We start from the raw sequence: 53749 nt of genomic DNA, 5'->3' as shown, positions 1-53749 counted from the left end.
AGCTGATCGGTCGATTCCTGGAGGCCGTCCCCGCATGAGGATCCTGTTCGACGCACGCTTCACCCGCACCGACCACCATGACGGCATCAGCCGGTACGGGGCGAGCCTGATCGCGGCACTCGCCGCGACCGACGACGTCGTGATGCTCGTCAGCGACCCCCGCCAGCTCGCCCTCCTCCCGGAGGTCCCTCACGTGCTGATCAACAGCCCGCTCTCCCCCGCCGAGCTGTTCGTCGCCGCACGCATCAACCGGCTGGAGCCCGACGTCGTCGTCTGCCCGATGCAGACCATGGGCTCCTGGGGCCGCCGGTACCCGCTGGTCCTCACGCTGCACGATCTCATCTACTACCAGAACCCGACGCCGCCGTCCTTTCTGCCGCTGCCGGTCCGCGCGCTCTGGCGGCTCTACCACCTGGCGTACTGGCCCCAGCGTCTCCTGCTGGACCGGGCGGACGTCGTCGCCACGATCTCCGCGACGACGGCAGAGCTGATGCGCCGCTACCGGCTGACCCGCCGGCCCGTGCTCCTCGTGGGCAACGCGCCCCAGCCGACACAGCGACGGCGGGACCCCGACGCCCTGCGCTCGGCGTCGCTGCTCTACATGGGGTCCTTCATGCCGTACAAGAACGTCGAGACGATCATCCGCGCCATGGACGCCCTTCCCGGGCACACGCTGCACCTGCTGAGCAGGATCTCGCCCGAACGACGGGCGGAGCTCGAGGCGCTCCCTACGGCGCCCGGGCGCGTGGTCTTCCACGGCGGGGTCACCGACGCCGAGTACGAGGACCTGCTCGCCGACTCGACGGCGCTCGTCACCCTCTCCCGGGCCGAGGGCTACGGCCTGCCGCTCATCGAGGCGATGGCGTCCGGCACCCCCGTGATCGCCAGTGACATCCCGATCTTCCGCGAGGTGGGCGGGACGGCCGCACTGTTCGTGGACCCCGATGATCCCACTGCGCTCGCGGATGCCGTCCGGTCCCTCGACGAGCCCGGCCGCTGGGCCGAGGCGTCGCGCGCGGGCTCGGAACGGGCGGCGACGTACTCGTGGGCGGAGTCCGCCGAGCAACTCCGGGAGGCCTGCCGCCGCGCGGCCCAGGACTACGCGCGGCGACGGACGTCACGGCCGCTCCGCGTGCCGTCCGGCCCGTCCGGCAGGAACCGCCCGTGACCGTCGATGCCCTCCGCGTGGCGGGTGCCTGTCAATAGGAGCGACGCGGACACCGGAGGCAGGATGAACACCCGTCGCCGGGCGATCCCCGTGGGCACTCTCGGCGCACGATCGGCGATCGTCGGCCCTTCAGACCCCGCGCCCATCGGGCGCGGATCGAGGGGTGGCTGAGCCGTCGGCGGACTGCCGCCACGCAGCCGACTCAGCGGGACATCAGCGTCGAGAGGGCAACACATGCGGGCGCGTTGAGGAGCCCTCAGCACGAAGATCCACGCCGCACGGTCCCGGAACATCTTCCGTTTCCCTCCCCACGTACCGACCATAGCGGTGGCGTATGTCGCAAAGCCGATGAGAGCCTGCGCAAAATTGTCACGGCGTGGCCAACCAGCACATCCGGAACCCTTCGCTGGGATCGGTCAGTGTCCACCGGTGGCCGGATCGCCCTTGCGGGTCATCAAGGCGTGGGCTCCGCGCGTGTCGGTAGAGGTGATGGCCCAGTCATAGTGGGGGGCTGTCCGTGACCATCCCGATCCGTGTCGTTGGTCCCTAGTGGTCGTGTCATCGGGTTGTGAACCATGGCAGTCATGACGATTGAGAAGGAACGGCCAGCATCCTGGCTCAGGGACAATCGGGGCGCTCTGCCGTCCATCATCACGGGCATCGCCGTCGCCCTGTTCTGGGCGGGCGGAGGAATAGGCTGGATCCGGCACCTCGCCGGCGCGGAGTCCTTCATGGCCCTGCTGACCGGCCTCTACATCGCTCTGGCCACCGTCGCGGTGTCGGTCATCCTCGCCACCCTCGCCCTGACCGACCTCGCCGGCCGGTATGCCCGGCCACGGAACCGCCGCCACCGCTGAGCGGAACGATAGGGACAGACCCTTCGCGCGGGCTTCGGCGACGACGGGGAGCTTCGAGGCGATAACCGCTATCCAAAAGTCGGTCGCGGTGTCCACGCCGAGCGCGCGGACCTGACGCGCCGGGCTGGCCAGTTGGACGCCGGCGCGACCGAAGCTCAAGGGAGGATCAGTCGAGCCAGTCCGGCGGGCCGGCGAGGCCGAGCCGATAGCGCGCCGCATCCACGGACGGGCTGTGCGGGCCGAGGGCCAGCTGGAAAGTCCGCAACTGCAGGCGGGTGCGCTGCAACCGGAGGCGGTTTGCAGGCGAGCGCTCACCGCGGCCGGGTACTCCGGCGAAGGGTGCCACGGACGGGGAGATGACCAGCGCCGCGGCGCTGGCGAGGCCCTTGTAGAAGATCCGCTCGGCCCGGTTCAGCCCGTCCGGGGCGCTGAGGAAGGTCAGGAGCTCGGCGGGGACGGGTTCGAGGTCGGGCTCCAGCGCGCGCAGGGCCTCGTCGAGTTCCCGGCGGCTGACCGGAAGGTCCTCCGCCCCGAGCGTCCGGGCGCTGCGGGACCAGTCTGCGACGTAGGTGTCGGCCCAGTCGCGGCCGAACCGCGGCGCCAAGTCGTGGCCGACGGCCTCGTGGGCGCCGAGGAAGGCGTCGGTGAAGGCCAGGTGCACCCAGCGCAGCAAAGCGGGGTCGGAGGCGGAGTAGTCGCGGCCGTCGTCGGTGGTACCGCGGACCCGCCCGTGCATGCGGCGGACCCGTGCTGAATCCCGCTCGGCGAGTTCCGCGGAGCCGAAGGTGGTGATGGTGAGCCAGCGCGCGGTCCCGGCGAGGCGTGCCCAGGGGTCACTGCGGTAGGAGGAGTGCCGTGCGACCCCGGCCATCGCGAGCGGGTGTGCGCCTTGGCCGAGGAGGGCCGCGACCCCGCCGACCAAAGTGGAAAGGCCACCGTGGACCTGCCAGACGACGCCGTCGGGTTCGAACAACCCTGGGCCTTCTCCGACCAGGGCGATGTCGCGCACCCAGTCCGGCGCCCCGGTGGGGTCTCCGGAGACCCGGGCACGGAACGCGTTGCGGACGCGCAGGGCCAGGTCGGCAGGGCGCGGTATCGAGCTCACAGGCATGATGCTCCAACGACGGTAGGTCGGGTATGACGGACACCCGAGGACAGGGCTCCACTACACAGCGTAGAACACGACCCTGACACGGGACGGGGACTGAAGGGCTGGACGGATGCCCTCGAATCCACCAGCACGCGACCAAGTCGCCGAGTCTTCGTCGGGGCGAGGCCCACGCACACGGGAAGCCCGGTGTTGCGCCGGACGGTGGTCTTGATGGTCCTGCCCGTGGTGCGCTGGTCCCCGTGGGTGCCGTGGAGGGTGAGGAACGCTTCGTCGATGCTGTAGATCTCGAGGTCGGTGGTGTGGCGGCCGAGGATTTCCATGACGCGGGCACTCATATCCCCGTACAGCTCGTAGTTGCTCGAGCGGACCTGCAACCCCCATCCCTTGGCCTGGTCGGCGATCTGGAACCACGGGGCGCCCATCGGTATCACGAGGCTCTTCGCCTCGGCGCTGCGGGTGATCACGCACCCGTCATCGTTCGACAACACGACCAAGGACTTGTCCTCCAGAGAGGGGTCGAAGGCCCGCTCGGAGGACACGTAGAAGTTGTTGACGTCGACCAGGGCAACACGCGAATCCGACGGCTCCTGGTCAGACATGATGCAAACACCGCGTCGCCACGCCCCAGATAACCAGGCTCTCCGGATCCGGTATCGGAATGACCGGGTAGGCGTCGCTGGCCGCGATGAGCGTGACCGTGCTCGAGGTACCTGAGCTGGGACCAGGGCTCGTGACTCGTAACCGCCTAATGATGAGTTCGCCGTCGAGCACAGCGATGACCACGGATCCGTCCTTGGGCTGCAGGGCTCGGTCGACAATCAACTCATCGCCGTCGGAGATGCCTGCGCCGTCCATTGCGTGCCCGCACACGCGCACGATGTAGGTGCTGGTGATGTCTTTGATGAGGTGCCTGTTCAAGTCGATCCGGTCCTCGAACCAGTCCTGGGCAGGGGACGCGAATCCCGACGGCGTCAACTCCGTGCGGGCAGCAGCTGGAGCAGGCCGACCCACGGACGTACCGGAAGCGCCGAACTGGTCCATGACCTCGCGTACCCTCTCCATCCCCGGGCCGCACCAGCCCAGCACGTGATCCTAGACTGCGCCACCGACACGCATATGAGGTGACCGATCAGTACCCCTCCCCGGGTGACGCAGTGTGGCGATGCGCGCGGTAAGGGTGTCCACGCTCCGACCCTCCTCCATGGAATCAGCGTCCTTACCGGCGTGGCGGCGTACACCAGGGCCCAGTCCTCAATAGGACCCATCGATCAAAAGAACGCGTGGGATCAATCGTGACAATGGGAGACAGAGAACCGGGACAGAGAACCGAGACCGGTAACTGCGACCGGTAGCTGTGACGGGATCTGGGTGACCCACCTGAGAATCGGCGTGCGGAGCACCCCTCCTGGGCTGCGCGAGCTGTGACCATTCCGGGACGTGTCCGTCGCTCCCCTGGTGAGACTGTCACCGGAGACTTGGATCATGGCACTCATGGGGATCGAAAAGGCACGGACCACTCACTGGCTCAAGAACAATCGGGACGCTCTGCCGTCCATCATCGCGGTCACCGCCGTGGCTATGTTCTGGGTGGTCGGAGCAGTCGGTGGGATCAGATACCTGTCCGACGCGAGTTCACCGATGGCAATGCTGACCGGGCTCTACATCGGCCTGGCAGCCGTCGCGGTATCGATCATCATCGCCACCCTCGCCCTGAACGACCTTGCCCGCCGGTACGCCCGGACACGGAACCGCCGCTAGGGCATAGCGCGACAACTAAGTGGAGAGGGCAGCGCCTATCGGCGCGCCGAGGATTGTCGCCGAACCGCTTGTCAGCGATTCGTGCGCGGACATGGTTCGGCGGTGCCGCGTGGGGCAGGATGGAAGCGAGAACTACGGAACTACGGAACTACGGTTGTGGGCTCCGGGGCATCCTCGACCTCAACGGCCCTTCGCATCGACGCTCACATGCGAATGCGACCGCTGTGGCACCGGCCAGATGACGATCATTGTCGTGGCCAGCGGGCCCAGGATCAGCGACAGCAGGAACCATGCCCAGCGGGATCGGCCCTTCTGCTCGGCGAGGCCGGCGTTGACGAGGGCGATCGAGAAGATGAAGAAGCCGATCGGCACGTACTCCTCCATACGCCTACCCCACCTCGGTGCTTTGAGCTGGCGGCGGGACGTCCTCGGGGCGCTCGGGCTTGCCTGCTGCCTTCCACTCGCGCTTGGACAGAGGTGTCCATCCGGCGGGGACTGCCTGGAGGTAGTCGCGGTACTTCGGGCGGCCCGGCGGATCCCAGAACCACACCACTTCGGCCAGCACTCCGAATACGATTCGCGCTATCAGTCCGAGGATCTCGATCATCGTCGGACCCCGCCTGACTTTTCCCCCATCGTCATGACTGGCATCCTACGCCGTCGCCGTTGCCCAAAAGGCGGGCTGAACCCCGGGTTCTTTAGCCGGGATTGTCCCGGTGCCGGTTGCCTTCACCGCGGTGCAGTCAGCGCAGGCCATCTCATGGGCCGGGGCCGCGGATGCCTCTGTGCGGGCCTATCTAGAGGTGCCTGAGGTAGCGCTGGGGTGAGGTGAGGAAGGCCTGCCAGTTGGTGACGAGGTCGAGGTCCTCCCACTGTCGAGGACGCAGCCCCCAGCTGCCTACCTCGAAGATCTGGGCGCTGGGCAGGGCCGCCAGGAGCGGTGAGTGGGTGGAGAGGATCACCTGGGACTTCCCGGACGCGACGAGTTCTTTCAGGACGCCGAGCAAGGCCAGGCACCCGGAGAAGGACAGCGCGGATTCTGGTTCGTCGAGGACCCACAAGCCGGGTCCGCGGAAGCGGTCGACGACGAGCTCGAGGAACGATTCGCCGTGGGACATGTCATGGAACTGGAAGTCTGGACGGCTCATGCTGGGGTTGGCCTCGAGGTAGGTGAAGAAGCCGTGCATGGTCTCGGCCCCCAGGAAGTACCCGCGCCGAGTGGTGCCGGCGTTGCGGACCAGCTGGAGGTGATCGGCTAGGACCGACTCCGTGGACCGGGTCCGGTGCTGGGCTCCGGTCGACCCTCCCTCCGGGGAGAGCCCGTACGCCAACGCGATCGCCTCGATGATGGTGGACTTCCCGGACCCGTTCTCACCCACGAGGACGGTCGCCGGGCCGAGATCCAGGCCTCGGTCGAGGGTCGAGGCGACGGGCGGCAGCGTTGCGGGCCAGGTCCGTCGGTCCAGGGTGTGGGCGGGGTGCTCGGTGAGTCTTCGGATGGGGAATAGTTCGAAGGCCATGCCGCCAGTGTGCCAGCCACACCTCCTAAGCATTTAGGGACCTGGCAGTGGGCGTTGGCCGGGTCCGATACGGTCCCGCCCAAGGATCCCCGGGCGGGCTGCGGCTGGTCCCGTTTCTCTAGCTGATGAGCTGGAATCGCTCGAGGACCACCACGGTCTCGTCCGTCACCGTGAACTCGGAGTCTTGTAGGTAGGAGCGCATGTCGTCGCTGTGCCAGAACTGCTCGTGGGCTTCCCTCCACCGAGCGATAGTGGTGTGGCCCTCGCCCTCATCGATGACGTGAGCGAGGGGCACCTGGTCCAGTCGTACCTGCTCGACGTGCACCGTCTCAATGACGGCGACCGGTTCGTTGCTCGAGTCGATGACTGCTTGCCGCCTGCCCGCTACGGGCAGCTCCTCGCCCTCGACGGCGTATTCGACGAGCAGGGACGTCGTCGTCGTCTTCCGGCCGTCAAGAATCGCGGCGACCAGCGCGTCGCGCAGGGAACCGGGGAAGGCGAACTCGGCGCGCGGAAGTGATGAATTGGTCATGCTCTACTGTTTCACCAGTGCCCGCTTCCGACTTCCTTCGTGTTGGTGCGACACACTGGGGCCTGTGGCGGACAGGTACAGGTATGAGTGATTCTTCGCCGCCCCCTGGTCGGGCGGATGCGTTCCGGGTCCTGTACCAAGCGGTGTACCCGGATCTGCTGCGGTTCGTGCAACGCCGCACAGACACCGACTCAGCCGAGGACATGGTGGCCGATGCGTGCCTCGTCCTCTGGCGCCGCTTCGCGGAAGCACCGGGCAATCAGGACGATGCCCGGGCCTGGGCTTTCGGTATCACCCGGAACATCCTGCTGAATGCTCACCGTGGTGAGCAGCGCCGACAGGCCCTCGGGATCCGGCTCACCGACACAATCACCGAGCCCTGCAGCAGCTCCCACGAGGATCTGGTGTCGATCCGGGTCGACCTGAGCCGTGCATGGCATCTTCTGTCCGAGGTTCATCAGGAAGCACTCGGCCTGGCGGTCTTCGAGGAGCTGTCCGCGCCTCACGCTGCTGTGGTCCTCGGCATCTCCCCGGTCGCGTTCCGGCTCCGCTTGAGTAGGGCGCGGCGTGCCCTGCGGCTACTGCTTGATCACCTTCCGCACCCCACGGGCGTGCATGCGGCATCACCTGAAAGGACGGCAACACCATGACACGGGACAAGGACATCGACACGTTGTTGCGAAGCATGGACCCGGCCAACGAGGCGTCACCGGCCCGCCCGCAGCGAGCACGCACCGACCTCGAGCACGCCCTGTCCCATGACCCGTCACCGACGGTGCGGGCGACAACGACCGCACACAGGGATGGCTCGACCTACCGTCAGCCGTTGAGGCCGAGTGCCCGTCGGCCGCGCGCCGTCGTCCTGGGCGGGTTGGTTGCCGCGACGACCGCCGGGTTGTTCGTCGTCCCTGCTCCTGCCGGCGGTGATGCGGCCTTCGCTACCTGGACTGCTTCGCCGGTGACCCTGTCCGGGGAGGACCGTGATGACGCCGTCGCGGACTGCCTGGCGTCGAATGAGGACGTCGGCGGCGGCATGTACGCCGAAGACCTCGTGAACGCCGAAGTGGCCATCGCCGAGCGCCGGGGCGCGTGGATGACCGTCGTCCTCACGGGCGCCGACGGCTTCGAATCGACCTGCACCACCGATGCCTCCGCACCCTGGTGGGACAAGGGCATGATCGGTTCGATCGGCAGGCTCGGGGCCGAAACAGATCCCACCCCACGAGCCCTGAAACCCACACAACTCGGCACCGGGATGATCATGAACGAGCCCATCTCGATGGCCGCAGGACGAGCCGGCGACGACGTCACCGGCATCATCTACACGAGCATCACCGGCGAGGACGTCATCGCCACCGTCTCCGCTGGGTACTTCGCTTTCTGGCTCCCCGGCGACGAACTCCAGCACGCATCCGACGGGAGTTCCATCGTCACGGTGACCTACCGGGATGGAACCACCGAAACCCAGGAACTCAGCTTCTGAACCCGACCCTCGCCAAGGTCGATGGATCCCTCCACGGGCCCCATCGTTCAGGAGGCAGTCCACCCTTGGGCTTCCAGCCGGGACGCGTGAGGAGTCGAGGTGCGAAGTGCGGGCGAAGGACTGTGCTTTGTCCGACGGGTTCGAGAAGGTGACGTCCGTCGAGTCGGTCCATCCCAAAGTTGACAGTGACCGCTCTGCCGCGAGGATGAGACACATGGGAGATCACCGTGAGCAGTTCGTCGACCTCGACGCAACCGCCGACACCGCCGAGCAGAGGGCGTACGAGGTCAGGGAGTTCCTGCGCAGCCGTGGCCTTGCCGAGCCGGATGAACGCGCCGGAGACTACCTGTGGCCCGACGCGATCGTCGATCAAGCCGGCCCGGCATGGCAGTCGGCTTGGCACCACCCCTCCAACCGCCCACAGCCGAGCTGGTGGACGACGATCGCCGTCGTATCTCCCACAGACGTGGACGACCAGGCGTTCTTCGCCATGGACAGCACCGGACCGCCGTCGTGCCGCACCTGCGGCAAGGAGTTCGACGAAGACGCATTCTGGAGTTCCTTCAAAGGCTGGTACGAGACAAGACGGGAGCCGGAGCTCAGCTGCGGATCCTGTGGTGGACGCGGCCTCATGGGCGATCAGGACACAACCAGTGCAGCGGTCGTCGGTCGGGTCGCGATCGTGATTGAAAGGTCATCTCCGGAGGTCGTCACCGAGATGCTGCGAGCACTGCGCTCCGACCTCGGCGGGCGGTGGGCCTACGTCCACATGCACCTGTGACACGCAGACCTGCGGATGCGCGGGTGGATCGGTGAGGGCGACGGGCACGACGATCCCGAACCTGCCGTCGGGGTTCATCCGGACCCACCGCGCCACCGGAATCATGGAGCAAGCACAGGACCGTCGATAGGGGGTCGATGCTTACTGATTACCGAAGGCGGCCCCTGGCGGCCATCCGTGCCGGTCCAACCACCGAAAGAGCCGGATCACCGCGGCCTCCTGACAATCGAGCGCCCTACTCGAGCAAGTTCGGCCCGCACGGTGTCCGGGCTCAGTGGGTTTTCTGGTGCCGGTACAGGGTCGCCCTGCTCCAGCCCACCAGGCGCGCGGCGTCCTCGGCGGTCACGCCCTTGGCGCGGGCGTCGGCGACGATGCTGAGCTTCGCGGCGATGACCTTCGGGTCGGAGCGTGGCCGGCCGAAGCGGGTCCCGTTCTGCCGGGCCGCGACGAGACCGGCGTTGACGCGTTCGACGATGAGCTCACGCTCGTACTCGGCCAGGGTGGCAAGCATGTTCAGCATCAGCCGGCCCGTCGAGGTTTCCGGATCGATCCCGTCGGAGAGGGACCGGACGAGGATCCCCCGCTCCCGCAGCAGGTTCACCGTGTTCAACACATCGATCAGGGACCGCCCCAACCGGTCGACCCGCCACACCACCACGGTGTCTCCCTCGCCGACGTACTCGAGGAGCTTCTGCATCCCGGGACGCTCGACCGCGGCCCTACTACCCGAGGTGACGTCAGCGAAGACATCGCGTTTCTGCACCCCGGAGGCGACAAGGGCGTCGAGCTGCAGCTTCGCGTCCTGAGCCGATGTACTCACACGGGTATAACCAAGATGCCTCATCCGGCCAGTCTGCCTCACAAAGTACTGGCGACACGACCACTGAGACACTTTGCGTCGAGACGACTTTCCGAGACAGTCGCAGCCCCGGATTCCCGGGGAACTTCGTGAGCCAGGACGGCCGCGATCTACTGTCTCATAAAACTGTAGTTTTATGAGACAGTTTGAACGGCCAATCGACCAAGATCAGCGTTTCACTTGAGGTAGCCCAGCGCCCGTCTTCATCGTCCCGGCTATACGTGCGCTCCCCCGGCCTAGCGGCCCTGCCCAGCCCTCAAGGTTCCAGTAGGTACTGAAGACGACCGGCTTGCGGACGCTAGGAAAACCGCCGCCTGCAGACCCGATGTAGTTATGGTGAACCATGAATTCCATGGAAATCATCTGGCTCATCGTAGGATTTTCCGCTCTGCCAGTCGGCGTTCTAGTCGTCGGGTTCCTTGTTCTCAGGAGAGAACCAGACATGCGAGCCTGGGTGCGATACATGTGCATGGTGGGCCTTGCCGTCATCGCGTGGGTCATCCTGATGACAGTGCAGGGCAGGCTTGACGCACCGTCGAGCGCCGAGTCCACGAATCTGGAGATTTTCTACTCCCTATCCTTCGTTCTAAGTCTGCCTGCGATCGTCATCATCGGGGGCTTCTGGGCGCTGATAGGGCGCGCAGCCACCTTAAAACGACAGACACTGGCGCATCTTCAGACAAATCCACGTTAGTTGTCCCCACCCAGAACATTTTGTGATTGGAGAATGAGTAAATGTTCTGGGTGGGGATCCTCGAGCGAACGTCCCGTTGCTGGATCCCTACACCGGACATGTTCCCCTCGCCTCAATGACTTTCAAGCTCGAGCTCGCGCCCGAGTGCTTGGGACAACCAATCGGCAGCGGTGGCCACCGACGAGGGCGCGGCGCTCATCCCATCGAACCAGCTGATCCGGATCGTGCTGCGGTCAACCTTCCAGGTCCCGCCGACCCGCCCGCCAATCAGAATAAGATTCGCCCCGCCGGTAGCGGTCCCCCGATGCTTGACAGGCACGATAGAGGTCGCTGACGTGCCGGCACCGAGGACCCACTGATCGGATCCTGGCAGCAGCACCACCTGGTGAGATTCGGCCGCAGTCGCGATGGGCTCGACGTGCTCACTTAGGCACAGCGCCTCAACGCCGTCGACCCAGACCGTGGCGAGCTCGGCGTCGATCTCATCGATCCAGCCTGCGATGCGCTTGCGCCCAGCGCTCAGACCTTCACCCAGCCAGTACTGGATCCGATCCGGAGTGGTAGGCCCATACGCTGCGAGGTAGGCGCGTATCGCCCGAGGCCCCGCATCATCGAGCTCGGCTAGCCCGGTCCAGCCGGGCACGGACTCGAGAAGCTGAAACCTGGGCGCACCGTCTGAGGGGCTAAAGCACAGGTCGCCCTGCCACCCGAACGGTTTGAGGAACGTGTGGGACCTATCAGCGAAGGCTGGCTTTAGATGTCGGTAAGCCGGGTCCTTCGCGACAGCCTCGGCCAGCTCATGCTGGGTCAGGGGACCGGCGACCAGCGCCTCGCGCACCGTCGCGCGCAGGCGCGGCCACTCCTCGGGTTCGATACCGTAGTGGCTGCGCCAGCTTGACCGCTCCCACTGCCGACCTGCGCAGCGTAACGCAAGATGGACCGCTGCCGACGAAGAGGTCATAAGGTGTGTGGCTCCGCGAAACGCGTACGTCGCAAAGACGCGTCCCTCCATCATCGCGGTCTCGACGTCGCCCGGGGTTGAACGAGCCAGCCGCAACCGGATTGAAGTTGCAGCGTCTCCGGACCACGAGGGCAAGGCCACGAGTCGATCCACCACACCCTCGACCGTTGCTGCTCGCTCGTCGTCGAGGTACTGACGGCGCAGGCGCCAACCCAGTGCCGAAGCCCAGGTCACAGCCATGGACTAAGGGTATGCCTCTCCGGCGCCATCGGCATTCAGCTGCACCCTGACTGCCCGTAAGCCGATGGCTTTGCGGACGGCCCCCCGGGGGTTCTGTGACCTACAGTTCGAGGAACACCTTTAAGGAATATCGACGTGGGGGAGTAGCAGTATGCGTGGTCTGGCCTCAGCCATCTTGCTCGGCATCGTCCTAGTGCTCAGCGCCTGCACGTCATCGCCTCTCGCCACAGGACAAACAACTCCCCCGATTACGGCGAGCATCACACCGAGCCCAATAGCTTCCGCCACGCCGGGAGCACCAACGTCGGAAACTGTGCTGGCGTATCAGCCCACAAATGAGACCGTGCTCGGATTCCTGGACAGCCAAGAGGGATCGAACACGATCGGACCACTCTCCACAGGGGCGCCGGCCATTGCCGTGTATGTCAGCTGCCGGGGCACCGGGTCCCTGGATGTAGAGCTACCGGGCCTTGGTAGTTTCACGACGCTATGTGAGTCGAGCCCAACAGTCGAAGGTGTACGCAATGTCCTCGACGTGCGTTTCGTGGAAGAGGGGTTCAGGATCAAAGTAGAGGGCACGACCGGTCAGACCTGGGCGATGACCATCGCCGAGACCACGCAAGAAACACCGAGTTGAGCAGACAACCCTGCTCGTCCGAAGAGGATCGGCCTACGGACTGGTGGTCAGTTGGATGTCAGAAGCACTGTGCGAGTAGCCGTCTTGATCACCCTGGATCCAGTTAAGATCGACGACCTGCCCGGCGGTGAGGGCCCGAAATCCGTCGAAGTCGATGACGCTGAAGTGCGCCCAGCAGCCGCCAGGGGTCTGTTCAGAATCGATGACACCCCAACCTTCGTCGTCATGCCAGAATCGAACGACTCCTCGTGTAGTCACGAGATCAGGATAAGGACCAGGCCGGATACAGGTGACCGCTAACCGATCGTCGAGCGGGACGGCCAGCGATCTCCTGTCGGTCAGCTCTACTGGTAGAAGGGCAGCTTTTCATTCGCCTCGACCTGGACGACGTCGAGACGCGATTCGGTCAGGAGCGTATCGATTGCCGCATGGTCAGCTCCGATGCCGGCCCAGTGGGGGTCAACATCTGCGGTGATGCACCAAGCCCGGTCCGAGGGCCAGATGAAGGCGGGGCTCGGCATAGGGTGCCCAGTTTCGGCTGACCACGAGTCTTCGACCGCTCCGGAGACTAAGTCTGGGAGCGACACCTTGCAGAGGTAGTACTCACGACCTGGGGTAACCACACGGGGTGTACGCGGTACGGGGGTGGGAAACTGATCCTCTCCCCATCCATCCCACATCAGCAGGTACCCCTCCGTAAGTGAGTTAGCGGACTGCAGTAACACCTCCACCGCGATGCGGACTTGCTCGGACTCGGAGAGGGCGTCATCCGGCAGGGCGCCGTTCTGGCATGCACCCTCGCGTTCAGACTGACCGGCATAAGCCGGATCGGGGATGAACCGCAGTCTCGCGTACGCGGGGAAACCCGTCGGACCTAACGTCACCAGATCCCACCAGCGCTCATCACTCGCCACGATCCACTGTGCGGCCGCAAGATCACTGCACGGAGAAAACATCATCCCTTCATCCTCCTACTCACCAACCACAACGAGTAGAAGGACGTCCGTCCCGCAGCAGGATCCCCGAGCGGGACTCCCTAATCCGGTCCGAGCGCCGGCATCACGAATCGGCCGCAGAAACGGCCTGCTGCAGTCTTGACACTGTTCAGCACGCGGATGCTGCGCGTAGGTTCGTCCTAAGCGATCCGCTCAACCGCAACACCACACAGGGGTATTCATGACCAGCACGAAGACCTCTCGGCCAGGACTGATACTCAGCGTGGTCGGAGGAATCGTTCTCGTCGCCTCTGCCGTTCTTCTCGTCCTGGGCATCGATGCGCTCAACGCCATCACCTACCGGGAAGCCGGTGACTCTGTCGTCGGCGCGTACCTGCTGATCGGCATCGGCGCTGTCACCTTTCTCGCCGGAGGCGCCCTTCTTGCCGTCGGTCGCCGTCGCCATGCCGCAGACATTAACCGGCCTCGGACCTATGCCGACCAGCACGAGGACCATACCCTGACAGCCGAAGACCGCCCTACCAACCCACACGACAACAAAGGACGCGAGTACCCCATCGGCTACTGGGGCTGAACCCTCATCACGATGCCCGGTTCCCTGAACCCTGAGAAGCCCCCGAGGCGCGCGGGCACTGCAGCACGCTGAAAGATCCGCTTGCGGGCTACTGCGGCTTTTTCAACGTTCGGGTGTAGTCCGACGATCAGGGGAGCCAACACGGCAACGAGAGCTTGACTAAACGAAGCATCACGCGGGGAACGTCGTACACCACCTCCATGGGCACTTGACCACTATTAGATCCACCGGCAGAGTCCTCGGCATGATCATCGATGAGCCTGTAGGGGGTCCTCCATGGGGACTTGACCTTCGTGAGGTGGCCACACCACCGTGGGAAGAGGACCTGCTGGTCACCGCCCGGCCCAAGGGAGTCGTGGACGTATGGTCACTGGTGCGCGGTGCGCGCTGCACCACATTCGAGACGGTCTGGGGCTCCGGCGGCTGGCGGGGGGCACTGGTGACCGGTGAGCACCCCGTGGTGGTGGCCAGCGCATGGGAGCGCCACGGCGTGTGCGGGTACGACCTGACAGGACAGCGTTTGTGGCAGGACCGCAGCCGCACGAACATAGAGGCCGTGACTGCCCTCACCGGAGGTCGTGTGGTCGTCACTCACCTCCGCAGGGCCACCCGCGTGCTGGAGGCAGCGACCGGGGAGGAAATGCGTACCCTGCGCGGGGCATTGAAGGTGATCGCACTGACTTCGGACCTCACGCTTGCAGTAGGTGGCGGCTGGTGCCGCCTACTGGATCGTTCACTGGATCCGCTCGGGTCCCGAATTTCCACCGGACTGAATACGGTCTGGTTCGCGGCCAGCGACGGGGAGCACTTGGTGGTCGACGAGCTGGGCGGAGAGCCCTTACGCATTCTCGACTCCGACGGGCGAGAACGAGCGAGGATGGATGAGAACTTCCGTCATATCCTCCACGACCCGGTGACGAACACCTGGGTCGCGGTCCAGAATTCTGAAGCGGAGCACTCCCTGCTCCGCTTCAGCAACGAGGGCGAGGTTCTGGAGCGACGTTCCCGGGACCTCTACGTCTACGATGCGGCGACGATGCGCGGAGGCAAAACATTGATCCTGAACACGGAGGAAGGCGTGCAGGTCGTAAACTCTGCGGACTGGAGCGTGCAAGGGCTTAAGGCGACATGAGCCATGGGCGCCAAGCAGCCCATGGCCTTACCGCGGACTGACGGCATTGCTGCCGATTAGTCGAGATGAGCGTCGTTCGGTGAAGGATCCCTCAGCGGTCTGTCCGGGCAGCGACGGGGTGAATAACTTTGGGTGTGGTGAAGTCGCTGTTGTCGACGACGAAGGTGGCTCGCTCCCAGGGTCGCGCGGCTTCGAAGTAGAGGCGCTGGCCGTGGACGTACCGGCTCATTGTCGGGTGCTCCGGGTCAGGGTTGCTGCCATCCCGGGTCGCCATTCGTGCCGCGGTTTCCGTGAAGGGCACATCGAGGTACACCGAGGCGTCCCAGGACGCGGCTAGTTCGTCACGGTGTAGGAACATGCCCTCCACCAGGACAAGTGCCTCTGGTGGGGCGTGAAGGTATGTCGCCGGGGCTGGTTGATCCGTCACTGGGTCGTAGGAAGCCGGCGAGTACCAGCCATCTCCCCTCGGGCCCAGCGGCGTGAGCACGTACTGGTGAAAGGCCGGGTAGTTGTAGGTATCTTTCCAGAATCCCTCCGGTGAGTGCCGGCCCCGGGCGTGCCTGACACGGGTGGTGTTGAGGAAATTATCGACGTGGATGATCACGACGGGACGGTGGCGGACTTCCGCTGCCAGGCTGGCCGTGAACGATGTCTTTCCACTGCCGTCGACACCGTCAATCGCCACGATCCTGCCCTCGGTTCCGACGGCGCTGAGAATGCTGGCCACCAGGTCGCGCATGAACTTCCTCATGCTCCGATCCTCCTAGAGGTGAGTGCCAAGTAGCGTGTGGTGCGAGATCCTCTTACGCCTTGTAGCGGGTCATCGGCGTGGGCCGCGGACCATTAGTCCCTGCCGCTTTCCCGGTGGCGATCTGTTGCGTGAGTGTCTGATTGCGAGCGAAGACCAGGGAATCGCTCCATGTTCCCCGGACAAACTTGTCCTTCGGCCGTAGCCCTTCCAAATCCATGCCGATCTTCTCCAGAACTCTCGCCGACGCGAGGTTCGCCGGTCTGCAGGTGGCTTCGATTCTTTCGAGCATCAGAATTTCCTGACCGTAGGACAGCAGGCGTGCTGCAGCTTCGGTGGCGTATCCCTTCGCCCAGTCCTCGGCCCCGACGACGTAGCCGAGGTGACCGTGGTGCTGCTCGTCCACAGTGAGACCCACTGACCCGAACGGTGTCCCACAGGGGAGCGTGATGGCGAGGGAGAACTCTGTTCGGGGCACCACCTGTTGGGAGCTCACGCACGTTTCCAGGAAGTGGTGAGTGTCGTGCTCGGTATTGGGTCCCCAATCCACGTATGTGGCGATCCGAGGGTCGGAGGCGAAAGCATGCACGGCGGCGAAGTCCTCGAGGGTGTAGTCGCGAAGCACGAGCCGATCGGTGTGCAGTTCCATGGTTCAAGGATGGCCCATACCCCGTGGCGGGGCGTCGCACCGTCGCGGTGTGGCCACCCGTAGGGTGTGCGCATGGATATTGAGCAGTGCTCCCGCCAGGTTGAGGAAGTCTCACGCCGTTACGCGCAGCGGAACGGCATCGAGAGGGACGATGCCTGGTTCATGCTGAAGCTGCACGAGGAGGTCGGCGAACTCACCCAGGCCTATCTGATGAAGACCGGGCAAGCACGCCACAAAGGGCTGACGCCCGCGCAGATCGAGGCAGCCTTCCGCTCCGAGCTGGCCGATGTTCTTGGTCAGGTGCTGCTGTTGGCTCGGCGTCACGACGTCGATCTGGACGCGGCTATTCACGACAAGTGGCTGGTGTGGCTGCCGGACGACGCCAGCGACAGCGGCCAGACGCCACCTGACAAGGTTTCCTCCCACTGAGGATCGACCCGACGGTGGGCGCAGACGGTCGGGAGGCAGAGCAAGTGCTCATCCGCGAGGCAACTGTGGCCGATGTCGAACAGGTAGGCGACATCAGTACGGCCAGCGGCCGTGACAGCTGGAGCCCTCGTGTGTTTGTGGCAACTCCAGGACGATTGGTGGTGATTGCAGAAGTAAACGGGGAGCTGGTCGGCGCCGCCAAGACTCATTTCCATAAGCAAGGCGACGGTGACGTCCCTGCCGGCCACTACCTCGGCGGGGTCCTGGTCGCACCAGCTCACCGCCGCCGCGGCATCGGATCCGCACTCACGCGGGCGCGCCTCGAATGGATCTGGTCTCACACCGACCGCGCCTACTATTTCGCCAACGAGCACAACACCGCATCCATCCAGCTCCATGAGGCATTCGGTTTCCACCCCCTCGGTGCCTTCCCCGAGATCCACGGCGTCGCGGCCGACGATGGACAATCCAACCTCATCCTCTTCGCAGCGACCCGCTGATGGATCGGCTGGCTGGCGCAGTTCGTCCTTCCCCGGTGAGAGAAACGGGGGATGTGCATGGATTGCTACCTTTGGGTGATGGTTGCCGTGCGTTACCCCAGGCCGCTTCAAAGTGGCGGGCGAATCGAGATCCCCGCGCCTTCGATGGGTGTTCCCGATGCTTTGCATGAGCGGTTGCACGCCGCCATTACCTCGCTGACCCGCCAGGGTTTCGACCCGCACCTGCGCGCCCACGCCACCATCGGAGGGCTCGCGCCCGCTACCGCGCAGGAGCGCGCAACGGATCTAGAAGTGGCTTTCGTCGGAGCCGGTGCGGTGCTACCGCCCTGGGGCGGGAAGCTCGCCATCGAACTCATCGAAGACCTCAACTGGACTGCTATCGCGGAGGCCGAAACCTGGTTCGTCGGCTGGTCGGACATTTCAACTCTGCTGGTGCCACTCACCATCCTCACCGGCATGGCCACGCTCCACGGCGCCAACCTGATGGATGAGCCCTGGGAGTTACCAACACAGTTCCGGCGCTGGACGGACATCGCCGGCCTGGCCGAGGGCGAATCCTTCACGCAGCGCTCCGCTCCTTACCGCCGCTCACGCCCCTGGGTCGACTGGAACGATGAACCCCTGGACCGCGAATCCGCCTACGAAACCCCGACCCGATGGCGGTCGCTGGACGGTGAACCCGTCAGTATGCGGGGACGACTGATCGGAGGGTGCCTGGAAACGGTTTCCTTTCTTGCCGGCTCACGCTTTGGAGACGTCCCCGGCTTCGCTAAACGCCACGCACCAGAAGGGCTGATCGTCTATCTCGAGTCGTCCGGCTCCGATGCACCATCCGTACTGCGCATGCTCTGGTCCCTACGGCTAGCAGGCTGGTTCCGGCATGCCTCCGGCATCCTCATCGGCCGCAACAGTGCTGAAGGAACCAGTGATCTCACCCAGGCACAAGCGGTGGATCGAGCACTCGGCGACCTGGGCATACCGGTCATTTTCGACTTCGACATCGGCCACCAACCCCCACAGATGCCACTGGTCAACGGTGCCCTCGCGGACGTCCAGCTCCACGACGGCCAAGGAACGATCGTTCAACACCTCGTGGACTAACTGCGTCTCGTAAAACGATCGCCTGCTGAACGCACCGGATGGACTCAAGTCTGCTTCAGGCTACAAAGATGCAGAACGGATGACCGGCTGGGTCGGTGTAGACGTACAACGGCTCATCGGGATCGTCCGTGCGGTCGAAGAGGAGCTCAGCTCCCAGGACCAATGCCCTGGAATGTTGATCGGCGAGTGTTTCCCGGTCAGGAACGGTGAGGTCGAGGTGCATCTGCATCGGCACATCAGGTGCGGGCCAGGTTGTCCGCTTCAGGTGATCGACGTGCTGGAAAGCGAGTTTCCGGAGGCCGTGGGCGTCGGTCAACACTAACCATTCGGCGTCATCGACCTGACCCTCGGTGGGAGGTTCGTCTCCTGGCCGGTATTGGAGTCCGAGGAGTTGACGGTAGAACTCCGCCAGTTCTCGAACATCGGTCGTGTCGAGGACCGTGTGGAGCAGTTGCGGGTATGCGGTCATGGGGCGAGGCTAATCGCCCCTGACGGTCTTTCACCAGGATCGCGTGTCCGGGGCGAAGCGGTCACACACTCATCCCTCCTGGTAACGGTGCTGTTGCGCTTCCGGACGCGTATCAGATGTAACTAGGTCCATTGGTAGCGTCGTCACCAGGTAATGCTTTTGACGGCTATTGAGAGGGCGATCGTGCGCTTCAACCAGATGGCAACAGCAACAGCACTGATCTCAGCCCTGGCCTTAGTCAGCGCTTGTAGCAGCGCTGACTACGGTATCGCTGCTTTGGACCGAGAGGCAACTGCTCAGGACCGGCTGCCTGATGTCGTGGTTGATGAAAGCGTGAACATCGACTCGGTCAGGAAGGTCGCGGAGCAGGATCAAGTCGCGTACTTCATAGGGACAATGAACAACGAGAAAGGCTACTGTGCATACGCCGTCGTGGACTCTGACTTCATCGGAGGCTGCGGCAGCGGTAACGGTCAACTAATCACTGTCACTCCGGGTAGAAACACAGACCTGCCTCAAATGACGCTGGTCACCGACTCCTACGACAGCGAAAATCTACAGCGCGACAACTGGGCCGAAGTACAGACCAACATCCTCATCCGATAGGACCGCGCCGATCTGTCCGTGGAGGAACCCCCTTCGGCACGTGGCGGTTGAGAGCTGATCGAGGGACACGTTGCTCCTCGGGGGTCTGAGGCGAGTGTTGAAACGTAGGGTCGAGAATATGGGGAACGAGTTCGACGGCGCAGACAGCCGGGCGCAGCCTACGAATATCCAGATCGTGGATCTGGGAGTCAGGGAAGCAGAGGACCCGGATCCTCGTATCAGCAAGGAACCGGTACGCCCGGACCGGCGGGGCCTCCTGCTCGGCGGGGTACTGATCGCCTGCGTCTTCGGTGGACTCACGCTTCTACCGTCGTCGAATGAGGCTCCTGCCCCGGAAGGATCCGCCCCAGCGGTGGAGGCAGTAAGCGCATGCTCCGCCCTGCAGAGCGTAGAACAACGGGAGGCCTCCAGAGCTGCCGGGCAAGAAAGTCCGCAGTCACGCGATGAGCTTCCCCCCGGGTACATCATTTCCGGTGTCACCACCGCACCGGACAGCACGACCCTCCTCGGCATGGTTCATCCGGATGGATTGTTCGAGGTGTGCGAGGAAGCTGCACGGGATGCCCCGTTTACTATCGACTACCTCGCCGAAGATGAGCTCGGTGAGCTCCCCGATGGGATGACCTACGCCTATGACTGGTCCAGCGGAGTCACAGACAAAGGGGTGACCTTGGATCTCGAGGGCGTGCGGTTGGCAGACGGGACCGTCGTGGAAAGCCTGGCCCTTCCCAACGGACAAACAGTCCCAGCCATCCAATCCCGCTGAAGCATCCTTGACCAAGCCGGCTGATCAGAGGTTAAGGATGGAAAGCACACTCGCGCGAAGCCGGTGATACTCATTGACGTATGCTCGGGGCCCGCCCGGAGGTCGGACGACAACCCGGGGCTCCCCGATGATGCGGTGATCCGTGAATTGCTCCCGCGTGAGGTCGATCTCCAGCCCACCGGGGAACCGGTTCCAGTAGTGAACTTCGTCGTCCTCGTCGCCACCGCTCACGTCAGCGACGAGCAGATCACCGCCGAGCAGGTCCTGCACCACCAGAGCAGTAGGCCCGCACTGGCCATGTGCGGCATTGTCCGGGTGCCATCTCGTGAGGCTTCCCGCGTCGAGACAAGTCGTCTCCGCACTCCAGGACACACGGAAGGCCCGCTCGAGCTCAACCAAGGTATGGGTCACTGCGACAGCGTACCGAGGTACCAGCTCCATCGCGACGAATTAGTTGGCCAGCGCACCAACGCTCCCGGACAGACATCTTCTTACACGACGGAAGCGTCCGCACCGGGATCGACGTCTGGCGCGGGGCCACGCGGCCTGGCAGCGGCGAGGGCTCATCGCGTTGGTCGCTATAGCCTCTGCTGTGTGAATGACTACGATCAGCGCCTCGTTGACCTCTACGACCAGGACAACCCCGATGGGCCGGACCACGCCTTCTATCGGGCTCTTGCCGATGACGTCTCCGCTCACTCGGTCCTGGATCTGGGCTGCGGGACGGGCATCCTGACCGTCACCTTCCCTGGTGATGGCCGGGATGTCGTGGGGATCGACCCATCGCCGGCGATGCTCGCCTACGCGCAACGCCGACCGGGGGCCGAGGATGTCGAGTGGATCCTCGGCGATAGCAGCACCATCCCCCGAGACGGGTTCGACTATGCAGTGATGACGGGCAACGTCGCTCAGCACATTCCCGGGGGCCAGTGGGAGCGCACCCTCCTGAACCTGCGGCAGTCACTGACGAAGGGCGGGACGCTTGCCTTCGAGAGCCGCAACCCTGCGGCACGGGCATGGGACGGCTGGGCAGCACAGGGACGGACCACGAGGGACACCCCGCATGGCCCGTTGACCGAGTGGCAGGACGTGTCAGAGACCGCGCCAGGGATCATCGAGCTGACCTTTCACAACCGGTTCGCGGAGACCGGGGACACCGTGACGGAGTCCCTGGTTCTGACGTTTCGCAGCCGCCAGCTGCTCCAGGAGCAGCTGCACAGGGCCGGTTTCGAGATCGACGCGACGTACGGGGACTGGGACCGCACCCCCTTCACCGACACCAGTCCCCTGATCGTCCTTGTCGCTCGAGCCCGATAACCCGTCCCCGACGGGCGCGCCCGGATGCTGGTGTCCGATATATTCGCCGAATGGAGTTCCGCCCAACGACACCAGAGGATCTGCGGACGATCCTCGGCTGGGTGGGAAACGACCGGGACATGGTCCTGTGGTCGGGTCCGACGTTCACCTGGCCACTAACCCTCGACCAGCTGCTGACCTATGCGGGGAACCCGCAGAGGACCTACTGGTCCGCGATCGATGGTGACTCCCACACGCTTATGGGGCATGCGTCACTACTGATCGATGAGGATGCCGGGCTGATGCGGATCGGGTTCATCATCGTGGACCCGGGCCTCCGAGGCCGCGGCGCCGGCCGGTCCCTGGTCGACGGCGTCGTGCGCCGCGGCTTCGAGACCTCCACCATCCCTGTCATGACCCTGGGCGTCATCGCTCGCAACCGCCCGGCGATTCAGTTGTACGAAAGCCTGGGCTTCACCAGCACCGGCACTGCCTCGCACATCCCCTACAGAGATGAGGAATGGGAAGTCATCACGATGACCCGGCCGGCCGCCGGGCCCGAGCGTGTGCCGGCGGATTAGCCTGCTTCGATGCTGAGGTACCGGTACACCGTGGCTCGGCTCGCCCCGATGATCTTCCCGATATCCGCCGGCGCCAAACCCTGCGCCTTCAACTCCTGGGCTCGCCTGACCTTCGCGTGATCGGCGGTGACCTCTCGGCGGCCGGCTTTCCGCCCGTGTTCGGCGGCCGCGGCCATGCCCGCTCTGGTCCGCTCGGCCAGCTGGTCGCGCTCGAGCTGCGCAAAGGCGGACATCACCGTCAGCATCGCCCGACCCATGGGACCGGTCGTGCTGATCCCCTCGGTAACGCTCCGGAAATGCACGCCCCGCTGCTCGAGGTCATCGATCAGGGCCAGCAGGTTCCGGGTGTTGCGTCCCAACCGGTCCAGCTTCCACACCACCACCTCATCCCCTGCCCGGAGATGCTCCAGGAGCTTGTCCAGCTCGGGCCGACTCGCCCGCATCCCACTCACCCCGTGATCGGTAAAAATCCGATCACAGCCGGCCGCCGAGAGCGCTGCGTGCTGCAAATCGGCGTTCTGCTCCAGTGTGCTGACCCTGGCATACCCGATACTTCCCATGCCGACTCCTCGTGCACTCATCAAAGGCTCGTTTCCTTGTTTCTGAGAATACATGGAGTGAGACACATTGTTGGGACGCGACGCGGTTGGCCACTCCCCCGCCGATGCTGAAGTCTGCCGATCGGTGGTCGGACCTTGCCGTCGGTCCAGTCAAAGGATCCTTTGCTGAGACGCCCTGGATGCTCACAGTCCGACTCAGTTTCCGTATATGAGACGTGCACGGAGCATTATATCGGGCGGGCCATATGGCGATCTGCCTTTCTAATGCCGATCTGCCTGCTTCGCTAGACTCTTCCAGGAATTGGAATCGACTATCTAAGAAAACAAGCCAGCCTGTGCATGGTCGACTATCGCTTGACTGAGAAGAATTATGTTGAGTGCTTCGGAATAAACTATGTCGATTCCGGCTTTAATTGAGAGACGTGGATTTTCCGCCATAAATCTGCGTGGGTTTGGAAAACATGAGAAGCCCATTGGGGTGGAGGCGAAAAAAGCTCCATCGAGGGCTGTCGTTCACCCCAAACTATCTGAATGAGTTTTCGATCCTGAGCGTATGCAGCAAGGAGGTCCTGTCGCAGGTACATAACGTCGCCGGACCATCCCTTGGGTGCACGTCGGGTGACGCTGGCAAGTCTTCCGTGCTGATCGATGAAGTCGAGTCCAGGCGCAGTTCGGTAAAGAGATGAGCTTTTGCAAATCTCGATCGAGGGAATGTTGAAGTCACCTGCGCGCAGTCCCACGTTAGACTCATATCCTGAAGCTGTGTAGTTCTGCGCGAGGAGCTCGATAGGAATATCGGTGCCGTCTGATATTTTTATCGAATCCTGAAACGCGGTGGCGAAGTCTTCATCAGAAGGGGAGATTTGGAAGTTCCGACTCCAAGGCATTTCCCCAGCGAAGCAGTCTGCCGGGGATGGGCAGCGAGGTATGAGGTCATTTCCCAGGTACTCCTCAGAAGCTAGGAATCGAACGACGCGCTCTGCGTATTCTGCGTCTACTAAAAATGCCCGAGCAAAGCCCCAAACTGTCCTACCATTGTCTGACTTATGCTCCAGGTGTCCTTCTACGAGGACGAACTCCGCGTTGTCCGGGGTAAGGCTCTGGGATTTGAGTAACTTGTCTGGTATGTCTATTTCCCCGCCCCGCACCCAATCGGCCGTTGAGAGCTCTGGGTTGGAAGCGCTCCAGGGCGGCAATTCGACGGACAGCTCGATCGGTTGCTTGGGGAACGTTGGGTCTATGTCTGGAGTGATCCCCCTGTAGGTGTCCCAGGGGGAGGAACGTAGACTACCTTGACTGTGCCTGCGGCCAGCAAGTTCAAAGTACGCGATCCAACCGTACTTCTTGCCATAGCGTTCTGCGGCATCACGCTGATCGCGGCGTGCGTAGGATAATGCCGAAATTTCCTTGTCAATAGATCCAAATTTCGTTTTACGCCAACCGAGGTCCCAGATTCTTCTACGAACCTCTCCTGCGCCCACCGCGTACTCACTGTGCTCGAAGTCGTAGTTGCGCCGATTGGGGTACAGGTAACCCAAGGTGTAGTTGGAAAAGTCCATGTGCATCGCATGGTCCGCTTCGTAACCTTCGTCATCCTCGTTCAGAGAAGGAATGGGCTTCTCGGCAGACTTGAAGCTATACGTTGCAGGGTCCAGCTCAGACGGCAACGCATCAGGCTGAAGCTTAGTTGCGTATTCGATTAGACCTTCAACGTAGCTTCGAATGTTGATGTTCCATGTCGGGTCAAGAGCATCTGGACTCAAAAACTTCTCATCGAGTCGCTTGAGTAGCACGCGCAACGAAGGTATCAGAGAGCTGGTCTGCTCCGGCATTTGGTGGTCGGTAAGCGCACCGAAGACTGCTGCTAATACGCGTTCGATAACGTAAGGATCGTTCACGTCTAGGAGAGAGGTCGCAAGCTGGCAGAGGCGGGCAGGTTCGGGAGATCCAAAACATTTGAGGGTCCTCGTCGCGTTGTCCCGCAATCTCCGGTCAGTGGAGGTGAGAAGCCAAGCTACGGAGAGGGCCCGAAGGTCATCGGCATCGCTGCGCAAGGTCCGATTTAGCCATTCGGAGTCCCAGCGTTGGAGTTGGTTGATCAGCAGCTCCGTGTTCGATCTAATCCATTCGGACCAGCTGAGATCCCGCTCAGTAATATCTTGTCCGTACAGCACCTTGTTGAGGAACCTGCCATTCAGGCGGTGTTTGGGGCTGTCGGCGATCTGCCACAACGCTGTCCAGGGAGAGGAACGACCTGCGCGCTGCTGCCAGCGACGGATCAGGGGCGCCAACTCATGGATCGTGTCATCGTCTACGAGATCTGACTCCAGCAACAGCGTCTGAATGAGGGCGTGATCTCGGGCGTCTTCCGGTGCGAACTTCCAGAGCTGCTGTTTGTAGCTGCGCCGCGGAACGAGTGCAACCAAGGAATGGAGAACATCGTCGGCAAGCTCGTGCCTCTGCGTGCCTGCACCAGAAATACGGGCCCATAAGGACGCATCGCCGAGGAGTTCAGTTCGGTCTCTGGCTGCAACCGACGAAAGAATGCTGTCCGCAACGAGGTGGCCGGCCAACGCGTCGTAAAGAATGCCCGATTGCTCATGTCTGATCCCCTCGCTGTCATCTCGGTACAGGATGCCTTCTTCTTCCAGCCGACGCAGAAGGCTGTGATCCCAGTCGACATTTGACTCGTCCAGTAGAAGCTTTGCTTCGTCGTAAGGGATTGTTCTGCGGCTCCCAGCCCATATGGCTTGGGAGAGATCTGCGAGCTTTCTTTCAATATGTGCTTGGGGAAGTGCTGGATGACCAGACTGATTTCGGAGGCGTGCAGCCACAGTATCCACATAAAGCTCGAACACCTCCGCAAGAGAGCTGGGATATTTTTCCGGCCCTACCTGGTGTTCGCGATCGGAGTTCGTCGCTTCGCAGTATAGCTTCAGGAAAAGAGGTGACTTGAACAACTCGCGCGGGACACGAAGTCGCCCACGGTCGATTTTGTAATGGTTGAAGTATGCGCTTGTGAGCCGGCCGCTTGCTGCGTCGTCCCAGTCGAGTTCCAGCGTTACAATGTTTGACGGGAGGCATTCTTCTAGCACTGCACCCCGCATAGTTAGAATTAGTACCACGTTTGGATAGTCCTTTATGTGCGGGACCACTTCGTCCAGTAGCGCTTTCCAGTCCGAGGGCCGCTGGGATTCATTGAGCCCGTCGATAACAATCGGTACTCGATAACCAGCACGTTGACCGAGCGCGTCGGCGGCGCGGATCAGATCGTCGAAAGTATCTAATCCGAGGCGAGGAATGCGTTTCGTAAGCTCGTCCAGTCCTGCCCCGGCCGCCAAGTGGACGGCGCGGATGAAGACTCCAGGTCGTGACTTGTCGGATCCCGTTATTTCAGCAGCTAACTGTGTCTTACCTTTTCCTGCGTCCCCAACGATCGCTATGACGCTGGGAGACGTCGCTTGAAGGAGCTCATCTCTAAACTGGAGTGCCCGGACGACTTCGATCTCTGCCGCTGCGACATCAAGTGCTGAAGCAGATCTAATTTTGCGTAGGGATCGTCCAAGGCTCCGAACGCGGGAGATTGGAGTGTCTGGGTTCCAGAACCGGCTAATCTGCAGCGCGAACTGCTCCAAATTCCCGGCCTGGACGTCTTGAGACAGCTCCTGGAAGTGGCTACCGAGCTCGACCACGTCGGAGGTGAACGTACCGAGGGCTTCCACCGCGTCATTGTCAAGGCCGTGGACTCTTGTGAGGGACATCCCATCAGCTAGGGAGGCCAGTCGTTCGGCGTGGGAGCTCAACTGTGGCATGCTTCCGGGACGCAGGAGGAGGAGGTTTAGTTCCTTCTCGGTTGCGCTCTCTGTGTGAACTTCTCGGAACCATCGATCTCGAATTGGCGCAACAGATCGCATGTGGGCGTCGGAAACATCTTGGAGTGACAAAACAAGTTCGCCGAAAAAGGTACTCCGAAGTTCTGCCGCAGCGCCAACTAGATGCGCCTCGAAATCCTCATCGGCCCAAAGGTGCAATGTCATGGAAGTTGACAACGCGTAGTACCACTTGATGTCCCCAGATTTTGGCCGAAGCGGGAGGCAAAGAACGAAGTCTGTAATGCCTTCGTCTGATTCCTCGGCTTTGGTCACTGCCTCGGTAATTTCTTTTTTTCGTGTGGGGCTCAAGGCTCTCGATTGCGGCAAGGGATAATACCACTTGCACTGCCAGCCCCACACACGACCAGGTAGACCAAGCTCACCTTCTGCGTTCACGCGCAGAGTGAACTCGACGCCAGCTTGGTTCCTGTAATTACTCAAAACCCCGTACTGTTGGAATCGCCGCATCACGATAGCGCGGCAAAGCGTTTCGAAGTTGCGGGTTGGGGCCCCTTCCAGGGAGACGAACGCCTGCCAATCAATCGAGATGGGACTTATTGCGCTCATTAATCCTCTGATGGGATAGACAGGCGCTCATGCTCGTCATCGTCGGGTAGCATTCCTGCCCGCAGATGATTCACTTCTTCAGTGAGTTCATCAACCAAAGACGACTCCCAGTCATGTCTTGAATAAATTTCTACTCGCGCGCCGCCAGAGATCATTGCCTTAAGCAGACCTTGGATGTCACCTTCGTCCGTACTGATCTCAATCCTATCCGCTTTTCGAGTAATAGTGTGGTCATAGCCGAACTGCTCAACTTCCCCGAGGGTTAGATCAAAGAGACCGATCTCTCGAAGGAAGGTCCAAAAGGATTCGTCAGGCAGGGGCGACGGGTCGTGCCAAGTAGGCTTTTGAGCCGAAACCAGGCTGTCGGCGGCCTTGGATAGCTTGTTGATCAAGGACTCCGCCGTTCTCGCCTTCTCAATATTGGCGAATCTACCGACGAGCACCATACTGTATGAATGCTCTGATCCGTACCCTTGCCAAATCCTCATGTTATACCGCCTCGCGTAATTCCCTCAGAGCTTCAATAACCGATTCTCGGATTGGGATTCTTTTTTGTGTGAAAGCATCAGTTCTGAGCCCCCCGTTCGCATCTATATGGGCGTGTGCGGAAAGACGATCTTCCATAGGGAATGCATCAGCAATAGAAACTCCAGAGAGGTCTGCCATTCTAGAGATGCCGACTCTGATGTTTGATCGGCGATGACTAGCTAGCCAACGAATCATCTCAGCGTACGCCAACTCACCAATTCCGGACCGACCTGCGGTTCCTTGTTCCGGAAGCAAGAGAAGCTCTTCGGCGCCCCACCGCTCTGCATAATCCAGCAGAGAATTTAGCTCCCAGGCGGTCTGATCAGTGACGACGACGTTGATGCCAAATCGGCAAATGCCCGCGATCAGGTCGATTCTTCTTTGCAGGTCATCGAAAGTACGCCCCCGATTTTTCTCGTACGTTGCCCCAATGCCATCAACCGACACTCGAATGAAGTGAACGTACCCTCGAAGCTGCGTCGCTAGCTCTTCAGTAATGCGGTGTCCATGCGTAGTGAATGAGACAGCCATGTCAGTCTCAATCGCCGTTGTCTGGCATATCGTTGAGAACTCAGAGTGAAGCGTAGGTTCTCCGCCACCAAAGCCCACGCCTAAGCAACCGCCTCGGTCCAATTCCTTTAACCAAGCGCTAGTCTCTCGAGCCCCTAACCTGGCAGGTCTCTTAGCAGCGTAGCAATAAGGACATTTGAGTTCGCATGCATTCGTGAGAGCGACCGAGACATATCTCGGGGCAACTGCCCACGTCTGTTCCGGCAACTTCAGTTCCTCGAGAAGTAGGTTGATCCCTGTCTGCCGTTGGAAGAAGTGAACACCGTGCTCAGTCGATCGGGACTTCCAATGCCTGCGTTGCTCAGGCATTCACTACGCTCCAACAAACGACGGAGCCTTGCCACTCAAGAACCCGTCCCTCGCGAAGGCAAGGGTGGTCCGAGCGCTCTCTTGGTTTGCCGACAACACGGATCTCCAGCATGAATAGAGCGTACGCTAAAGGTCTGCAGACCTCGGCTGACCGGCTGAACTCGTTCAGGGAGCGAGCGGCCAGAGTGATGATTACCGCTCCTAAGCTGCTCCTCCTTCAAAAGGATGTCCCGATGACTCGTCGACGCCAACTGCCCGGAGGGGCGTTGAAGGCTCCCTCACTAACCCGTAAGAACAGCGACGATGACGGCACCGTCCGGGCGTCGTGATCAGCCTCTGAGGTCGAAGTTGAGGCATTCTGGGCTGGAGAGCTCCCGCCAAGCGGAGTTCACGCGCGCGCTGACTAGGGCCGCGGCGATTGGCATCCGATCAACCTCAACCAGCTGCTCGAGCTCGAGCCCAGTGAGCGTGGCGAAGTCGCGAATCCCCACCTGGAAGGTCCGGAACGGGCCCAACGGTGGCGCGTCATCCCCAACAGTGCCAGGCTTTGGTACGTCGTTCAGGTCAGCGAGCTGCGGTGTCTGGTCCACGACGTACCCGGTCGCCGCCAATGCCCCTTCCTGCAGGAACACCGCGACTTTGAAGTAGCGCAGCGGGATCCCCACACCCCGATACGCGGGATCGACGTCGCTGAAAATCGGCCCCGTGAACACGATCAGCCGCCGCCCATTGTCGGCGGCGTTCTCGAGCAGGTAGGACTCCAGACCCAACCAGAGCTCCATACCCTGGTTGAACTTCGCGGCCGACGGGGCAGCGGGACGAAGCAATCAGCACGGTCTCCCGCGACCCGCAGAATCTCTTGAACCTGATTAAGAAACGCAACCCAAGCGGTGAGGAATCACAGGACGCGCGAGCCTTTTCCTCCATCGCCAACTTCCTCCGCACAGGAGCAGTACCAGGCGAACTACGCGCAACCCTGTACGAGGCCATGGTCCTCATCGACGAAGTCGAGGTCACCGAGCAGCAAGCCACCCTCGACGGCCGGATAGGGACCGCGATAGGGCTGGAATCACCAGACACCGCGAGCCGTCAGGACATCATCGTCGACACCACCACCGGGCTCCTCCTCGGAGAACAAACCACCGCCCTCAAGGGCTATAACGACATCCCGGCCAGCACCGTCAATTCATGGACCGCCATTACAACCGAAGTCGTTGACGCTCTACCCAGCACCTGACGGAGCACGTTGAGGGCTTGTCCTACGTGCGGCCCGTGCTACGCAGGGTGTACTCAAACGCAACACCTGACACAATGGGCAGAACTTGTCGGAGTTCGCCTGTAGGATCTTTCTATAGTTCGCATAGTGGCCTATTGCGACCGGGCTGATACTCGGTTGAGGAGGAGACTTCTCACAGGGGTTCGAATCCCCTACTATCCGCTACAGATGGACCCGACCAGTTTTCTGGCCGGGTCCATCTGGGTCACGGCTTCAGCTCGTCGTCGAAGGACTCATCGACCCTGAAACGTCCCGGGTTACTTCTTCTTCGAACGCGTGGTCTGTGCGAGAGCACTGGCCGCGACGCTCTTCACGCCCTTGGTTGTCCGTGAACTACGAAGGAGACTGCTCGCCTTCCGTGCAACTCCCCGACTGGTCTGCTTAGCATTTGCCACGATGGCTCCTAGATATGAGATTGAGTGCTGGCCCGGGCCTCGTTGAGCGCGAGGCTCGGGCCAGCGGTGATCCTCCGTGACCGATGAGGTCAGCGGCGGACGGGCTGGATCCGGATGGTCCGCTTGATGCGGATACGGACTACGCGAGTAGCCATAAGACATCGTTCCCCTCCCGCGACTGCCGGGTCCGTCATCGTGGCGGGAGCCTTTGACTCCCGTACACGCCGCTCATACGCTTAGGCACGTTCCAACTCTCGCCAAAGATTGAGAACGAACCACACGATTGCGGGACCGTCGGGCGGTGACTTTCACCGCCGGGCAGGTGTCGCGATTTTTTCTTGAAGAAGCGCACGGAGTGTCGACTCCGTGCGCTTTTTCGTGTCCGTCGGCGACTGGGCCTCCAACGCTCTGATACTACATCTAGTGGCAGGGCGTGATGCCAACCCCTAGATGATGTATTACAAGCATGTCATTCGTGGGGTTCGTAGTCCACACGATGTCCACAGGGCGGGCTAATCGGAAGGCCCGGAACCGAGCCGATCTATGGCCTCCCGGAGCCGTCGTTCACAGCCCTGTGGAGTGCTTCCTCACAGGCAGAAAAAGTTCGTGTCGCGTTCCTCATGGCGTGTCGTGCATGGCGTGTCGCGCGTTCTGGCAGTCCGCCATCTTGTACCGTTCCCTGCCCATAGCTGCCTCCCTTCTGCGTAGCGTCCTTGGGGCTGCGCGCTTTCGACCTCTAGATCTGTAGAGGGCGGGGACGTTGCACTTGGCGGCGACGATGTTCAACGTCGGACCGAATGCATAGATGAGCCGTCCTGGTTAGCCGGGTCGGGTCTATGGTCCTGGCGCGCCTCCTGCCCACCTGGGCACGGCCCAAGCTCCCCCTCGCTTCGCGGCTTGGCCCGCACACAGGGGGACAGCAGGAACCATAAGCCCGCCTGCACACACCCACCTGCGTCACCGACACCGATAGCTCACCTCGAGCGAGCGGTGGCCGTGCACAGCCTCCACAGGTGCGGGCTGGGACAAGAGCCCGGAAGAAGAAACAGGGCCTGATTGTCGGCGGCCCCTCGTACTGTCCGCAGAGTGGGCCAGAACAAACGCCATGCCGCCAAGTACGAGCAATTGCGGCAGATGCGAATTCTGCGCCGTTTCTGAGCGGTGAGTTCGAATCCGTACCTGCCTGAAGCTAGTGGGAGGGTTGACTACTCCTCCTTGTTTCGCGTCTAATGCAGGATACGAGCGTTAGACGAAGGGAGCAGTGTGGATCGATGGACTCCGGCCGGCATGGCGTCGATCCATCTTGTGGAAGGTGTCGCGTTCTTTGATCAGGAGAGTTCGGTCTTCGAGGCGATGATCGAGGGGTGGTGCGCCCAGCAGCTCGGTGGCCGGCGATTGCAGAAGGCTACCGTCGAGAACCGGGTGCATGTGCTGCGTCAGTTCCGGGACCATGCTGGGGTCGGTCCGTGGGAGTGGACTGCTGCGGGTTTCGACGAGTGGATGATGGACCTGGTCTCGGTCCGTCACATGATGCCCTCAACCCTTCGCACGTACCAGGTCGTCATTCGACAGTTCTGCGACTTCATTACTTCCCCTCACTACGGGTGGGCGACGCAGTGTGAGGAACGGTTTGGTACTCATCCGGTTCAGGTGTGCCATGACTGGAACACCCGGCCTCACCTGCAGGACCACGAGGCCAACCCGCGTCGGCGGCCGTTGACTAGGAGTGAGCTGCAGCAGCTATTCGACCGCGCCGACGAGGAAGTGCAAACACGATTGTCCGCCGGGCGGAAGGGTGCTGCGGCCGCGTATCGGGATGCGACCCTGCTGAAGGTCGTCTACGCGTGGGGACTGCGCGCCAATGAGGCGGTGATGCTCGACGTCACGGACCTGTACCGCAACCCGAAAGTCCCCTCGTTCGGCGACCTTGGTTTCCTCCGGGTCCGGTACGGAAAGGCTTCGAGGGGATCACCGCCGAAACCGAGGACCGTCGCCACCGTCATGCCGTGGGCGGTGGATGTTCTGAAGGATTATATGGGTAACGTCCTGCCCCTGATGCGCTCCGGCACCACTAACGCCCTATGGTTTTCGGAGCGGTCCCGCCGGCTCGGGGTGCGTTCCCTCAGCGATAGGTTCGCCCTCTACCGTGATGAGCTGGGACTGGATTCGTCTCTGTCACCGCACTGCCTGCGCCATAGCTATGCGACGCATCTGATCGAGGACGGCCACGACCCGTTCTTCGTGCAACGCCAACTTGGGCACGCCTATCAGGCCACGACCGGGATCTACACGCACGTCTCCGAGGACTTCGCCAACCGCATCCTGCGCGAGGCGCTGGCGAAGATCCCGCCCCTGGTGGACCTGACATGACCCAGTAACCAGTCACCACCAGCCCAGACCAGCACCCGCCAACACCTGTGCGAGCACGGGCAGATCAGCCAGGAATGAGGACGAAATGAAAGACATCATCGGGTACGAGTGGAGGCTGCGCGAGCAGATGGCAGCGGCCGGCTTGTTCAGCACCACCAAACTCCTGCCCCTGTTGGAAGAACGAGGCATTCACCTCTCCGCCAGTCAGGTGTACCGGCTGGTCGCCGAACGCCCGGAACGGTTGAACCTGCATGTCTTGGTGGCCCTGATGGACATCCTCGGGTGCACTGCGGACGACCTGATCAGCAAGGTCCCCCTCGGACGATCGGATCAGCGCACCGGGACCGACGAATCAGAACGGGCCGAGTCTGCCTCCGCCGTCATCCGTGCTCGCGGCCTGCGCCCGCATCGCGCCCAGATCAGTGACCAGTAGCTCTACGAGCCCTCGAGCGGGTAGGAACGGGCAGTCCACGACGACCTGCGGACATCCCGGCAGAACAGCCGGAATCATCTCCAGTGAGCGGTATTGCCACTACTGCTGGCGGAACTCGCCCGTGACACGACGCCGGTGCCAACGGTGCGCCACGGCCGATCACCTGAACATCGACGGGCTGTGTAAACGGTGCCGGGCAACCGACGCCATCAACGCACTCTTCCCACCCACCATCAAACACGGCCCGGCACCGGCGTCCTCGCAGCAGCAAGCTGCATTGGCGAACCTTCGCCGCCATCTACTGAAAGCGGACCCGCAGTACATCCTTCGGCTCATCAAGAGCAAAGCCGCCTGGACCGTTCTGGAGGCCGCGCTGGCATCACCGGGCACCCTCACCCATGAGGACCTCGACGCGTTGGGAACACCACGCGCGGTGTCGCAGGTACGCTCCCTGCTCGTTGAACACGCGGTCCTCCCCGCACGCGATGAATACGCCCATAGGCTCCGGGTCTGGACCACCACGCAGATCGCGTTGCTGCCCTATTCATCCGATCAGCTCGCCCTGCGCCAGTTCGTCCGCTGGCGCCAGCAACGACGCACCCGACCAGGGCCCCTGACGAACATCACCGCAGCCAATGACAAGCGCGAACTGCGCCTGATCCTCGACCTCATCCATCACCTGAACGCCTCCGACCAGGCCCTGTCCACCGCAAGCCAGGAGCTCCTCGACCAGTGGGTGGTTCAAGCACCGAGTGAAGCATCCCGGGTGCGCCGCTTCCTGCGCTGGAGTGCCAAATCCGGCACCAGCGGGCCCCTGATACCGCCAAGCTTCGCCGGTGCCACCGGGTTCAACCTTGGGGGAAGCCTCGGAGCGAACAACGAGGAAGCCCTTCAACGCGCCCTCAGCGATGACACCCTGAACCCCAGGACGCGCCTGGCAATCGTCCTGACCATCGTCTACGGGATCCGCGTCCACCGCATCGCCGCACTTCGTCTGGAGGACCTCAGCATCAAAGAGGGAACCGCGGGCGTGCACCTCGGAACCGTTCGACTGGAGTTACCAGCAGCCACCACCCCATGGATCACGGCGATCCTGGCTGGAGTACCAGTGAAACGACGCTTCGGCGGCTCGATTCCCAACACCACCTGGGTATATCCCGGCTACCAACACGGCGAGCATCAGCTTCCCTCCAGCCTAGGAGCAACCCTGCGGACCTACGGTGTATCCCCCATCACCGCCCACCAGTCAGCCACCGCCGGCATCATCACTCAAATACCCCCAGCAGTCGCTGCCCGCATCCTCGGCGTCAGCCTCACCACTACCGCCGGCTGGCAACGACTGATCAGCAGCCAACCCACCTACCGCTGATCGAGGGACTGTAAGAAAAACGGTGTGTGAGGGTCCGGCGATGGCGGTGCGACACCGCGGTTCTTCTGTGAGCTGGTGGCGGCGCTGTAAGTCCCTATCGTCGCGGATCCACCGGCGTAGCATCGACGCAGGGACTCCACCCGGCAGGCCAACGAGCAGCTCGAGTATTTGCAGGACCTCGTCCTGGACAGCCCCAAGATCGTTGATTTCCTCACCGACCTGACCACCTTGTCCGTCGATATCGTCTCCGACTCGATCGACGTCGTCTGTGGCGTGACCCTGCTGCGCCATAAGACACCGGTGACGGTGGCCAGCAGCGGGCCGGAAGCACTCACGCTCGACGAGGTGCAATACGCCCACAAACACGGTCCCTGCCTCGAAGCCGCCCACACCGGCGAAACCGTCTATGTGCATGACACCGCCACAGACCAGCGTTGGCCGGCGTATCTCGCCTCCGTCCGGCAGCACGACTACCAGTCGATCCTCAGCCTTTCCCTGCCCCTGGAAGACGCCGGGTCCGCGGCCCTGAACCTCTACGCGAAACCGGTCCACGCGTTCACACCCGAACTGGTGAACACCCTCGAAGGCTTCGCCACACACAGCGCGAAAGCATTACGGGTATCTCTGCGCGTGGCAGCCAGCGCCGCCCGGTCCTCCCACCTCACAGCAGCCATGGAATCCCGCACAGCGATCGACATGGCGGTCGGAGTCATCATGGGCCAGAACAAGTGCACCCAGGCCAAAGCCGTCGAGATCCTGACCCGGGCCTCCAACACCCGGCACGTCAAACTCCGGGTCCTGGCCGAAGAACTCATCCGCTCCGTCTCACGCGAACCAACCCACACCCACTTCGACTGAACAACCCCACCCCAACAACCAAGAGCCCGGCCCTGGGCACGATCAGAGGCACACAATCAGACCATCGACCCGGCTCGGTAGGGCGGCGGGCAACCGATGCGGGGTGCCTGCGGCAAGCCGTCCTTGTCCTGAATGACCAATCGAAGTGTGGTGTCGCATGGAGCGTTCGGCGATCTGACGCGCGCTGATGTTGTGGCTTTCCCGCCCGGTTTTTCGGGGCGGTACGGGGTTACACTTCGGGTACTGGATCGATCCGCGACCTGGTTGCCCGCCGGTGGCGGGCAGAATGCCATCGCGCCGGAGTCTTGATGTCCCGGTCGGACCAGATTGATTTCTCATGAGCAGTACTCCTCGGATTGATGAGCTCGGCGTCATTTTCGGCAGGACCCATGGTTTCCTCCTCAGCGACGCCACAGCCCAGGCCGCGGTGGATGCGCTGGCCGAGATAGCCCGCGATGTCATCGCCCACGCTGATGGGGCCGGGGTGTCCCTGATCCGTGATGGCCGGCGGATCAGTGTCGGCTCGACGGATGCGAGGGTCCTCAAGGCCGACAACCAGCAGTACCTCCTGGGAGAAGGCCCGTGCCTGAGCGCGTGGGCAACGACCACGGCCATCGTCGTCGACGATGCGACGACGGATCGACGGTGGACGCGGTGGGCAAGCATCGCCGCCGACGCCGGGGTGCGTTCCTGTCTCAGTGTTCCCCTGACCCGGGGCGCCGAGACCCTTGGCGCGATGAAAGTGTATTCGAGGTCCCCCCGCTCCTTCGGCATCCTGGATCTGCGCCTGCTGACCAATCTGGCGACCTCTGCCGGGGCGCTGCTGGGCCATGTGCAGGCCGCTGACACCCCGCAGCGCATCAGCGCCGCCGTCGAAGCATCCCTCGACGGCCGGGACACGATCAGTATCGCCCGCGGGATCCTCATGGAACGCCACGGCCTGGACCGCGAGGCAGCCCTCGAGCGCCTGGTGAGCCTTTCCCACGCCGCACAGACCAGCATCAGTGACACGGCCGCGACCATCGAGGGGCGTTCACCTGACGACAACGCCACCGCGGCGAGCTGATGGAATCGCCGCGGATCACGGAGCAGCGACGGCGGATCAATATCGCGATCCGCACCGCCGAACTCAGACCCAAGATCGTGTGGATCCGTTACTTCGGCCTTGCGGGGGCCCTCGGCGAGCTGGAATTCGATGCCTACCTCCACCGCGCAATCACCATCCCCCAACTCCAATGCGATCTCATCGCCCATGCCGTCAATGAACTCATCGACGAGATACCTCCCCTGCCCCGTGCCCCCTACGGCGCTGACATCGAGGTGTGATGCCTCGTAATCTGCCCCCTGGCAGCTCGCACATCACATTTGGGTGGCGTGTCTTCCGGAGCGAAAGCAGACGGGTGTGGACGAACGGGGACCCTGAGGCCACGTGGGCATGAGACACCCGGGCGTAGTGTGAGCCCTGTCGTTGAGGTACGAGCGGTGCAGTGAGAGTAACCGCGGCGTTCCGGGCTTTCCGGGCGTGTGTGTGTCGTGAACGCTGATCTCCTGGATAGGAGAATCATGAACCAAAATCCCTTCCCACCCCTCGAATCCGCCCCCACGTCAGCTACCCCAGTGCCCGGCCCTGAAACTCACGCCCCCGCAGTGGTGGCCGGCGCTCCAGTGGATCTGCAGGACCTGGTCCTGGACAGTCCCGACATCGATCACTTCCTCAGCGGCCTGGCGCACCTCGCAGCCCACCAACTCTCCGACCCAGGACAGGAGGTCTTCTGCGGGGTGACATTGCTGCGGCACCGGCACGCCGAAACAGTCGCCAGCAGCAGCGACAAAGCCCTGCGGCTCGACGAGATCCAGTACTCCTACGGAGACGGCCCCTGCCTCACTGCCGCCCGCACCACCGAGACCGTCTACATCCCCGATACCCGCACCAGTGACCGGTGGCCGGAGTACTTCGCGGCGGTCGCCGAACACGGCATGCTGTCCATCCTCGGCATCCCCATCCCGCTGGACGGCGACGCGCAGTGCGCGCTGAACCTCTACTCCAATGCCCCCGATGCGTTCACCCCTGAGGCAGCCCGTGCTGCGGAGGCCTTCGCCCGGGAAGCGTCCAGGTCCCTCCGCACGGCGGTCCGGATCGCGCATCTGTCCGACACGCAAGCCCACCTCAGCGCGGCCCTGGAATCCAGGACCATCATCGACCTCGCCGCTGGCATCATCATGGGCCAGAACCTCAAGCTCCGCGACATCGCAGCCCGCGTCGTCTCCACCACCAGCAACGAACCACCCACCACCCACTTCGGCTGACCCCCACCGCCGCGCAGTCACGCCACGCAGCCGATAGGACCCCTGTAGTGCCGCACGTGCTGTGAAGTTTCCAGCCACGCTCCGGCCAGCATCAGATCTTAGGGTTCCCGAGGCTCCCGAGGTTCGCATGAGCACTATCAGCTCGGCCGCAGGACAAGGGCCTCGGCGAGTCTGAGGGTCTGTGTAAGCCGATCAGCACTCGTGGGGCGGAGTCCTCCGGGGTCGGATCGCATCAGCCCGGCGATGATCCGACTGATCGTGCCATCCTCATCCGGGAGGACACCATGCGCTACGAGATAAGCGGCCCGACCTCCCATTTCATCGAGCGCAAGCGCGATGATGACCGCGAGCTGGGTCCTCCGGGCCATGTCCAACTTGGCGAGGATCGCGGAGACCGTATTCTTCACTGTCTTCTCCGCCAGGACCATCTCGTGAGCGATCTGCCGGTTGGTCATACCCGCCGCCACATGGATCGCTACCCGGCGTTCCTGCCGGGTCAGCGACAACAGGACACTCTCCGGGCTCCCCGGGGCATCACCACGAACCGGGCGACCCAACGACTCGAAGTCTCTGCTGTACGCAGGATGACCACTCAATGCCAGGCGGACCAGACGCAGATGCTCCACGGCACTATCACCCTTGGCAAGACAGCCCCACGCCCCCGACAGCATGGATTCGACCAAAACCCCCTCACCCTCCTCATCCGTGAGGATCACGCAATGGATGGAAGTGTCGATCAACCCGACGGTGTTACAGACCCCGGTCCCGAAACCATCAGGGAGCCTGTCATCAAGAACCGCCGCGTGAGGCTGCAGAACAACCACCATACGGCCGGCCTCACGTGCCGACCCTGAGGAGCCGATGACCCGGACACCATCGCCTTCCAGGAGGTGTTCCAGGCCCCGCCGTACGACCTCATGATCATCGAGCAGATACACCTGGTGCTGAACAACCGGATCAACCATGACCGCCGGTCCTTTCCCCGCCCATCAGCTGCACCTGCGCGCCGGATCCATCCATCGAGACCCTCAGCAGCCCACCAGCCGCGCGGTGACCAATAGGCTCTTCCACACTGGATCGGCCCAGTAATCCCGTCAGGATCACGCCACCCACCCTGTCAGAGCATTCACGGTCGGCTATTGCCCCCTATGCCTTGGGAGGATAGTTCGCTCTCACCACGATGTCGACAGTCCCCTCGAGAAACTCCCTCACCGAACGAGAACACCGGACGAGAGCATCGAACGACCCACTGAAACCGCCCAACCCATGGCGGGCTGTGGATTCAGCGATGTTCTGGCCTGACGTGTGATGTCTCGGGACATCATGCACGAGGCATCCCACGGCTAACCGCGCTCGACCACTATCAGGGACTCAATTACCCAAAACGCGCCGACCTGCGGCACGCGAGATGACGGTCGCCCCTGACCACAAGACCGTGCTCCGCAACCATCCATCAAGTGCCGAGTAGCATCCCAGCCTCCCTGACGGAACCTCCGCGCCCATCCCTACCGACAAGAATTCGACACCATCGAATCCCGCACCATACCGATCTACTACGCGAAGCGGATGGACGAGCGGATCGAGGAGTTCGTCATGCGCGAGGAGCTGATGATGCTCACTGCGGCCGAGCTCGACGTCGAGAACTGCCGACCCACGGACTTCCCGGAACCACGCCGGGTGTACGCGTGGGTCCGCTACCCCTCGAAAGCGTTTCGGGTGCAGGCTCTGGCGATCGCGTACACGCGGACCGCGGTGAAGATCCGGTTCCTCGAGCCGGTCATCATGATTCAGCGGGAGGGCTGGGTGTGGTTGAGCGCGGTCACAGCCGAGAGGACAAGGGCTGGGGATGAGGCGGTAGGCAGCACCAGTTAGTCGCATCCTGCGCGGCGCGCAGCGATGTCACACACCAAGCGCGCGGGGTCCTCGACGATTTCGCTCATCTGCAGAAGTGCCACCACGACGCCGGCCAGGAGCGCTACAACCAAGCCCACCACGATCCATGCCCGATTCCGGGTCACGTCCCTGTCCCGTCACCGGCATCGACCGCGCCTCGGGCGACGTCGGTGCGGGCCTTGGTGTAGGCGGCGGTGATGTAGTCCTCGAGCTTGGTACGTTCGATGCGCCACTGGCCCCGGCCCCCGATCTAAATGACTGGGAGGTCTCCGGAGGCGATGAGGGCCCGGATGGTGCTCTGCCTGGTGTTCAGTTCCTCGGCTACCTGCTGCAGGGTCAGGAAGCGCAGCGGCCGGCGCTGCCCGTCGGCGGGGCTCTCAGTCATGCACCCAGCATTCCAGTCGCCGCACCCGCCGGCGCTCATTGACGCTTTAAAGAGTGGAAGCGGAGCCTCGGATTCTCAGGCTCTGTCGGTGTGGCTGAGACAGTGGTCGCGGCCAACGTCGACGGTAATCGTCCGGTACAGCCAGCCCTCAGGCAAGGGCGGACCTCGTCAACGAGTCCTATCGCGGCGCGGCGGATACAGCATTGAGCCAGAGCCGGATTCGGCATTGTGGTGGTCCGCTTTTCTGACTTTGTCGAGAGCGCTCCCACCGGGTACACATGATAGTGAAGGCCCTGGTCGTCTGCGTGTTTCCCCCATTCGCGCAGCCTCCCCGGGGCCTTCGTCTATTTGTCCTCGTGGCGGTGGACTGCTGCGGCTCTGACCACCTCAGCCCAACCGGCACTGCACGTCACTGCACGTCACTGCACGTCTTGAAGGCTACGGGTCGACCGGCGTTGTCCGCCGGGTCTTGGACTGCGACCCCTGTGTCTACTCGTCATCGGCTCGAGCAACCTGGGTGGGGTGCGGTGCGTGCTGGGGGGCGAAGGCGCGCCCGCTGATCGTCTCCGGGACCAGACACATGAGTCGGCTTTCCCGGTCCGATGCATAAAGACCCGCGGGGCCTGCCTGTTCCACCGGACCCGCCGGTAGCTGGGCCGCGTCCTCGAGGTCGTTTCTCGGACTGATGGTGCTCGCGTGCCCGGAGACGATCACGCTCCATGCCACCGCTCCGCCTTCCAGGAAGCCATCGGCCTCGAACGCGACAGCAACTCCCTCCCCGCATCCAGCCGTCATTCCTGCCGGCCCGTGGAAGACGATCGTCCCGCGATCGAGAAGGAAATTGACCGGGACGATGCTCGGGTTCTTCTGCGCGCAGAGACTCAAGCGCCCGAAGGGAGCATGCCTGAGCAGCCGCCAGGACTCACGCGCGGGAAGGAGTTCCGCGGAGGCAACACCTGGTTCCATCCATCAACGCTACGAGCTCGATACCTGCCTCAACAGGGACCTCTTGCCCATTCCCGGTCGCACAGTGCTGCCATCTGCGCCGCCCTCGACCCGCCCGCTGCGGCATGTCATCAGGACGGACGTCGAGGCCCCGGAGCAGCGCGATCTCGGCTCGGTGGTGCAGGATCTCCTGGTTCTCCCACCACGATCGCCTTCCTGAAACGACCATCCACACACGACCTGGGTCAATGACCTGGGTGGTTACAGGGCGGTTGCCCGACCGACGGCCTGCGCCGGGCTACGCGGGTGGGCCATCATCACTGTCACCCTGACGAGAACCGGAAAGGCACGCGCGTGCCGGCGCTAGTACAGAGAATCTCTGTCGCGGCACCAGCGACAGCTATTGTTCGTCGGAGGTTAGAGAGTGCAGTGCAGCCCAGTGTCGTCCGGCTCCGGCACGGTGCAGCTGATACCGAACGGGCCATCGTCCTTGAAGACGACCGACAGGGTGTTCTCCCCCATGTGGCGTCCGATGATCTCGCCGCCATCGGACTTCACGAATCTGAGGATGTCGCGGTAGCGGTCACGGTCAAAGCAGAGCAGGGTGTCCGGCTCATCGACGCTGTCAGCCGCGACGCGGTACTCCTCGGGGCCAAAGCAGTGATCACGCCCATCCTCGGCGGACGCCTGAGTCAATCGCACCTGGCCCAAGGGAATGCGTTCGTCCACCTCTACGCCGTAGGTGTCCTCGACGACCTGAACGTAGGTATCGTCGTACTGCTGTCTGTATTCGTGGGCGTCCCAGAACAGGAAGCCGAGGGTCGCCGCAAACGCGCAGAGACCTGTCACGGACAGGCCGTTCATGAACTTGTCGATGAACGCCTTCTTCGGTTCCTCCTGCGTTGATTTCTGCTGAGCGCCACTCATCACCGTCCTCCCTCTGACCGCGATGTGCTGACGGCCGGATCACAGTCGAGCAGACGTGGTGGAACCGCGAGTTCGTGGTAAACGCATCGACTCTGTCTACCGTCGAAGACAACATCGACGTAGGCCGGTCCGCCCGATCCATTTCCGCGATATCCGGTCCCGCTCGGGTGTCTGATCTTCGTCACCTCACCTCCATGGGACTCCACGAACTCCATGAGTGCGGCGTCCTGCCTCGGCTCGTCCAGTTCCAGGGCGATTAGCCCCGCGCAGAAGATAAGGATGAACAGGAATACCAATGGCGTCGCTATGCGATTGACGATCAGCCGCCGACGCCGCCTCACCGCGATCCTCTGCCGTCGCTGCACGCGCCGCTTCTCGTCCTCGGCGTCCTCGTATTCCGTCATGGTGATCCTGTTTCTTCGTGAGATTACTTCAGCGACCAAAGCTGAGTGTTCTTCGGCCGCCGCTTCAATGCACACCAGCCCGCCCCTTTTCCCCGAGGAAATTCGACAAGAACAGGCACCGCACTCAGTCACTGACGCTAGTGCAGAGAATCCTGGCGCCGGCCTTAGGATCCTTCGACCAGAGGGAGACGAGAGTCCCCAGCGGACTATCTCCGGCCAGTCTATGGGCGCGTCCCGGCGCCGGCGTTAGTCCTCGAAGAAGCGGCGTGCCTCGTCGGCTGTGTCGGTGACGTTGACGCCTCCGGCGCCCTGGGGTCCGCTCGTCGACGGATGGCCGGCCTCAAGCCGGTCCTCGAGGACCGGCGCCTGCAGTTCGGACAGGTGCGGCTGAAGGTCCTCGCTGATGTCAGGGCTCCACAGCAGCGGCCTGGTCGGGATGTTCGATGTAGTCCACCGTTCCCATGATCGGCTCCTCCTCGTTGATGAAAGGCGTCACTGTATGTCTCGGTGGTGTCACGCCGCGGCGTACGGGGTGGCGGCAGCCGCGCCGGTACGCTCACTGGGTCGACCGTTTGTTCTAGATCTGGGGGAAGTCATGGGCATGGATGGATTCGGGCTCCTGGTGGTGGTGGTCGTCTGGGGCGTTCCGCTGCTGCTCACGTCATTGCTCCTGTATGTGATCATCCGGCTCGGGGTGAAACACGGGATGCGCTCCTACTACGCGGAAGCGGCCTCCCGTGACTCCCGACGACCAGAGAAGGATCCCGTATGAGCTTCTCCGAGCACACGGCACAGCAGCCGGTTTCCGGTGAGCACACTCTTCAGGGATCAAGCCCGAGCCCGCTCCTTGGGCTGCTGGTCGGTGCTGTGGCCGGCGTGCTGGGCCTTGCCCCCTGGCTGATAACCGGGGCCCGCCTGCCCTTGCAGAACCTTTGGGCCACCCTCGAGGGGCCCGACCGGATGCCGCTCGCGCTCCTCCCCCTGAGTCAGTACAGCCTGGTCACCATCGTCGTCCTGTTGGTGGTGGGTGGAGCGGCGGCCGGCATCACGCTGCGGATCTGGAACCCCACCCGGCACAGGACGACGGTGAAGTATGCCGCAGCGGCACTCTGCGCGGTCCAGCTCGCCGCGGTGACCCAGTCCTTCACCGTCCTGCATGCCGGGCTGATGGGAGGGACGGCGGCAACCATCTACGTCCTCGGGCTCCTGCTCGGGACCATCCTGTCCCTCGCCGCGTCGATCACTCTGCTCCTGCTCCTCGCCTCCCGTTCAAGGACTACAGTCGCCCTGGCCATCGGGATTCTCGCCGTACCCTTGGCGACGTGGGCCGTTGAATGGTTCATCGGCCTCGCCGGCCCCATGGATCTGCCCTCCTGGTTGCCGATCATCAGCCGGTGGCTTCCCGCGATCACTATCGGCTGCACCCTGGCCTGGTTCGGTCTGCGCTCGGTCCGGGACGCGGGGGTCTGGATCACCAACCTCGCCCTCCTCTGGCTCGTCCCTGCCCTGTTCACCACCATCAACGTCGTCTTCGGGACACGGGTGAGTCTCGGGAACCCGGGCGAGATGCTCCGACTCGGCCAACAGATCCTCGCCACGACACTCGGCGCTGACGGAGGCGCGGCCCCCGTGGTGCTGCTCGCCCTGATCATCGCGATCCTGGGAACCGGCACCAGACTCATCGCCGCGAGGATCACGACCCCCACCACCGGCCGGCCTCCCGCGAGCACATAACCGCCACCACGACCCCGGCTGCTACGCCCTGCCCGGAGTCACTGCACTAACTCATGGCCCAACGCCCCCGTCTCCGTCTCCGCCCGAGGCACTATCCGAGACCCGATCCTCACCGATCACAGGCAGCGGAGCACGCACACCGGTAGGCGGCGACCAGCCGGGCAGGACCTCATCACACCGTCGCTGCCGGTCCGCGCGGAGCCGGCCCTTGCGCTGTCAGGTGCGCTGATAGCCCAGCCACACGGACAAGACCGTCTCACCCTGGTGCCTGACACGGTCGTAGATCGGAAACCGACCCATCTCATTCCTGAATTGCCGGACCTCGTTGAGGCGTCGATCCCACAGCACGTCGGCGTTACCCCGCCTAGTCCCCATTTACTCCCCCAGCACATTGAGGGCCTCGACCCGGTCGGGGGTGAGGGTGCCGGCGTCGTGGTTCCTGCGCTGGTTCTCCACCCACCGATACAGCACCCGAGCCTCCCGGCTCTCGTTCTGCGCCGGGATACCCCCGCGCTCCCGCACATACGCTGCCAGGCGCCCGTAGTGCTCCCACCACACCTGCTCCCGCGTCTTCCGGCGGTCCTTTCGGTTTGCCGGCCACGCCGGCTGGTCATGGACAGATAAGCACGCATCGAACCACGCCGTGTCCCGGCCGATCTACCGGTCCACGGCCCGGACCACCCGTTTGATGTTCACCCGACACCAGGTGGCGATCACCTGGACAGGGACTTCCCGGGAGTACATGAGCAGCCACTTCTGCCGGCTCTCACACGCACCCCATACCCCCTGGTATGTCTTGCTACCCCGTCTTTCAACTGCGTTCGGGGATACCCGACACAAGCTCGGTTGCAAGACAGTTGTATGGCAATTCGCGTTAAGGAGTGGCCGGGCCTCCGGGGCATGGCTCGTTCGATCCACACGACAGCTCGCTGGGTAGGCTCACATGAGGACGAACAGGGGAGAACCAGTGGGCGGTCAGGAACCGGATCGGCGTCGGGCCAATCGTGAGTTCGGGCTCCGCCTGCTGATTCCCGCGGCGCTGTTTGTCGGGCTGCTCGTCCTGATCGTCAGCACGGTCCCGTCCGAGGTCATCCTGCCGGCCGTCGTGGTCGTCTCTGGTGGGGTGCTGGCCGGCGGCATCATCGGCTTCCTCACGGGTGTCCGCGGGCCGCACTGGCCGATCTACGCCCTGATATTCACCACGGTGGCCGTCCTGCTCCTGCTGCCCTCCCCCTGGCAAGGTCTCGCCCTTGTGGCTGTGCCGGCGGCCGCGGGCGGGTACGCGATGGGCAAGGAGATCGCGTTCTTCCGCCTCGACCGCCGCCATCCGGTGCCGCTCGTCAATCACTGACGGGTTCATCCGCCTGTCACCTGCCGCTGGTACCGTCGGCCGATGGACGCCACCCTGCCCGAACCCCGCATCATCGCCACTGCCGCCACCGTCGAAGACCTCTCGGACCGCGAGGGCTTTGATCAGGACTTCCTGGGCTTGCCCGTACCGATCCCGTCCCTGAAGGACATCGACACGGTCCTGCTGCCCTACACTCACTTCTCGGTGCTGATGCGCCCGGACAAGCGCCTCGCCGCGGTCACGGCGCTCGGGATCGACGGTGAGAAGCTCATGGACCTCGACCGGTCCGGCATCGACTGGCGGCTGGATCCGCGCCTGCCGGAGGACCAGCAGACCGGGGAGCGGGTCTACGCGCGCAACGACATCGACCGCGGGCACCTCGTCCGCCGGGCGTCCGCCGTCTGGGGAGACACCCAGGCCGAAGCAGCGCAGGCTAACGAGGACACTTTCCACTACACCAACGCCGCCCCGCAGGCAGCGAAGTTCAACCAGGGCCTCGAGCTGTGGCTGGGCCTGGAAACCTACCTGTTGGAAAACGCCGCCGACCATGGCCGGCACCTGATCGTGTTCACCGGTCCCGTCTTCAGCGACGTCGACCCCATGTACCGGGGCGTGGAGATCCCGCTGCGCTTCTTCAAGATCGCGGTGTTCCTCGTGGAGGGTTCACTGGCCGCCACCGCGTACGTCGTGGACCAGACACCACAGCTGCAGGATCTCCCCGACGTGCCGCGGCCGGGCGCTGTGAATGAGGGGGATGCTCCCCCGCTGGGGCTGTTCCGCACCTTCCAGGTCCCGATCCGGGACATCGCCCAGCTCACCGGACTCGACCTGGCACAGCTGATCGCTATTGACCGGATGCCCATCGCCATGACGCTACCGAGCGCTCGGATCACCTCAACGTGGCGCGAACTCACCAGCCCGGAGTGCCTGGACCTGGACTTCGACCTCGAGGACTAGGCACTACCGGCCTACAGACGCCTCCTGAAACGTGGAAGGAGAGAATCACCAAGGACATTCGAGTCTTCAGAGGCCACGCGTCAACCAACCCTTCAGCACCCCCGGCAACTTTCTAACGCACATCGCTAGAGGATCCTTTGATGGCACCGAGGGAGCAATAGCCCTGAATCATCGTTCGACCTTGGGGTTTCCTCCCGGCCGGTGCACGGAGCCACGAGGTCATATCCCCCGCCCCCTGACGGGGCACTGATCGCATGAGACGCCAACCTACCCGTGGCGGGGCAGGGCACGTCAGTGCAGGAGCGGGGCGGACGAGCCGGTGGTGAAGTGGCGCCTGTAATCGGTTGGTGTGGTAGAGAAGGCGGCCGCAAAGCTTTGGCGGAGCGTGACCGGGGTCCCGAAACCGCAGTCCACAGCGATGTGCTCGACCGGCAGGTCCGTGGTCTCCAGCAGACGCCGTGCGGCATCGAGCCGGCGGGACCGGATCCAGGCCGACGGTGTCGTTCCCGTCGCTGCCCGGAAAGCGCGGATGAAGGTGCGCCGGCTCATACGGGCTTGCCCGGCCAGCCGGTCGATGGTGAGCGGTTCACCGAGGTTGCCCAGCGCCCACTCGAGCAGATGTGCCATCGGCTCATCGGTTGAGCGCTGCGGGACAGGGTGTTCGACGTACTGTGCCTGCCCGCCATCGCGATGAGGTGCGACGACGAGACTGCGCGCCACCGTGTTCGCCGCATCGGCGCCCAGACGGTTCCGCACCAGATGCAGGCACGCATCCAGTCCCGAGGCGGTACCCGCCGAGGTCATGACGTCCCCGTGATCGATGTAGAGGACGGAACGATCCAGGAGTATGTCCGGGTGTCGCTCGCCCAGGGCGCCGAAGGCCTGCCAGTGCGTCACCGCCCGACGCCCGGCCAGCAAGCCGGCGTCCGCCACAGCGATCGCACCGAGGCACAAACCCAGGATCGTGGCACCTCGCCCGTGCGCCTCCAGCAGCAGGGTGCACACGGTATCGCTGAGCACACGTCCGTCGTCGAACCATGACGGCACCACCACGACATCCGCTCGGGCCGCAGCCTCGGGGCCCCCGATATCGGCCAGCTGGTAGCCCTCGGCCGTGCGGATCGGATCCGGGCCGTCGGAGAACAGGCTCGTCGTCCACTCTCCGAGCCCCTGTCGTGCAACCTCATCAAAGACCATCTGCGGGACGGCCAGATGGAACATCGTCACGCTATCAAAGGCAAACACCGCGATCTGCACAAACACCCTCCTTCGTGGCCCGAATCCATCCTATATAGGCATTCGTGCCACTGTTGGTTCGCCGTCGACCCGGGAAGGATGGAATCAACGCCGGCCCCGGCGATCACCACCTGACCCCTCTTCACTCAGGAGAACGCCTCACCATGAGCACACCCCGCCGCGCCCTCGTCCTCGTCGACATCCAGCAGCAGTACTTCAGCGGCCTCCTCGAAATCCAGTACCCGCCGCACGAGCAGTCCCTGCCCCAGATCACGGCAGCCATCGATGCAGCCACCGCCGCCGGCATCCCGATCGCCGTCGTTCAGCACACGGCAGGCGAAGGAGCCCCCGTCTTCGCGCCGGGAACACCCGAGTACGAACTCCACCCCGAGATCGAAAGTCGCCGCACCGAGACGTGGAAGAGCGTCGTGAAGCAATACGGGTCCGTCTATGCCGACACCAACCTCACCCAGTGGCTCCGCGACCAGGACGTCGACACCGTCACCCTCGTCGGTTACATGACCAACAACTGCATCCTCGGATCCGCCGTCGAAGCAGAAGCCCTCGGTTTCACCACCGAAGTCCTCTCCGACGCCACCGGCGCGATCAACATCGCCAACGACGCCGGCTTCGCCGACGCCAGGACCGTGCACACGACCCTGCTTGCACTGCTGCACTCCAACTGGGCCTCCGTCAGCACCACAGACGCATGGACCACAGCCCTCACCGCCCAGCAAGCACTCCCCGGAGGCGACCTCGGCACCTCAGCAGCCACCGGAGCAGCCCGCGCCACCCAACCCTGACCCTCCCCCACCCCGAAGACACAAACAATTACAGCGCACCCTCTTGGAGTTCAACCCCAAAAGGGTGCGCTGTACTCATGTCCCCCGGAACAATTCGTCCAGTCAAAGGATCCTTGTGCGAGAAGGTGTTCCTGCCCGTCAGATGTTCTCGGTTCGTCGCCGCGGGGCGAACAAACCCAGGCTGTAGGTCAGCAAGATGAACGCCATGATCAGCCCCGAGGTGACAGCCGCTCCGAGAGCGCTGGCCTGGGTTCCGATAAGGAGGCCCAGAGCTCCGAGGCCGACGAGGAGCCCGCCCAGCGTGTAGAACATGCGCTCCTTGAAGGCCCAGGCAAAGGGCAGGAAATGCAGGCCCACAACGAAGGCGATCAACGTTGGCCGTAGCTCGAGTCTGCCCGTCGTTCCCAGCCACCGGCTGCCGGCCGCGATCAGTGCGAATTCCAGGACGACGCACAGAACGTACACGCCGACGTGTGCTCGGCGAGGAGGGATGAAGGGACCCAGGAAGCGTGGGGCGGCGAAGAGGAACCAGAGGGTCGTGCTGACGGTTGCGATGACGAGGAGTCGCGCCGCAACCGATGCCGGGTCGGAGAACCCGGGTGTGTAGGAGAAGACGAAGACACATGCGCCGACCAGCCCGATAAGCGTGCCCATTCGCCGTGGGTCCGCGAACCTGGGGGGTGTGCCGGTCAGGTCTTGATGACGCGTGCTGGTATCGCTCACTGATGGAGCCTCCCAGACCCCGACCCCGCTGGCTAGCCCCACCCTGAAACCCGCGAAGGTAAATGCGCCCGCAGCTGAACCCTTGGAAGCCACGCCGGCTAATACCCCCTCACCACACTGATACCTGTTGACGCGCCGTCGACCACGGCAACCGGTCCGGTCGAACGGTCCCTCAGCGGGGGTTCGGGGTTGAGGCTTGCACGGTGATGGCTGTGGCGCTGGCGATGGTCTGGGCGAGGATCAGCCAGGGATGGACTGTGCCGAGGTAGAAGGCGAGGAGGATCGGGGCCATCGACAGGACGGTCATGTCGACACCGCGGAGCAGGGAGGACACCTGATCGCGGGGGATGGTGCCGAAGGGTGTCTCGACGGGAGGTGTCGTCCAATCGGTGTGGGGGCGGGTCGCGGCCCGGACGGCTCCCGCGCCCATCCCGGCACCGGCGATCGCCCCGAGCAGGATGAGGGAAGAAGGACCCGACGATACGGCCACGAGTGCTCCGGTCAGGGCGCTCATCCATAGGGCCAGGCTCAGTGCCGGCATGAGCATCCGGCTGCAGCGCGCGAGCACCAGGCTGATCGGCAGGAGCGCGTCGAGTTCGGGGAGGACGGCGGTACGTCGGGCCACCGTCCCGGTCCCGGCAGCGGTGGCGCACCCGGCGACGAGGACCACGCCGAGTTGGAGCAGAACGGGAAGGGTCGGGGTGATCAGGGCGGCGGCCACGCTGATTCCCAGCCACATCAGGGGGCCGACGGGTGCGGGCTGGAGGCGTAGGAAAGCGACGATGTCGGCGCGCACCACGGCGGTGACGGCCCGGCGTGTGGGTCTGGCGTAGAAGCGCGCGCCGCGCCTGCTGGTACCTGGACGCGGTTCTGCCGCTAGTGCCCGGCGTAGCTCGTTTACGTCGATGAGGAAGATTGATGCGGCCGCGTGCCCGGAGACGGCCCCGCCGCGCTGCAACTCGGCACCCGGCACATCACCGACACGGGGAAGCAGGTACGCCACGACGATCCCCGTCACGGTCAACACCACCGCGAGTGACCATGCTGACGGTGCCAGGAACGGGAGGACGGCCACGGGCAGGAGCCCGACGAGCACCGCCGCACGGAAGACGCGGGCGGAGCCCTGGGCCAGTTGAAGGATCGCCGCACCGGCAACGGCCAGAAGCGCCCCGGCGCCGAAGGTCACCGCAGAGCCGGCATGAGCCCATGGGGACCGGTCAAGGGCAGTCAGGACACTGAACGGGACGTAGGCCGCCGACGCCACGACACCGACCAGGACGAGGCGACCCCGGAACGCGGGCAGGACCATCGGGCGACGGTCGACCGGCAATGGCAACCACCACGCCGCCTGGGCCCGGCTCACCGTTACCGGCCCCACCCGGCGGGCAATCAGCGCGATCCCGACCAGCGCCAGATAGGTCAGGACCACCCACAGGACCTCCGCCGGCAGTACCTGCCAGCGGGCCGCCACCAGACCCGCCCCACCGAGGTTCCGGCCCGTGAGCTCGTCCCGGAGCGCGACGATGAGGGACCCGGCCATCATCAGCACGCACACTGCGGCCAACGCGTTGGAATACACGTCGATGAAGAGGTCCCGGACCGAGGAGCGCGCCCTGTTGTACCGCCGGGTCCTGGCGCGGGTGAAGTCGACGACTTCCCGGCTCCGACGCACAGCGCTCTCGTCGGGCGAGCCCCACCCGAGTGCGTCCCGGCCTGGTATCGCCCCGATTACTCCTGTCGATCCGGGTGCTCCTGTCGTCTCGGCTTCTCCAGTTGGCCTTAGCCTTCGTGGTGCCGTGGTCGGTTCAGGCGCCTGCAATGATCCGCGCTCCCCGCTCCGTATCGACATGCGCGAGGACCTCGTCGATGAGCACGCAGGTCGATGCCGTCTTTGTGAGCAGCCGTGGATCGTGCGTGACAAGGACCACCGCTGTGCCCGCCCTGGCGCGCTGCCGGATACGGTCGGTGAGGGCGTCGCGCATCATCGGATCCAGGCGCTGCTCGGGCTCATCGAGGATCAGCAGGGATGCCGGCCGTATGAACGCCGCGGCTAGGAGGAGCCGCCGGCGTTGTCCCGAGGACAAGGCCTCCGGGATAGCGTGCGAGCGTTCCGTGAGACCAAAAAACGCCAGCTCCGCGTCGACCGCGACGTCGGGAGAGTCCAGGGCGTGGCCCCGGGCGACGAGCAACAAGTGCTCGCGGGCCGTCAGGCCGGGGAAGAACACGTCCCCGTCGAACACGGCCGCGACCTCGCGGCGGAACCCGATGGCGTCGGGCATCACGGGCAGGCCATGGATCCGCACATCCCCGGACAGCGGGTCCTGCCGGCCGGCCAGGGTCCGGACGACCGTGGACTTGCCGGCACCATTGAACCCCACCACCGCAAGGACCTCCCCGGCAGCAATCCGTAGCGACACCTCCCCGCACACCGGAGCGCCCGCATACCCGACCACCAACCGCTCAGCCTCAAGCACATCCCCCACAGCCATCCACCCAGCCTAAACCGACCGCCCGAGGGACCCCTGGACCCGTCGATGCACCAGGAGCACCCGTGGTGCCCTCCCCTGATCCATCGGGCCTTGATGATCAGCTTGAGCGATTAAGCGTGTTCAGTTGTCTCCAGTAGCCGACCAATGGGGTGACCGTGTAGACGACCGGCAGCATGAACAGCACTAGGAGAACCAGTTCCACCCCTTCATTCCAGGAGACGAGGCGAAGCCCGAGAGTCACGAGCAGGAAGGCGATCAGTGTGATCGCACTGTAGCGAAGGTAGAGACTCCGGTTCCGGGTGAGTTCGTCACGGCGTGATTCGACGCCGCTGTGGACCGGCGTCGTTCCCGGTGCGGCTTTGAAGATGTGTGTGTCTCCGAGCGAGATCACGGGAGCCCAGCCGGCCGCGCGGAAGATCTCGAAGTAGTCCGCGGACGGGTGGCTCTCGTACGCGAGGTCGAAGACGGCATCTTCCGGGTCCCCGTCGGTAAAACGCCACCCGTGGCCGAGCTTCGCGACACCGTTCAGGTGTTTTCCCTGGCGGGCCATGTCCGCGAACATGGCCAGGTCCTTTTCCGGGCTGAAGGCCAGGCCGTTGCCCATCCTGCTGGTAGTGCTCATGCGTCCTCCATGATGTGATCAGCCATGGCCAGCACCTGGCGACGACGTTCGATATTACGGACGAGGACCTCACGGCCCTCCGTAGTGAGGTGATAGACCCGCCGGGCATCATCACCGTCGAGTTCCTCGATGAGGCCGGCCCCGGCGAGCTTCTTCAGCGTCGTGTAGAGCGAGGCCGGTCCGAGCACGATAGTGCCCGCGCTCTCCTGCTCGAGGAACTGCATCACCGCGTAACCGTGACGTGGGCGCACCAGGGCGAGCAGGACATGCAGTGCGGCGTCGGGCAGATCGCCGCTCTGGAACCCCGAACTACGCCCCATTCGGACACCTCACAGTGAAAGTGTCACTAACCGATGTATCCATAAATGATATGTAAGCACAGAAGACCGCAGCAGGCCACACCACAGCACACCTTGTTGCCTCCGCGTAGGGACGGCGCTGTTCTTCTACTGCCTGACCCTCACGATCAAGGGGTAGCGGTTACGACACCAGAAGCGCGCCGTGCATAGTCCACCCATGAACCCCGGCACGGAGACGGCGGCCAGCACCGGCACGCCGGGCCGGAAGACGCCCACGCGTCCGACATCGTGACTCTCGGGACCGACGGCACGAACAGTCGGCCTTAACGGCATTCTGACTGTAAAGCACACTTGACTATGTAAAGCGACATTTACATACCAGGGGGCTTTTCATGGCAGATCAAAGTGTGCGCACGACGTGGGGACGGACGGCCTTCGCCAAGGGTCGCTTCCCGGCGATCGCGGTCGCGGCTCCCAGCGGCATCGTGATCGGCGCGGTGCTCGGTCTTCTCGCGGCCTCGCTCGGCGTCGGAGGATCAGCGTCCCCCATCCTGGTCGGTGTGGTGTTCGCGCTCTGCCTGGCCTTTCCCTCGACGATGCTCGTCTACATCCTCGTGGTCGACCGGTCGACCATGGCGGGGGCGGCCGAACGGCCGGAGGAATCCGTGGAGTCCGCCTGGTACGACAAGGCCGCAGCCGGAGCCCTGACAGACATCATCCTCGTTGCCGGCCTCGCCGCGGCCGTGCTGAGCTTCCTGCCCGCGAGATACTCGGTCGACCCCGGGCTGCTGCTGGCAGGCGTGCTCGGCTTCGCGTCACTGTCTGTCGCGGTCCGTTATCTGCTTCAGCGTCTCCGGGGCTGAAGTGCAGAACCTGGTCCACGACCACCGCACGCGTCTCGGGTGGTCGCAACAGAAGCTGGCCGAGGAACTCGACGTCTCCCGCCAGACGGTCATCTCGATTGAGCGCGGACGCTTCGATCCCTCCCTGCCGCTGGCCTTCAGGCTCGCCGCGATCTTCGGCACCACCCTCGAGGAGCTCTTCATCCCCGACGACACAACACCCTCCCGAGATGCGAAAGGCACACCGGGCATCTCGCTAGACTCACCGCCATGACCAGGGGGACGAAGGAACACGGCAGCCGGAATGACTCCGCCGA

64 protein-coding genes, 1 tRNA gene and 1 pseudogene (1 of these 66 cut by a window edge) are annotated in these 53749 nt (G+C 63.5%); 34 read left to right on the top strand and 32 right to left on the bottom strand.

The window, feature by feature from the left end; genetic code table 11:
- The 3 genes from C4K88_RS04160 to C4K88_RS04150 form a co-directional block, all read left to right on the top strand.
- Positions 1–38 carry the 3' portion of an alpha/beta fold hydrolase gene (locus C4K88_RS04160; protein ID WP_104120388.1) on the top strand. Its footprint begins 835 nt before the window's first position, so 38 of the gene's 873 nt are visible here — the last part of the coding sequence; the start codon falls outside the window, past its left edge; its stop codon occupies positions 36–38.
- Positions 35–1168 (top strand): glycosyltransferase family 4 protein, encoded by a 1134-nt coding sequence (locus C4K88_RS04155; RefSeq protein WP_104120387.1) that lies wholly within the window; start codon positions 35–37, stop codon positions 1166–1168. The genes C4K88_RS04160 and C4K88_RS04155 overlap by 4 nt, the downstream gene beginning before the upstream one ends.
- A 584-nt stretch (positions 1169–1752) precedes the next feature.
- On the top strand, positions 1753–2025 hold the full coding sequence (locus C4K88_RS04150; protein WP_146065616.1) for a hypothetical protein: 273 nt from the start codon (positions 1753–1755) through the stop codon (positions 2023–2025).
- Positions 2026–2191: 166 nt separating this feature from the next.
- Here the strand turns inward: C4K88_RS04150 and C4K88_RS04145 are convergent, their stop codons facing one another.
- From C4K88_RS04145 to C4K88_RS04135, 3 genes and pseudogenes are all read right to left on the bottom strand, one after another.
- Positions 2192–3136, bottom strand: a complete 945-nt coding sequence (locus C4K88_RS04145) for an oxygenase MpaB family protein (RefSeq protein ID WP_241521700.1) — start codon at positions 3134–3136, stop codon at positions 2192–2194.
- Between the two features lie 146 nt (positions 3137–3282).
- Positions 3283–3735 (bottom strand): annotated as a pseudogene (locus C4K88_RS04140) (Y-family DNA polymerase); the annotation flags it as partial.
- Entirely contained in the window at positions 3728–4177 is a 450-nt protein-coding gene (locus C4K88_RS04135) for a LexA family protein (protein ID WP_104120784.1), read from the bottom strand. The pseudogene C4K88_RS04140 and the gene C4K88_RS04135, both read right to left, overlap by 8 nt.
- A gap of 441 nt (positions 4178–4618) precedes the next feature.
- Here C4K88_RS04135 and C4K88_RS04130 point away from each other — a divergent pair, with 441 nt between their 5' ends.
- The gene (locus C4K88_RS04130; RefSeq protein ID WP_104120383.1) at positions 4619–4894 is read left to right on the top strand and encodes a hypothetical protein; all 276 of its coding nucleotides are present in this window, start codon (positions 4619–4621) and stop codon (positions 4892–4894) included.
- A gap of 180 nt (positions 4895–5074) precedes the next feature.
- Here C4K88_RS04130 and C4K88_RS04125 read toward each other — a convergent pair whose 3' ends face one another.
- From C4K88_RS04125 to C4K88_RS04115, 4 genes are all read right to left on the bottom strand, one after another.
- A complete protein-coding gene (locus C4K88_RS04125; RefSeq protein ID WP_104120382.1) occupies positions 5075–5278 on the bottom strand; it encodes a hypothetical protein in 204 nt (67 codons plus the stop codon).
- A gap of 4 nt (positions 5279–5282) precedes the next feature.
- Complete coding sequence (locus C4K88_RS17085) at positions 5283–5501, bottom strand: hypothetical protein (protein WP_146065615.1); 219 nt, start codon at positions 5499–5501, stop codon at positions 5283–5285.
- 190 nt (positions 5502–5691) lie between these two features.
- Entirely contained in the window at positions 5692–6414 is a 723-nt protein-coding gene (locus C4K88_RS04120) for an AAA family ATPase (protein ID WP_104120381.1), read from the bottom strand.
- Positions 6415–6532: 118 nt separating this feature from the next.
- Positions 6533–6946, bottom strand: coding sequence for an ASCH domain-containing protein (locus C4K88_RS04115; protein WP_104120380.1), 414 nt, complete (start codon positions 6944–6946; stop codon positions 6533–6535).
- An 83-nt stretch (positions 6947–7029) separates the two neighbouring features.
- Here C4K88_RS04115 and C4K88_RS04110 point away from each other — a divergent pair, with 83 nt between their 5' ends.
- From C4K88_RS04110 to C4K88_RS04100, 3 genes are all read left to right on the top strand, one after another.
- On the top strand, positions 7030–7596 hold the full coding sequence (locus C4K88_RS04110; RefSeq protein ID WP_104120379.1) for an RNA polymerase sigma factor: 567 nt from the start codon (positions 7030–7032) through the stop codon (positions 7594–7596).
- On the top strand, positions 7593–8429 hold the full coding sequence (locus tag C4K88_RS04105; protein WP_104120378.1) for a hypothetical protein: 837 nt from the start codon (positions 7593–7595) through the stop codon (positions 8427–8429). Before C4K88_RS04110 ends, C4K88_RS04105 begins: the two co-directional genes overlap by 4 nt.
- 127 nt (positions 8430–8556) lie before the next feature.
- Positions 8557–9210 (top strand): hypothetical protein, encoded by a 654-nt coding sequence (locus C4K88_RS04100; RefSeq protein ID WP_104120377.1) that lies wholly within the window; start codon positions 8557–8559, stop codon positions 9208–9210.
- Positions 9211–9481: 271 nt separating this feature from the next.
- Here the strand turns inward: C4K88_RS04100 and C4K88_RS04095 are convergent, their stop codons facing one another.
- Complete coding sequence (locus C4K88_RS04095; protein ID WP_104120376.1) at positions 9482–10054, bottom strand: recombinase family protein; 573 nt, start codon at positions 10052–10054, stop codon at positions 9482–9484.
- A gap of 367 nt (positions 10055–10421) precedes the next feature.
- Between C4K88_RS04095 and C4K88_RS04090 the strand changes: the two genes are divergently transcribed.
- A complete protein-coding gene (locus C4K88_RS04090) occupies positions 10422–10763 on the top strand; it encodes a hypothetical protein (RefSeq protein WP_146065614.1) in 342 nt (113 codons plus the stop codon).
- Positions 10764–10875: 112 nt separating this feature from the next.
- On the opposite strand, the gene C4K88_RS04085 is transcribed toward C4K88_RS04090, so the two are convergent.
- From C4K88_RS04085 to C4K88_RS04075, 3 genes are all read right to left on the bottom strand, one after another.
- Complete coding sequence (locus C4K88_RS04085) at positions 10876–11964, bottom strand: DNA glycosylase AlkZ-like family protein (protein ID WP_104120374.1); 1089 nt, start codon at positions 11962–11964, stop codon at positions 10876–10878.
- A 670-nt stretch (positions 11965–12634) separates the two neighbouring features.
- Positions 12635–12859, bottom strand: a complete 225-nt coding sequence (locus C4K88_RS04080; RefSeq protein WP_104120373.1) for a cold shock domain-containing protein — start codon at positions 12857–12859, stop codon at positions 12635–12637.
- An 86-nt stretch (positions 12860–12945) separates the two neighbouring features.
- Positions 12946–13560 carry a hypothetical protein gene (locus C4K88_RS04075; RefSeq protein WP_104120372.1) on the bottom strand — a complete coding sequence of 205 codons (615 nt, stop codon included), beginning with the start codon at positions 13558–13560 and terminating at the stop codon, positions 12946–12948.
- A 217-nt stretch (positions 13561–13777) separates the two neighbouring features.
- Between C4K88_RS04075 and C4K88_RS04070 the strand changes: the two genes are divergently transcribed.
- The gene (locus C4K88_RS04070) at positions 13778–14131 is read left to right on the top strand and encodes a tetraspanin family protein (RefSeq protein ID WP_146065613.1); all 354 of its coding nucleotides are present in this window, start codon (positions 13778–13780) and stop codon (positions 14129–14131) included.
- A gap of 244 nt (positions 14132–14375) precedes the next feature.
- The gene (locus C4K88_RS04065; protein ID WP_146065612.1) at positions 14376–15263 is read left to right on the top strand and encodes a hypothetical protein; all 888 of its coding nucleotides are present in this window, start codon (positions 14376–14378) and stop codon (positions 15261–15263) included.
- Positions 15264–15354: 91 nt separating this feature from the next.
- Here the strand turns inward: C4K88_RS04065 and C4K88_RS04060 are convergent, their stop codons facing one another.
- The gene (locus tag C4K88_RS04060) at positions 15355–16014 is read right to left on the bottom strand and encodes a nucleoside/nucleotide kinase family protein (protein WP_206604346.1); all 660 of its coding nucleotides are present in this window, start codon (positions 16012–16014) and stop codon (positions 15355–15357) included.
- Between the two features lie 52 nt (positions 16015–16066).
- Positions 16067–16660, bottom strand: coding sequence for a GNAT family N-acetyltransferase (locus C4K88_RS04055; RefSeq protein ID WP_104120369.1), 594 nt, complete (start codon positions 16658–16660; stop codon positions 16067–16069).
- Between the two features lie 72 nt (positions 16661–16732).
- On the opposite strand from C4K88_RS04055, the gene C4K88_RS04050 reads away from it, so the two are divergent.
- The 3 genes from C4K88_RS04050 (at position 16733) to C4K88_RS04040 (ending at position 18690) form a co-directional block, all read left to right on the top strand.
- Positions 16733–17089, top strand: a complete 357-nt coding sequence (locus C4K88_RS04050) for a nucleoside triphosphate pyrophosphohydrolase family protein (protein ID WP_104120368.1) — start codon at positions 16733–16735, stop codon at positions 17087–17089.
- Positions 17090–17133: 44 nt separating this feature from the next.
- A complete protein-coding gene (locus C4K88_RS04045) occupies positions 17134–17589 on the top strand; it encodes a GNAT family N-acetyltransferase (RefSeq protein ID WP_167398970.1) in 456 nt (151 codons plus the stop codon).
- A gap of 78 nt (positions 17590–17667) precedes the next feature.
- Positions 17668–18690, top strand: a complete 1023-nt coding sequence (locus C4K88_RS04040) for a S66 family peptidase (RefSeq protein ID WP_167398969.1) — start codon at positions 17668–17670, stop codon at positions 18688–18690.
- 55 nt (positions 18691–18745) lie between these two features.
- On the opposite strand, the gene C4K88_RS04035 is transcribed toward C4K88_RS04040, so the two are convergent.
- Complete coding sequence (locus C4K88_RS04035) at positions 18746–19159, bottom strand: VOC family protein (protein ID WP_104120365.1); 414 nt, start codon at positions 19157–19159, stop codon at positions 18746–18748.
- Positions 19160–19342: 183 nt separating this feature from the next.
- Between C4K88_RS04035 and C4K88_RS04030 the strand changes: the two genes are divergently transcribed.
- Positions 19343–19765, top strand: coding sequence for a hypothetical protein (locus C4K88_RS04030; protein ID WP_146065611.1), 423 nt, complete (start codon positions 19343–19345; stop codon positions 19763–19765).
- 118 nt (positions 19766–19883) lie between these two features.
- The gene (locus C4K88_RS17080) at positions 19884–20531 is read left to right on the top strand and encodes a hypothetical protein (protein ID WP_146065610.1); all 648 of its coding nucleotides are present in this window, start codon (positions 19884–19886) and stop codon (positions 20529–20531) included.
- 24 nt (positions 20532–20555) lie between these two features.
- Here the strand turns inward: C4K88_RS17080 and C4K88_RS04020 are convergent, their stop codons facing one another.
- Entirely contained in the window at positions 20556–20942 is a 387-nt protein-coding gene (locus C4K88_RS04020) for a YunG family protein (protein WP_206604345.1), read from the bottom strand.
- Between the two features lie 183 nt (positions 20943–21125).
- On the opposite strand from C4K88_RS04020, the gene C4K88_RS04015 reads away from it, so the two are divergent.
- Together C4K88_RS04015 and C4K88_RS04010 are read left to right on the top strand one after the other, a co-directional pair.
- Entirely contained in the window at positions 21126–21848 is a 723-nt protein-coding gene (locus C4K88_RS04015) for a class I SAM-dependent methyltransferase (protein ID WP_104120361.1), read from the top strand.
- Between the two features lie 50 nt (positions 21849–21898).
- Positions 21899–22408 carry a GNAT family N-acetyltransferase gene (locus C4K88_RS04010; RefSeq protein WP_104120360.1) on the top strand — a complete coding sequence of 170 codons (510 nt, stop codon included), beginning with the start codon at positions 21899–21901 and terminating at the stop codon, positions 22406–22408.
- Here the strand turns inward: C4K88_RS04010 and C4K88_RS04005 are convergent.
- The 5 genes from C4K88_RS04005 to C4K88_RS03995 form a co-directional block, all read right to left on the bottom strand.
- Positions 22405–22989, bottom strand: coding sequence for a recombinase family protein (locus tag C4K88_RS04005; protein WP_438502324.1), 585 nt, complete (start codon positions 22987–22989; stop codon positions 22405–22407). The two genes, C4K88_RS04010 and C4K88_RS04005, sit on opposite strands and share 4 nt — an antisense overlap.
- A gap of 371 nt (positions 22990–23360) precedes the next feature.
- Positions 23361–27407, bottom strand: coding sequence for an NACHT domain-containing protein (locus tag C4K88_RS17075; RefSeq protein ID WP_146065609.1), 4047 nt, complete (start codon positions 27405–27407; stop codon positions 23361–23363).
- Positions 27407–27895 (bottom strand): DUF6375 family protein, encoded by a 489-nt coding sequence (locus tag C4K88_RS17070; RefSeq protein ID WP_146065608.1) that lies wholly within the window; start codon positions 27893–27895, stop codon positions 27407–27409. The genes C4K88_RS17075 and C4K88_RS17070 overlap by 1 nt, the downstream gene beginning before the upstream one ends.
- Position 27896: 1 nt before the next feature.
- Entirely contained in the window at positions 27897–28814 is a 918-nt protein-coding gene (locus C4K88_RS04000; protein ID WP_104120358.1) for a radical SAM protein, read from the bottom strand.
- A 329-nt stretch (positions 28815–29143) separates the two neighbouring features.
- The gene (locus tag C4K88_RS03995) at positions 29144–29641 is read right to left on the bottom strand and encodes a DNA/RNA non-specific endonuclease (protein ID WP_277621632.1); all 498 of its coding nucleotides are present in this window, start codon (positions 29639–29641) and stop codon (positions 29144–29146) included.
- A gap of 32 nt (positions 29642–29673) precedes the next feature.
- On the opposite strand from C4K88_RS03995, the gene C4K88_RS03990 reads away from it, so the two are divergent.
- The 9 genes from C4K88_RS03990 (at position 29674) to C4K88_RS03950 (ending at position 37822) form a co-directional block, all read left to right on the top strand.
- On the top strand, positions 29674–30051 hold the full coding sequence (locus tag C4K88_RS03990) for a hypothetical protein (RefSeq protein ID WP_146065607.1): 378 nt from the start codon (positions 29674–29676) through the stop codon (positions 30049–30051).
- Positions 30052–30165: 114 nt separating this feature from the next.
- A tRNA-Ile gene (locus C4K88_RS17315) sits at positions 30166–30252 on the top strand.
- A 1520-nt stretch (positions 30253–31772) separates the two neighbouring features.
- Complete coding sequence (locus C4K88_RS03980) at positions 31773–32855, top strand: tyrosine-type recombinase/integrase (protein WP_206604343.1); 1083 nt, start codon at positions 31773–31775, stop codon at positions 32853–32855.
- An 85-nt stretch (positions 32856–32940) separates the two neighbouring features.
- Positions 32941–33288: a helix-turn-helix domain-containing protein gene (locus C4K88_RS03975; RefSeq protein ID WP_104120354.1), complete on the top strand. Its 348-nt coding sequence runs from the start codon at positions 32941–32943 to the stop codon at positions 33286–33288.
- Between the two features lie 277 nt (positions 33289–33565).
- Positions 33566–34657, top strand: coding sequence for a hypothetical protein (locus tag C4K88_RS03970; RefSeq protein WP_104120353.1), 1092 nt, complete (start codon positions 33566–33568; stop codon positions 34655–34657).
- A 168-nt stretch (positions 34658–34825) separates the two neighbouring features.
- Positions 34826–35515, top strand: coding sequence for a GAF and ANTAR domain-containing protein (locus C4K88_RS03965; protein WP_104120352.1), 690 nt, complete (start codon positions 34826–34828; stop codon positions 35513–35515).
- Positions 35516–35852: 337 nt separating this feature from the next.
- On the top strand, positions 35853–36581 hold the full coding sequence (locus C4K88_RS03960; RefSeq protein WP_104120351.1) for a GAF and ANTAR domain-containing protein: 729 nt from the start codon (positions 35853–35855) through the stop codon (positions 36579–36581).
- Positions 36581–36841 (top strand): hypothetical protein, encoded by a 261-nt coding sequence (locus C4K88_RS03955; RefSeq protein WP_104120350.1) that lies wholly within the window; start codon positions 36581–36583, stop codon positions 36839–36841. The genes C4K88_RS03960 and C4K88_RS03955 overlap by 1 nt, the downstream gene beginning before the upstream one ends.
- A gap of 339 nt (positions 36842–37180) precedes the next feature.
- Positions 37181–37822 (top strand): GAF and ANTAR domain-containing protein, encoded by a 642-nt coding sequence (locus tag C4K88_RS03950; protein WP_241521697.1) that lies wholly within the window; start codon positions 37181–37183, stop codon positions 37820–37822.
- A gap of 137 nt (positions 37823–37959) precedes the next feature.
- On the opposite strand, the gene C4K88_RS03945 is transcribed toward C4K88_RS03950, so the two are convergent.
- On the bottom strand, positions 37960–38787 hold the full coding sequence (locus C4K88_RS03945) for a response regulator transcription factor (protein WP_104120348.1): 828 nt from the start codon (positions 38785–38787) through the stop codon (positions 37960–37962).
- 601 nt (positions 38788–39388) lie between these two features.
- On the opposite strand from C4K88_RS03945, the gene C4K88_RS03940 reads away from it, so the two are divergent.
- The gene (locus C4K88_RS03940) at positions 39389–39694 is read left to right on the top strand and encodes a hypothetical protein (RefSeq protein WP_104120347.1); all 306 of its coding nucleotides are present in this window, start codon (positions 39389–39391) and stop codon (positions 39692–39694) included.
- A gap of 271 nt (positions 39695–39965) precedes the next feature.
- Here the strand turns inward: C4K88_RS03940 and C4K88_RS17695 are convergent, their stop codons facing one another.
- From C4K88_RS17695 to C4K88_RS03920, 4 genes are all read right to left on the bottom strand, one after another.
- Entirely contained in the window at positions 39966–40100 is a 135-nt protein-coding gene (locus C4K88_RS17695) for a helix-turn-helix domain-containing protein (RefSeq protein ID WP_277621638.1), read from the bottom strand.
- A gap of 489 nt (positions 40101–40589) precedes the next feature.
- The gene (locus C4K88_RS03930) at positions 40590–41066 is read right to left on the bottom strand and encodes a pyridoxamine 5'-phosphate oxidase family protein (RefSeq protein WP_104120346.1); all 477 of its coding nucleotides are present in this window, start codon (positions 41064–41066) and stop codon (positions 40590–40592) included.
- A gap of 396 nt (positions 41067–41462) precedes the next feature.
- On the bottom strand, positions 41463–41972 hold the full coding sequence (locus C4K88_RS03925) for a hypothetical protein (RefSeq protein ID WP_104120345.1): 510 nt from the start codon (positions 41970–41972) through the stop codon (positions 41463–41465).
- Positions 41972–42376 (bottom strand): hypothetical protein, encoded by a 405-nt coding sequence (locus C4K88_RS03920; protein ID WP_104120344.1) that lies wholly within the window; start codon positions 42374–42376, stop codon positions 41972–41974. Before C4K88_RS03920 ends, C4K88_RS03925 begins: the two co-directional genes overlap by 1 nt.
- A gap of 601 nt (positions 42377–42977) precedes the next feature.
- Here C4K88_RS03920 and C4K88_RS17310 point away from each other — a divergent pair.
- Both C4K88_RS17310 and C4K88_RS03915 read left to right on the top strand, forming a co-directional pair.
- Positions 42978–43148 carry a hypothetical protein gene (locus C4K88_RS17310; RefSeq protein ID WP_167398968.1) on the top strand — a complete coding sequence of 57 codons (171 nt, stop codon included), beginning with the start codon at positions 42978–42980 and terminating at the stop codon, positions 43146–43148.
- 149 nt (positions 43149–43297) lie between these two features.
- Positions 43298–44110, top strand: coding sequence for a hypothetical protein (locus tag C4K88_RS03915; RefSeq protein ID WP_241521696.1), 813 nt, complete (start codon positions 43298–43300; stop codon positions 44108–44110).
- Positions 44111–44485: 375 nt separating this feature from the next.
- Here the strand turns inward: C4K88_RS03915 and C4K88_RS17305 are convergent, their stop codons facing one another.
- Positions 44486–44668 carry a helicase associated domain-containing protein gene (locus C4K88_RS17305; RefSeq protein WP_167398967.1) on the bottom strand — a complete coding sequence of 61 codons (183 nt, stop codon included), beginning with the start codon at positions 44666–44668 and terminating at the stop codon, positions 44486–44488.
- Positions 44669–45053: 385 nt separating this feature from the next.
- On the opposite strand from C4K88_RS17305, the gene C4K88_RS03905 reads away from it, so the two are divergent.
- Together C4K88_RS03905 and C4K88_RS03900 are read left to right on the top strand one after the other, a co-directional pair.
- A complete protein-coding gene (locus C4K88_RS03905; protein WP_146065606.1) occupies positions 45054–45461 on the top strand; it encodes a hypothetical protein in 408 nt (135 codons plus the stop codon).
- A 42-nt stretch (positions 45462–45503) separates the two neighbouring features.
- Complete coding sequence (locus C4K88_RS03900) at positions 45504–46418, top strand: DNA/RNA non-specific endonuclease (protein ID WP_104120341.1); 915 nt, start codon at positions 45504–45506, stop codon at positions 46416–46418.
- A 291-nt stretch (positions 46419–46709) separates the two neighbouring features.
- Here the strand turns inward: C4K88_RS03900 and C4K88_RS03895 are convergent, their stop codons facing one another.
- A complete protein-coding gene (locus tag C4K88_RS03895; protein WP_167398966.1) occupies positions 46710–47675 on the bottom strand; it encodes a GlxA family transcriptional regulator in 966 nt (321 codons plus the stop codon).
- A 143-nt stretch (positions 47676–47818) separates the two neighbouring features.
- On the opposite strand from C4K88_RS03895, the gene C4K88_RS03890 reads away from it, so the two are divergent.
- A complete protein-coding gene (locus tag C4K88_RS03890) occupies positions 47819–48457 on the top strand; it encodes an isochorismatase family protein (RefSeq protein ID WP_104120340.1) in 639 nt (212 codons plus the stop codon).
- 138 nt (positions 48458–48595) lie between these two features.
- On the opposite strand, the gene C4K88_RS03885 is transcribed toward C4K88_RS03890, so the two are convergent.
- The 5 genes from C4K88_RS03885 to C4K88_RS03865 all read right to left on the bottom strand — a co-directional run bounded on the left by C4K88_RS03885 (position 48596) and on the right by C4K88_RS03865 (position 52611).
- The gene (locus C4K88_RS03885) at positions 48596–49180 is read right to left on the bottom strand and encodes a DUF7010 family protein (RefSeq protein ID WP_146065605.1); all 585 of its coding nucleotides are present in this window, start codon (positions 49178–49180) and stop codon (positions 48596–48598) included.
- 172 nt (positions 49181–49352) lie between these two features.
- Positions 49353–50852 (bottom strand): DUF6297 family protein, encoded by a 1500-nt coding sequence (locus C4K88_RS03880; RefSeq protein ID WP_104120338.1) that lies wholly within the window; start codon positions 50850–50852, stop codon positions 49353–49355.
- A gap of 133 nt (positions 50853–50985) precedes the next feature.
- Complete coding sequence (locus tag C4K88_RS03875) at positions 50986–51669, bottom strand: ABC transporter ATP-binding protein (protein ID WP_241521695.1); 684 nt, start codon at positions 51667–51669, stop codon at positions 50986–50988.
- Positions 51670–51766: 97 nt separating this feature from the next.
- A complete protein-coding gene (locus C4K88_RS03870) occupies positions 51767–52291 on the bottom strand; it encodes a DUF2812 domain-containing protein (RefSeq protein WP_104120336.1) in 525 nt (174 codons plus the stop codon).
- Positions 52288–52611 (bottom strand): PadR family transcriptional regulator, encoded by a 324-nt coding sequence (locus C4K88_RS03865; RefSeq protein ID WP_104120335.1) that lies wholly within the window; start codon positions 52609–52611, stop codon positions 52288–52290. Before C4K88_RS03865 ends, C4K88_RS03870 begins: the two co-directional genes overlap by 4 nt.
- A gap of 371 nt (positions 52612–52982) precedes the next feature.
- Between C4K88_RS03865 and C4K88_RS03860 the strand changes: the two genes are divergently transcribed.
- Both C4K88_RS03860 and C4K88_RS03855 read left to right on the top strand, forming a co-directional pair.
- Positions 52983–53453 carry a hypothetical protein gene (locus C4K88_RS03860; protein WP_146065604.1) on the top strand — a complete coding sequence of 157 codons (471 nt, stop codon included), beginning with the start codon at positions 52983–52985 and terminating at the stop codon, positions 53451–53453.
- 1 nt (position 53454) lies between these two features.
- Complete coding sequence (locus C4K88_RS03855) at positions 53455–53706, top strand: helix-turn-helix transcriptional regulator (protein WP_104120333.1); 252 nt, start codon at positions 53455–53457, stop codon at positions 53704–53706.
- Positions 53707–53749: the final 43 nt, after the last annotated feature.

The organism is Arthrobacter pityocampae, from assembly GCF_002927275.1.
In the GTDB taxonomy this organism is placed as follows: Bacteria; Actinomycetota; Actinomycetes; order Actinomycetales; family Micrococcaceae; genus Arthrobacter_D; species Arthrobacter_D pityocampae.
Note: the sequence above shows the minus strand (reverse complement) of the source record. Positions and strands in the feature narration are given on the sequence as shown.

Bases quoted from the DNA above. Each gene is read 5' to 3' on its own strand.
- C4K88_RS17080 (WP_146065610.1), top strand. From the start codon at position 19,884: ATGGGGAACGAGTTCGACGGCGCAGACAGCCGGGCGCAGCCTACGAAT.
- C4K88_RS04120 (WP_104120381.1), bottom strand. From the start codon at position 6,414: ATGGCCTTCGAACTATTCCCCATCCGAAGACTCACCGAGCACCCCGCC.
- C4K88_RS04040 (WP_167398969.1), top strand. From the start codon at position 17,668: ATGGTTGCCGTGCGTTACCCCAGGCCGCTTCAAAGTGGCGGGCGAATC.
- C4K88_RS04105 (WP_104120378.1), top strand. From the start codon at position 7,593: ATGACACGGGACAAGGACATCGACACGTTGTTGCGAAGCATGGACCCG.
- C4K88_RS04010 (WP_104120360.1), top strand. From the start codon at position 21,899: ATGGAGTTCCGCCCAACGACACCAGAGGATCTGCGGACGATCCTCGGC.
- C4K88_RS03900 (WP_104120341.1), top strand. From the start codon at position 45,504: ATGGACGCCACCCTGCCCGAACCCCGCATCATCGCCACTGCCGCCACC.
- C4K88_RS17075 (WP_146065609.1), bottom strand. From the start codon at position 27,407: ATGAGCGCAATAAGTCCCATCTCGATTGATTGGCAGGCGTTCGTCTCC.
- C4K88_RS17070 (WP_146065608.1), bottom strand. From the start codon at position 27,895: ATGAGGATTTGGCAAGGGTACGGATCAGAGCATTCATACAGTATGGTG.
- C4K88_RS04115 (WP_104120380.1), bottom strand. From the start codon at position 6,946: ATGACCAATTCATCACTTCCGCGCGCCGAGTTCGCCTTCCCCGGTTCC.
- C4K88_RS03975 (WP_104120354.1), top strand. From the start codon at position 32,941: ATGAAAGACATCATCGGGTACGAGTGGAGGCTGCGCGAGCAGATGGCA.
- C4K88_RS04145 (WP_241521700.1), bottom strand. From the start codon at position 3,136: ATGCCTGTGAGCTCGATACCGCGCCCTGCCGACCTGGCCCTGCGCGTC.
- C4K88_RS04070 (WP_146065613.1), top strand. From the start codon at position 13,778: ATGACCAGCACGAAGACCTCTCGGCCAGGACTGATACTCAGCGTGGTC.
- C4K88_RS04065 (WP_146065612.1), top strand. From the start codon at position 14,376: ATGATCATCGATGAGCCTGTAGGGGGTCCTCCATGGGGACTTGACCTT.
- C4K88_RS04050 (WP_104120368.1), top strand. From the start codon at position 16,733: ATGGATATTGAGCAGTGCTCCCGCCAGGTTGAGGAAGTCTCACGCCGT.
- C4K88_RS03955 (WP_104120350.1), top strand. From the start codon at position 36,581: ATGGAATCGCCGCGGATCACGGAGCAGCGACGGCGGATCAATATCGCG.
- C4K88_RS03945 (WP_104120348.1), bottom strand. From the start codon at position 38,787: ATGGTTGATCCGGTTGTTCAGCACCAGGTGTATCTGCTCGATGATCAT.
- C4K88_RS03875 (WP_241521695.1), bottom strand. From the start codon at position 51,669: ATGGCTGTGGGGGATGTGCTTGAGGCTGAGCGGTTGGTGGTCGGGTAT.
- C4K88_RS17310 (WP_167398968.1), top strand. From the start codon at position 42,978: ATGGATGGATTCGGGCTCCTGGTGGTGGTGGTCGTCTGGGGCGTTCCG.
- C4K88_RS03860 (WP_146065604.1), top strand. From the start codon at position 52,983: ATGGCAGATCAAAGTGTGCGCACGACGTGGGGACGGACGGCCTTCGCC.
- C4K88_RS04090 (WP_146065614.1), top strand. From the start codon at position 10,422: ATGGAAATCATCTGGCTCATCGTAGGATTTTCCGCTCTGCCAGTCGGC.
- C4K88_RS03940 (WP_104120347.1), top strand. From the start codon at position 39,389: ATGGACGAGCGGATCGAGGAGTTCGTCATGCGCGAGGAGCTGATGATG.
- C4K88_RS04125 (WP_104120382.1), bottom strand. From the start codon at position 5,278: ATGGAGGAGTACGTGCCGATCGGCTTCTTCATCTTCTCGATCGCCCTC.
- C4K88_RS04110 (WP_104120379.1), top strand. From the start codon at position 7,030: ATGAGTGATTCTTCGCCGCCCCCTGGTCGGGCGGATGCGTTCCGGGTC.
- C4K88_RS04095 (WP_104120376.1), bottom strand. From the start codon at position 10,054: ATGAGGCATCTTGGTTATACCCGTGTGAGTACATCGGCTCAGGACGCG.
- C4K88_RS03980 (WP_206604343.1), top strand. From the start codon at position 31,773: ATGGCGTCGATCCATCTTGTGGAAGGTGTCGCGTTCTTTGATCAGGAG.
- C4K88_RS03870 (WP_104120336.1), bottom strand. From the start codon at position 52,291: ATGAGCACTACCAGCAGGATGGGCAACGGCCTGGCCTTCAGCCCGGAA.
- C4K88_RS17085 (WP_146065615.1), bottom strand. From the start codon at position 5,501: ATGATCGAGATCCTCGGACTGATAGCGCGAATCGTATTCGGAGTGCTG.
- C4K88_RS04000 (WP_104120358.1), bottom strand. From the start codon at position 28,814: ATGCCTGAGCAACGCAGGCATTGGAAGTCCCGATCGACTGAGCACGGT.
- C4K88_RS04005 (WP_438502324.1), bottom strand. From the start codon at position 22,989: ATGAGTGCACGAGGAGTCGGCATGGGAAGTATCGGGTATGCCAGGGTC.
- C4K88_RS03960 (WP_104120351.1), top strand. From the start codon at position 35,853: ATGAGCAGTACTCCTCGGATTGATGAGCTCGGCGTCATTTTCGGCAGG.
- C4K88_RS03930 (WP_104120346.1), bottom strand. From the start codon at position 41,066: ATGGAACCAGGTGTTGCCTCCGCGGAACTCCTTCCCGCGCGTGAGTCC.
- C4K88_RS04060 (WP_206604346.1), bottom strand. From the start codon at position 16,014: ATGAGGAAGTTCATGCGCGACCTGGTGGCCAGCATTCTCAGCGCCGTC.
- C4K88_RS04085 (WP_104120374.1), bottom strand. From the start codon at position 11,964: ATGGCTGTGACCTGGGCTTCGGCACTGGGTTGGCGCCTGCGCCGTCAG.
- C4K88_RS17695 (WP_277621638.1), bottom strand. From the start codon at position 40,100: ATGACTGAGAGCCCCGCCGACGGGCAGCGCCGGCCGCTGCGCTTCCTG.
- C4K88_RS03865 (WP_104120335.1), bottom strand. From the start codon at position 52,611: ATGGGGCGTAGTTCGGGGTTCCAGAGCGGCGATCTGCCCGACGCCGCA.
- C4K88_RS04130 (WP_104120383.1), top strand. From the start codon at position 4,619: ATGGCACTCATGGGGATCGAAAAGGCACGGACCACTCACTGGCTCAAG.
- C4K88_RS03925 (WP_104120345.1), bottom strand. From the start codon at position 41,972: ATGAGTGGCGCTCAGCAGAAATCAACGCAGGAGGAACCGAAGAAGGCG.
- C4K88_RS04075 (WP_104120372.1), bottom strand. From the start codon at position 13,560: ATGATGTTTTCTCCGTGCAGTGATCTTGCGGCCGCACAGTGGATCGTG.
- C4K88_RS04155 (WP_104120387.1), top strand. From the start codon at position 35: ATGAGGATCCTGTTCGACGCACGCTTCACCCGCACCGACCACCATGAC.
- C4K88_RS03890 (WP_104120340.1), top strand. From the start codon at position 47,819: ATGAGCACACCCCGCCGCGCCCTCGTCCTCGTCGACATCCAGCAGCAG.
- C4K88_RS04055 (WP_104120369.1), bottom strand. From the start codon at position 16,660: ATGGAACTGCACACCGATCGGCTCGTGCTTCGCGACTACACCCTCGAG.
- C4K88_RS04150 (WP_146065616.1), top strand. From the start codon at position 1,753: ATGACGATTGAGAAGGAACGGCCAGCATCCTGGCTCAGGGACAATCGG.
- C4K88_RS04035 (WP_104120365.1), bottom strand. From the start codon at position 19,159: ATGACCGCATACCCGCAACTGCTCCACACGGTCCTCGACACGACCGAT.
- C4K88_RS04135 (WP_104120784.1), bottom strand. From the start codon at position 4,177: ATGGACCAGTTCGGCGCTTCCGGTACGTCCGTGGGTCGGCCTGCTCCA.
- C4K88_RS03920 (WP_104120344.1), bottom strand. From the start codon at position 42,376: ATGACGGAATACGAGGACGCCGAGGACGAGAAGCGGCGCGTGCAGCGA.
- C4K88_RS03905 (WP_146065606.1), top strand. From the start codon at position 45,054: ATGAGGACGAACAGGGGAGAACCAGTGGGCGGTCAGGAACCGGATCGG.